The sequence below is a fragment of the Rhizobium sp. P2_G2 genome (assembly GCF_056403555.1).
The window spans coordinates 1-55,853 of the sequence record NZ_JBFUFF010000010.1 but is presented as its reverse complement, the minus strand read 5'-3'; the positions used below and the strand labels follow the sequence as shown (position 1 = coordinate 55,853).

The following is a 55,853-nucleotide window of genomic DNA, read 5'->3' as shown; positions in this document are numbered from 1 at the left end:
ATAATTGGCCGCGTCGCCCTTGTCGACGATCAGCTTGAACTTGCTGATTGATCCTTCCCAGTTGGCGCCCGTGCTCAGCACATAGGAAATCCAGTTCTCGACCAGATGCGGCTTGTTGGCATTCATGTCGTCGTTGGATTGCCGAGCGAGCTTCGCCATTGAGTCATCGACGCAGTATTTCCGGACATATTCGTCCCAGCGCTCGCCCTTCGGCTGGTTGTCCGCATCGAGGAAGGTCGTGGCGACCGTGCCGCCGACACTCGGACGGTATTTGTGCGAGACGCGAATGTCCTTGCCGGGCAGGAAGGTGGTCTTCCACCAATAAGCGGATTGCAGCGTCCAGACCGGCACATAGTCAGTCTTTTCGTCTGAGCCGCTGCCATAGGTATAGGGGATCACCAGCCCGCGCGACAAAAGTTCCTCGATCGCCGTCTTCGGCAGACCCTTGATCGACTTGGCGGTCGCGTCGCCGAGCGGATTGAGAGGCAGCTTGTCGGACTTGAGGATATCGGTCATGTCGATATCATCGACGAAGGCCTTCTGCTGCAGGTTCGGCTTGATTGCCACGCCGTCCTGAACGACAGAAAAGCCGAGGAAATTGTCGCTCGCCGTATTGCCGGCGTCGACCATGCTGTCCGGGCTGCCGGTGATACCGGGCATCGGGAAGGCGACATAGGTCTCGACCGGTACCTTGGCGGTGTTGCGGAAGACATAGTCGACACGCACCTCCTTTGGCGAAATGAACAGCGTCTCCTGCTGCATCTCGATATCGCCGCTACGGGTAAAGACCAGACCGCCGGTCTTGAGCTCGGCGGTCGTGTCATTGGCGAAGGCCGGAGCGGCGCTGATGCCGAGCGCCACTGCAAACAAGGAAATTCTGATCATGCCTGCCTCCCGAAGCAGCGCTCACTCATAGTTCGATGGGGTCAGTAGCAGGATATCGAGATCCTTGTCGGGCGTGAAGTCCGTCGCATGAACTTCGAACGTCGTCGGACTGGTCTTTTTCACATCGATGCCGCAGAAGCTGACAAAATTCTTCGGATCGCCCTTGTCGACGATCAGCGTGAACTGGCCGATCGGGCCGGACCAGTTGGCGCCGGTGGTCAGCACGTAGGAAATCCAGTGTTCGACGAGATAGGGCTGCTGGTCCTGCATCGCCTTCTGGGATTTTTGCGCGATCCTGTTGAAGGGGTCGTCGACGCAGTATTTCTTCACATATTCGTCGTACCGCTCGCCCTGCGGCTGGTTGTTCTCATCAAGATAGGTGATCGCCACGGTGCCGCCGACACTCGGCTTATATTTGTGCGAGACATGTACGTCCTTGCCGGGGGGAAAGGTCGTCTTCCAGAAATAGCTGGATTTCAGCGTCCACATCGGCACCCAGTCCGTCTGCTGGTCCGTGCCGTCGCCTGAAGTCTGAGCATAGACCAGGCCGCGCACCACGAGGTCATTCAGCGCCGCCTTTGGCAGCGCCTTGAGCGCAGAGGCCGTCTTGTCGCTCAGCGGATTGAGCGGCACATGCTGCTCCAGCAGCACGTCGGTAACGTCGATATTTCGCCAGAAGGCACGCTGCTGCAGGCTGGGCGTGATCGCAGCGCCGTCCTGGACCACGGAAAAGCCGAGGAAATTGTCGCTCGACGTGTCGCCGGCATCCATCATCGGATCGAGGCTGCCCTCGATGTCGGGCATCGGAAAGGCGACGTAAGTGTCGACAGGCTTGTCGGACGTGTTGCGGTAGACGTAGTCGACAGTCACCTGTTTCGGAGAAATGTAAAGCTTCTCCTCCTGCATGGTAATGTCGTCGCTATGGGTGAATTCCAGCCCGCCGGTCTTGAGTTCGGCGGTGGTGTCGTTCGCGAAAGCCTTTGCCGCGCCGAGGCTTGCGATCAGCGCGAGGGTCAGGGCCGTGCGGTTCATATCGTCCTCCTGCTTGTCTTGCCGCCGGCCGACGCATGTCTCACGAAAGTGTGCGGCGGTTTCGCGAAAAAGACATGCGCAAACAAATAGCTAAACCATGTCGCGTGAATTCTTGTTCACGCGACATGGTTTAGGGACGGTTCATGACAGGGTCAACTCAATGTCTTCATGAAAGACAATAGCCCCGAAAATGGTCGGGGCTATTTAGGAACGGGGGAGACCGATCGGTCTCAGAATTCTTCCCAGCTATCCGACGCGGCAGCGCCGCCGCCCGACGCGACCTTCTTCGGCGCGGGTGCCGGCGCATGCCTGACGGCGGCGGCCGGACGTGCCGGCTCCGCCATGGCCCTGGCGGCCTGCCGCAGTGCCGCGACCGGCGCGGCAGCGGCATGGCGGAGCTTGAACTGGGCGATCAGGTCGCGAAGCTTTGCGGCTTCCTGGGCAAGCGTCGCCGAAGCGGCGGTCGATTCTTCGACCATGGCGGCGTTTTGCTGCGTCGTCTGGTCCATGGAATTGACGGCCGTGTTGACTTCCGCCAGCCCGGTCGACTGCTCCTTGGCCGATGTCGCGATCGCCTGCATATGTTGGTTGATGCCGGCGATCTGCTCGCCGATCGTCTTGAGCGCAATGCCCGTCTCGCGCACCAGCTTGACGCCGCCTTCGACCTCGGTCGAGGAATTGCGGATCAGGCCCTTGATCTCCTTGGCTGCCTGTGCGGAGCGCTGCGCCAGTTCGCGCACTTCCTGGGCGACGACCGCAAAACCCTTGCCGGCCTCGCCGGCGCGCGCTGCTTCGACGCCGGCATTGAGCGCCAGGAGGTTGGTCTGGAAGGCGATCTCGTCGATCACACCGATAATGTTGGAAATCTGCTGCGAGGAATTCTCGATCCGCTGCATTGCTTCTTCGGCCTGCGAGACGACCTGAGCGGAGTGTCCGGCGCTCTGATTGGCTTCAGTCGCAGCGGTCCGCGCTTCTTCGGTGCGCTTGCTGGAATTCGTGACGTTGACGGTGATCTCATCGAGCGCCGCCGCCGTCTCTTCAAGCGCGGCGGCCTGCTGTTCGGTGCGCTTGGAGAGGTCGCCGGCGCCGGCGGAGATTTCGCGTGTGCCGCTATCGATCGCCGATATGCCCGTGGAGATCGCCAGCATGGTGTCACCCAGTTGCCGCACCGAGCTATTGAAATCATGCCGCAGCGCTTCGAAATCCGGCGCAAAGGCTTCGTCGAGCTGGAAGGCGAGATCGCCGTCGGCAAGCCGCTTCAGCCCTGCCGCAAGGCCTGACGTCGCAGCGCGAAGCCGCGCTGAAGCATCTTCTTCCGTCTGCCGGCGCGTGGTGATCTGTTGGGCCTCGGCCTGCTGGCGCAGGCCTTCCGCGTCCTGTTCCATCTGCTTCTTGGCAATGGCAGCCTGGCGGAACACCTCGACCGTCGCCGCCATGCTGCCGATCTCGTCGGCCCGTCCGATGCCGGTACAATTGATGTTGGTCTCGCCGTCGGCAAGTCGCCGCATGTCGTTGGAGAGCGCCAGCATCGGCCCGGTGACCGATTTGCGCATCAGCAGGTAGAGGCCGATCGAAAACAGCGCCGTCACGCCGAGAATGATCTTGAGCAGCAGACTGATGCTGGCCTGCATGGCAGCGCTTTGGCTGGAAACATTTTCCGAGACCTTCTGGATCTCGTCGCCGGCCTGTTCCATGACTCCTTCGAGCGTCGAGAACTGCTTCATGAAGTCCGGCAGCGATTTCAGCGCCGCCTGCGGGTCCTTGCCTGCGAGGTCGACCATCTTGCCGGCACTGTCGATATAGACGAGCAACGGCGGCTCGATGCCGGCGACCACGTCCTGCGTCGCCTTGTCGGTGGCAAGCGTCTTGTTGGCGGCGATCATGTCGCGGAACGAGGCAACATGCTCCTTGAGGTCCGCCTTGACCTGATCAGCGGAGATGCCCGCGGCCGGATTAGCGGCGAGGATGGCTGCCAGCACATCGGCCCTCAGGGCATCGTGCATCATGTCGGCCTGCATATGATTTCTGAGCACCTGCGCCGAGCGCGTGACGTCGGCGCCGTTGTCGCTGAGCGTGGACGCCGCCCACATGCCCACGCCCGTTGCACCGCCCGCCAGCGCAAAAATAGCCACACTTGCAACAATGATTTTACGCTGAATGGATGCCATGCTCGTCCCCACAATAAAGTATGTGCCACGAAATTTAGCAAGGCATGCTTAATGAACTGTCAATCATCAGTTCGGTGCCGCAATTGTCCGGGGCAGGGATGAATTACCCGGATGATTCGCGCTTTGCGGGAGATTTTCGGCCCGGATAGCGAAAGCGGGCTGACCGACGGTTGCTATCCGTCCCCCCCTGGAATGCCGGAAGAGACGGATTGCTATCCTTGGTCCAGCGGCTCCGTACCGGCCGGCTTGCCGTTGCGGTCGAGCCGGATCTTTTCGATTCGCGCCTCGGCAGCGTTGAGCAGCGCTTCGCAATGCTTCTTCAGCGCCTCGCCACGCTCGTAGATTTCGATCGACTGGTCGAGCGCCACGTCGCCGCGTTCGAGGCGGGTGACGATCTGCTCCAGTTCGGCCACGGCCTGTTCGAAAGAGAGGCTCGAAACCTCGGCCCGTTCCGGTGCACCCGTCATAGTCAACCCTTCATCAGTCGCGCGATATGCAGACCAGCCGATTCGGCCAGCCCTTCGAGATCATATCCGCCTTCCAGGACACTGACGAGGCGGTTGCCGGCATATTTGCCCGCTACCTCCATCATCTTGCCGGTGATCCAGTCGAAATCGTCGCCGACGAGATTGATCTGGGCCAGGGGATCGCGGTGATGCGCGTCGAAGCCGGCCGACAGGATGACGAGGTCGGGGCGGAAGTTTTCCAGCGCCGGCAGAACGCGGCTCATGACCGCCTCGCGGAAATTATGGCTTTCGGCATAGGGCCTGAGCGGCGCGTTGACGATATTGCCGACACCGGTTTCATCCTTGGCGCCGGTGCCGGGATAGAGCGGCATCTGATGCGTCGAGCAGTAGAGCACGCTCGGATCCTTGTAGAAGATGTCCTGCGTGCCGTTGCCGTGATGGACGTCGAAATCGATGATCGCGATCCGCTCGACCCCATGTGTCTTCTGCGCATGCCGGGCGGCGATGGCGACCGTATTGAACAGGCAGAAGCCCATCACCTTGTCATGCTCGGCATGATGGCCCGGCGGGCGGCCGGCAACGAAGCCGTTGTCCGCTTTGCTTGAAAAGACGTCGTCCACGGCCATCATCGCACCCCCGATGGCCGTTAGCGCTGCCTTCAGGCTTTCGGGGCCGGCATGGGTGTCGGCTTCGATCTGTTTGACGCCCTCTTCCGGCATGGCGCGCATCACCGCGAACAGGTGCTCCTCCGGATGGGCAAGCAGAACCGCGTCTTCGCTCGCCGTCGGTGCCTCGACACGCTCGAGCGCAGCGAAATGCGGATGTTCGAGCGCCGCGTTGAGCGCGCGCAGCCGGTCCGGCCGCTCTGGATGGCCTTCGGGAACCTGGTGCTGCAGGAAGACGGAATGTTCGTAGAGACGCGTTGTCATGACGTTCTATATCCCTTGCGCGGCAAACCCGGTGATGGACAGCAAGGCCAGCTGTCGACAATATTCGCCGGTTCGAGATCGTAGTAACCGCCAAGCCGTTAGCACTTACCGGCGGGAAACTGAACCCGAATCGGAAGCTGGTTCAACTGATTTTAAGCTTCGATGTTTCGGCTTGCGGCTTACCGGACGTGGCCAGCCGCTGCTCAGCCTGCCATGTCCTCGCCCGTCGCAGCGGTGCCGCCTCGGTAAAAATATTTCGTGACCGGAATTCGGCCGGGGATGTAAACGTCAAATATTCACGAATGTTTTCGTCGGAGGCGGTAAACCAGGGTTCTCGCAATGTTCGGATCGGCTCGCCGATCCAGTCTGGCAAGGTGCCAAGCCGGTACCTTTTCGACAGATAATCCGCCGCCGCGGCATAGAGTGCGTTCAATTTTTCGTCTTCGAGAATCACCGGCGCATCTGCAAGGCAGGCGACCATTTCAGACTGGGTTGCCCGATCGTAGAAGTGGTCCAGGAATTCGGAAAATTCCTTCACCGGATCTTCGCCGCTGGCAACCCTTTCAGAAACCTCGCGCAGGGTAAACGGGCGCATCCTCGTCCTTTCTGTCGAAACTGAACAATTGCTTCAGCAGGAAGCGCTTGTCTTCGTGCTTGGCGGACACGGGAAAATATTTTCCGAGAATGCCTATTGCCGTGTCGACATCGCGAACATCGTTGACGAACAAGAGGTTTTGTATATCGCTTTTTTCCTGGGGGCCTTTCGAAGGGTCCAAAACCCGCATGGCTTTCAGTTTGAGCGCCAGCATATATTCGGCGGTCGGGACAAACACTCTGAGGCCGGCCGTCTCGCCGCCGCGTGGAAAAGTTCCATATTCCCAGTGATCGCCTTCCTTTGTCGCCAGTCGGCTGAGATGAAAGTCGACTGCGTCATTCAGCCAATTCTCCTTTTCCACGAATCCCATATCTGCAGCGATCTGCGAGACCACGTCCTCGAACCAGGCGGGCCGTGCTTCTCCCAAGGGGGCGATGTCTACGTCGCCGGTGGCGAACCTGAAATTGCTAGCGAACATCAGCGCCGATCCGCCATAGACCATGATGTCGATCATCGTCCCGTGCTCAATCGAGGCAGTGCCGAGGCGATCGAACGCTTCAAGAAGCGCTGCCTTATCTATATCCCGCTTGCCGGTCATCCAGTTGGGTTGTCTTATCCGTGGTACAATGCCTTAACGATAGCACGCGAGGAAGCGATCACAAATGATGTCCCTTGAATTCGAGCGATGTTGCTGCATCTTCGCGTCGGGCGCATAGGTTCTGCCGGGACCGCTCTCTATCAACAGGAGCCGCACTGCTGATTTGCGCAAAATCGACTAGCATTGCCGCATGATGGATTGACAACATTTCGCAGGTGCGGGACAGATGTTCGGATTTCGTTAATGAAGGAGCACTTCGCATGGCTCAGGCCGCCCTCGCATCCCGCGCTCAAACCCTGGAAAACATTGTTGGAGGCACGCTGGCGCGCAAGGCCGTGATCACTGTGGCGGGCAGCATTTTCCTCGCGGCCCTCTCTCAGATACAAGTGCCTTTCTATCCGGTTCCGATGACGCTGCAGACGCTCGGCGTCATGCTGATCGGCCTGACCTTCGGTTTCCGCCTCGCAACTGCGACAGTCGCACTCTACCTGATTGAAGGCCTCGTTGGCCTTCCGGTTTTCGCCGGCTTCGCGTCCGGCCCGGCCGTGTTCGTCGGCGGCACCGCCGGCTACCTGTTCGGCTTTCTTATCGCTGCCGCACTGATGGGCTTCCTGGCCGACCGTGGCGTCACCAAGTCCTGGCCCGGCGCAATCGCCACCCTCATCGCCGGCGAAGTGGTGATCTTCGGCCTGGGGATCGCCTACCTCGCTCATCTCTATGGCTTCAACAAGAGCTTGGAATGGGGCCTCTATCCCTTCATCCTCGGCGATGTCGTCAAGACGGTCCTTGCCGCCCTGATCGGCAAAGGCGTCATCAAGGGTGCTTCCAACCTTGCCAGCCTCTGAGCTTCCAGACAATCTGTCGGATGCGATGCCCGTGCGTTTGCGCGGGCATCATTTTTTGTGCATCCTGACCTATCGCGGCTATGGCTACACACCGGCTTTTGTCGACAACATGACGGCGCTGGTGGATCAGATCGGGCGAGGCCGCCCGGTGATTCTCGTCGATGGACCGGACGATATCTGCGCCGGGCTGACGGAGGAGTGCCACAAAACATGCAACCACGATTGTTCCACGCCTTCCACGGTGGAGGTCGACCTGCTCGCAAGTGATGCGGTCAAGCAGTTGATCCCGCTCAGCTCCGGCGAACCCTTCGTGCTCGACCGCGAACATGTTGCGATCATGCGTCAGGAATTTGCCGGCGGCGCGATTCGGCGGGCTTGCGAAAACTGTGGGTGGAAGGATTTCTGCACGGCCATCGTCGCGGAAGGCTTTGCCGATACGAAGCTGTTTACGCCCGCGCGCTCCTGATCATTGGTTTGCGTCGTTCGCATTTTCCAGATTGGTTTGCACATAGCTGGTGCATTCCGGCGCGATCTTGTCCCACATGCTCTGATCGTCGAAGCATTTGGTGAGCGGCATCGGTCCGCATTCCTGCGCGACCTGTTCGGCGCACTCGTCCTCGTTCATGCGTGCCTGCGCAGTGCTTGAAAAGCTCCACGCCGCCAGCGCTGCCAGCGCTGTCAGCATCGCGATCCCCGTAAATTTCCTCATTGCTTCCTCTCCTTCTATAGGCGGCTGTGCGCCTCATTGAGGATCATGAGAAAAATTCGAGGGATCGCAAACGAAGATCTGAAGTGGCGGCGATGCCCCCAATAAAAGTCGGAAGCTACGGGCTCAGAGCCATTCCAGCTTGCCATCGGCATAGCGCAACAGTTTGTCCTGGGGGATATCGAGCCGGGCGGCTTCCTGCTTGTCGAGCGCGCCTGTCAGCTTGAAGATACAGCGGATGACGCCGCCGTGGCAGACTGCCACCGTCGGTCCGTCGATCTCCTTCAGCCAGGAGCCGACCCGCCAGGACAGGATTTCGTAGCTCTCGGCATTGTCGCCCGGTGGAATGAAATCCCATTTGCCGGTTTCGCGTTCCTCGACCCGGTCTGCTTCCGTCGCGGCGATCTCGGCATTGGTCCAGCCCTCCCAGTTGCCGAAGGAAATCTCCTTGAGGCGCGCGTCGATGCTGTAATCCTTGGCCTTGAGCCCGGCGGCGATCCGGACGCGCTCCATCGTCTCACGCGCTCGATCAAGCGGGCTCGAAACGAAATGATAGGGGGATAGGTCGCCGGCGACCCGCTTCAGTGCAATGCCGTTCTCGGTTGCCTGGTAACGCCCGGTCTCGTTGAGCGGTATATCCTGCTGGCCTTGCAGGCGATATTCAGCATTCCAGGCTGTCTGGCCGTGACGGATGATGTAAGTGGTCACGGCCCGACCCCGGTTGCATTCAATCCTTGATGACGGCGATATCCGGTGCGTCGACCGCCTTCATGCCGATCACATGGTAGCCGCTATCGGCGTGGTGCACTTCGCCGGTCACCGAGCGCGACAGGTCGGAGAGCATGTAGAGGCCGACGTCGCCGACTTCCTCGATCGTCACCGTGCGCCTGAGCGGCGCATTATATTCGTTCCACTTGAGGATATAGCGGAAGTCGCCGATGCCGGAGGCGGCGAGCGTCTTGATCGGGCCGGCCGAGATGGCGTTGACGCGAATGTTCTGCGGGCCGAGATCGACGGCGAGATAGCGCACCGACGCTTCAAGGGCGGCCTTGGCGACGCCCATGACATTGTAGTTCGGCATCACCTTCTCCGCGCCATAATAGGTCAGCGTCAGCATCGAGCCGCCGTCGGTCATCAGCTTTTCCGCCCGGCGCGCCACCGAGGTGAAGGAATAGACCGAGATCTGCATCGTCTTGGTGAAGTTATCGGCTGTTGTGTCGACATAGCGGCCGGTCAACTCGTCCTTGTCGGAGAAGCCGATGGCATGCACGAGGAAATCGATCTTGCCCCAACGCTCGGCAAGCTCGGCGAAAACGGCATCGATCGTCGATTCGTCGCTGACGTCGCAATGGCCAGCCAGCACGCCGCCGACTTCAGCGACCAACGGCTCGACCCGCTTCTTGAGGGCATCGCCCTGATAGGTGAAGGCGATTTCGCCGCCCTGCGCGTGAATGGCCTTGGCAATACCCCAGGCGATGGAGCGGTTGTTGGCGACGCCCATGATCAGCCCGCGCTTGCCCGCCATCAATCCGGCAGATTGAACCATGAAGCCCTCCAGAAACAGAAATTCTGGTTCGCCTATGGCACAGCCGGACCGGCTGTTCAAGCACTGGTGAAGTCACCAAATGTCAGAGGCCGCAAGATTCGGTGTATGGGTAAGCGAAAACAGCCAAGTGTGTCCGTCTTTTCAACAATTTCCGTCATCGTTCCGTCACAGATACAGGCCTTCGCGCAAGGATCGCATCAGGTCGATCACCTTCTGGTCCGGACGATCCCAGAGCAATACCTGGACCTCGGCGATCAGGTTGCCGCGCATGCCATGACCCTTCGGCAGACCCTTGCCGGCAACGGTGATCCGATAATGCGAACCCGTCCATGGCGGGATCGTCACCTTCGTCTGCCCGTCCGGCGTCTCGACCGTGGCCTCGCAGCCAAGTACGGCATTTTCGATATCGATGTCGACATGGGTGATGAGGTCGTAGCCATGCGGCCGGAACCAGTTGTGCGGCCTGATCCGGAGCGTCGCCACGAGGTCGCCACGCTTGATGTTCGGCAGGTTGTGACCGCGGCCTTCGACGCGGATCTGCGTGCCGTCTCTGGCGTCATCGGGCATTTTCAGCGTGAACGGCGCGCCATCCGGCAGCAGCACGGATTGGCCGATGCGACCGATAATATCCTCGATCGACACATGCACATCGATGCAGAGATCGGGCGCCTTTTCCGGCGGCGCCTGCCGGGTCCAGCGCCGGAACAGATAGTTGATCAGGTCGAGCGCCGAGCCATGGCGCGGAGGCTCCATGCCTGACACCGCTTCAGCAGCCTGCGAATCGTCGGGATGTTTGGGCGCCTTGCTTTCTGGCTGATGCGGTGCTTCCCTCATCTCCGGCTTGCTGGTGCCGAAAATCTTGGAGACGACTTCCTCCGGGGGAGGGACATCTTCCTTCGGGGCATTTTTCGCAGCTTGGGCAGCGGCTTGCGCTGCGGCAGCCGCGCGGGCGCGCGCCTCCGCTTGAGCGCGTGCCTCAGCCGCCGCTCTTGCTTCGGCAGCGGCGCGGGCTTCCGCGGCAGCGCGTGCTCTTTCCTCACGCTGCTCCATGAACGTCTTTTCCCCGCCGCTCGCCCGCGCGCGCGCCTCGTCGAAAAGGCGACGCTTGTTGGGGTCTTTCAGCAGGTCATAGGCACGACCCGCCTCCGTGAACCGTCGGGCGGCGTCCGGATCGTTCGGATTCTGGTCGGGATGCAGCGCCTTGGCGGTGGCGCGCCATGCCGACTTTATCTCCTGCTGGTCGGCATTCTTCTTGACGCCGAGTATGGAATAAGGGTCACGCACAACAATCTACCCCTTGCATGCTGGCCGTCATGTCCGTCATCCTTCCTTCGGACCGTCAGCCGATTTCCTTGAAACTAACCATCTGCCATTCGCTGCTGCCGACAAGGCAGGCCTTGCCGGAAAAATTCGAAATCCCGTTATAGGAATGGCGGGACGTCGTAAAATTGCGGCAGACATAGCTGCCATTGTCTTCCTGCGTGATCTGGTTGATCACGCCTGCACTGCCGGTCGATGTGTTCGCCCAGGGGATTTGCACCGGCCCGGGCTTGGACAAATCGGCCGAACTCACCGCATTGCGCACCGTCGCCTCATCCGAATCCCTGTCCGACGGGGCCTTGTAGGTCTGGTCGATCGAACTCGTCGTCAGGCTCTTGTCCGGCGAAGGACCCAGGCCCCCCACGAAACCGCTGCCCATGCAGCCGGAAACGCAAACGGGCACGATCACCACCGCTGCTAAGCGGGTGGCCGTGGTGATAAACCCCTTTTTGCTCCCACTCGGCTTTGATATGTCTGGCAACAGGTACGCCCGATCGACTTTAACACTGGCATAGGCTTTTGCGGATCATGAGCGAGAATGAGTTAAAAAGCGGTGACTTTACGGATGAAAACGAGCCATTTTCCCTGTTTGGCACATGGATGAAGGATGCAGAGGCCGCCGAGGTCAACGATCCCAACGCATTGGCGCTCGCCACCGTCGACGCCGACGGCCTGCCGAATGTCCGCATGGTCCTGCTCAAGGGCTTCGACGCCGACGGCTTCGTCTTCTATACGAACTACGAGAGCCGCAAGGGCACGGAACTTCTGGGTCAGAAAAAGGCGGCAATGGTATTCCACTGGAAATCGCTGCGCCGGCAGATTCGTATCCGCGGCGATGTCGAGCCGGTGACGGATGCGGAGGCGGACGTCTATTTCGACAGCCGCGCCCGCGGCAGCCGCATTGGCGCCTGGGCATCGAAACAGTCGCGGCCGCTCGAAGGCCGGTACGCGCTGGAGAAGGCCGTCGCCGAATATACCCTGAAATTCGGCATCGGCGCGATTCCGCGTCCGCCCCATTGGTCAGGTTTTCGCCTGAAGCCCATATCGATCGAATTCTGGCACGACCGACCATTCCGCCTGCATGACAGGGTCGAGTTCCGCCGTGCAGGCGAGGGCTGGGAAAAGATCAGAATGTATCCCTGAACGGAGGTTTGATGAGCAAGCGAACGGATTTCATCGCGGCGCTCTACCGCTGCTTTAATACCAGGGACATGGAGGCGGCCCTCGCAATGATGGCCGACGACGTCGAATGGGCAAACGGCATGGATGGCGGACATGTCCACGGCCGCGAAGGCGTCCGAGATTATTGGACGCGCCAATGGGGCATGATCGACCCGCATGTGGAACCGTTGTCGATCACTGATGAGCCGAACGGCAGTGTCGTGGAAGTGCAACTGGTGGTGTGCGATCTCGATGGCAAGGTCTTGGCGGATCAGATCGTGCATCACCGCTTCGAGATCGAGGTCGGCATGATTCGTCGCTTCGACATCGTCGGCAAGTTGTCGCTGATCATCCCATCAGCTTGAACGGCACGCCCGACGCCAATGCCCGGATATAACGAGCCTTCTGGTATTGACCGTTGAGCGAGATGCGCGGCACGGCCGTGCTATCGTCGACATGCGCCTGGCCAAGCGTGCCCGGCCGTGTGGTGACGGCAATATCGATGCCGAGCGAATGGATGATCTTGCGCTCACGTTCTGAGACGGAGCGACCGTCTCCATAGGGATAGGCAAAGCTTTTCGGCCGGCGACCGCTGATCGCTTCCACGCAAGCGATCGACCCCGCTATCTCGCGCTCGGCTTCATCTGCGGCAAGCCTCACCAAGCCACGATGGCTGATCGTGTGTGCACCAAAGGCGACCAGCGGGTTATCGGCGAGCTTTGCCAGTTCGTCGGTGCGCAGCGTCAAATCGCGGGTGAGGGCGAGCGCGTCGACGCCGGCCAGCTGCGCAACCTGATCGAGCTGGGCGACCGCCGCAGTTTCATCGGTCGAGTTGATGAAATCGGAGAGCCGTGAAAATGCTGCCGCTTTTTGCGCAGATGTCGCCGTCGCCAGCGGTTCCTTGCCGGCGCCGAAGTCGAATTCCAGCTGCTCGACCTTGTTGAGCAATACGGCCAGGGTTTCCCACCACATCGAATGTGTCGCTTCGACGAAACCCTTGGTGATGAACATAGTGAACGGCACACCGTGCCGGGTGAAGACGGGGGCGGCGAAATCGGCATTGTCGCGGCAGCCATCGTCGAGCGTGAATGCGGCCAGGCGCTCCGAGCCGCGAGCCGCGAGCCGCGTTCGGATCTCTTCGAGCGGCACGAAGCGATAGCCTTCCTGCTGCAGTGTCAGGATGGCGGTTTCGAGGAATTCGGGGGTAATGTCGAGGATGTCGTTCGGCTGGAATTCGCTTTCGGGCCGTGGCCGGACATGATGCAGTGTGAAGATCGCCCCGCGGCCGCGTGCGCTGGCCAGCATGGGCGCCAGCAACGGCGTCGCCTCGAGGCCGGTGGTGATCACGGCCCGCTTGATCAACGGCGTGGCAATCGTCTTCAACTGAGCGAGCATGGGCGGCCACCGGCGAAAAGGATGTTTCGCGTGAGCCTAGCAGCCGCCTGTTAATCGGAACTGAATCGTACCTATTGAATGATCTGTAAGTCGTTGATCATGCGCTTGCCATCCGTGTCGGTATAGAACACCACGACCTTCACGCCCGCTTTCAGCCCATCGAAATCGAAAGCGTCGGATGCCTGATATTGCTTGCCGTCGCTGAGCGTCACAGTCTGATGATGTTCGTCGACATGTTCCACCGTGCCTTCGGTATCGGCACTTTGGGCAAAGCTCGCCATGGGGATGAGGAAACCAAGCAGGGCAATGAGAACTGCGAATAAAATATGCACGTCTGTCTCTCCCTTGCCCCGCAAATCACTGATATCGGGATTTACCCCTTTGAATGTGTCAAAATTTTTCCCGGAATGGGGTTTTTGCCGGCCGTAAATCTTAATGTCCGGAAATTCGTGCCGTTCGTTGTTTGCGCAACCAGCGTCCATACGGATGGGCGTCTGGCGCAGCGCCGATGAATTTCGCACGAAAGCGCTTCAATTTTCGCATTCGAGGTTCTATGAGTGCCGCCGGATATCCGTTTCGAGTGGTGCGAGCCACCCACCGTCAGGCAGAGTTTCATGTCGCATAACACGTTCGGTCATCTTTTTCGCGTCACGACCTGGGGAGAAAGCCACGGCCCGGCGCTCGGCTGTGTCGTCGACGGCTGCCCACCCGGCATCCGCTTCACGCTCGCCGAAATCCAGCACTGGATGGACAAGCGCAAGCCGGGCCAGTCGAGCTTCGTCACCCAGCGCCGCGAAGACGACATCGTCAAGGTCTTGTCGGGCGTCATGGCCGATGCCGATGGCGAGACATTGATTACCACCGGCACGCCGGTATCGATGCTGATCGAGAACACCGATCAGCGCTCGAAGGACTACGGCGAGATCGCCCGTCAGTACCGGCCCGGTCACGCGGACTACACCTATGATGTCAAATACGGCATCCGCGATTATCGCGGTGGTGGTCGCTCCTCGGCGCGCGAAACCGCGGCGCGGGTGGCGGCCGGCAGCCTGGCGCGCAAGGTCGTGCCGAACCTCGTGGTGCGCGGTGCGCTGGTGCAGATCGGCACGCACAAGATCAACCGCGCCAATTGGGACTGGTCAGAGGTCGACAACAATCCGTTCTTTGCTCCGGACAAGGAGATCGTCCCGGTCTGGGAGGACTATCTCTCCGGGATCCGTAAGGCCGGTTCCTCGGTTGGTGCGGTGATCGAAGTCGTCGCCGAGAATGTCCCGGCCGGCATCGGCGCGCCGATCTATGGCAAGCTCGACCAGGATATCGCTTCTCTCCTGATGTCCATCAATGCCGTCAAGGGCGTCGAGATCGGCAATGGCTTCGCCGCCGCCGAGATCACCGGCGAAGAGAATGCCGACGAGATGCGCATGGGCAATGACGGCAAGCCGCTCTTTCTGTCCAACAATGCCGGTGGCATTTTGGGCGGCATTTCCACCGGCCAGCCGGTGATCGCCCGCTTCGCCGTCAAGCCGACCTCGTCGATCCTGACCGAGCGCCAGTCGATCGACGCCGACGGCAAAAATGTCGAAATCCGCACCAAGGGCCGGCACGATCCCTGCGTCGGAATCCGTGCCGTTCCTGTCGGCGAGGCGATGGTGGCATGTGCTATTGCCGATCACTATCTGAGGGATCGGGGCCAGACCGGCCGGCTGACGAAGGGGCAATAAGTTTCATGGCCTATGACCAGAAGCGCGTCGTCGACGCGATCCGTGCGTTTGAAAACGGCGAAATCGTCGTGGTCACCGACGACGACGACCGCGAGAACGAAGGCGACCTGATTGTCGCCGCGGTCCATTGCACGCCGGAAAAGATGGCCTTCATCGTTCGCCACACGTCCGGCATCGTCTGCACCCCGATGCCGAAGGAAGAGGCGCGGCGTCTCAATCTCAACGCCATGGTGGCCGAAAACGACTCGGCCCACACAACGGCTTTCACCGTCTCGGTGGACTTCAAACATGGCACGACGACGGGCATTTCCGCCGACGATCGGACGCTCACTGTCCGCAATCTCGCCAACCCGAATGCCGGCGCCTTCGATTTTGTCCGGCCGGGCCATATCTTCCCCTTGGTGGCGCGCGAGGGCGGCGTGTTGATGCGCTCTGGCCATACCGAAGCGGCCGTCGACCTCTGCAAACTCGCGAGCCTGCCGCCGATCGGTGTGATTTCCGAACTCGTCAACGACGACGGAACGGTCATGCGCGGCCCGCAGGTCGCGGCCTTCGCCAAGGAGAACGGCCTCAAGGAAGTCTCCGTCGCCGACCTCATCGCCTACCGCCAGCGTAAGGAAACACTGATCGACCGTGTCGCCAGCTTTGATGTCCAGACCGAATATGGTCCGGCCAAGGCGCATACCTATTCGCTGCCTTGGGACCCGATGCAGCATCTGGCGGTGGTCTTCGGGGATATTCGCGATGGCGAGGACGTCCTGGTCCGTCTCCATATGGAAAATGTCGCGGGCGATGTGTTCGCCAAGGACCGGCCGGTCGAGCGCTTCATGAAGCGCATCGGCGAGGAGCGCCGCGGCGTGATCATCTACCTGCGCGAAGGCTCCGTCGGCGTCGGCGCCACCGATCACAATCGCAAGCTCGGCCATGGCCGCGAGGGTATCGAAGAACACGCCCAGGCCAGGCAGCGCGAGAGCGAGTGGCTGGAAATCGGCCTCGGCGCCCAGATCCTCAAAGATCTCGGCATCGCCTCGATCCGCATCCTGTCGTCGCGCGAGCGTCACTATGTCGGCCTTGAAGGCTTTGGTATCAAGATCGAGAAGACGGAACTGCTCTGATGCTTGTCCTGCATGTCGGGCCGCACAAGACCGCCACGACCTGGCTGCAATATAATTTTCATCACAATATCAAGGCGCTCGAACAGGCCGGCTGGTACTATCCCCAGACCGGCGTGCGCGTGCGTGTCGCCCATCACGATCTCTCTGATAATCCCGACGAGGTGCTCGACGAGAAAAGTGCCAAATTCCGCGAGTTGAAGCAGATCGCCGCCAAGGCGAAAGAGAAGGATCTCAACATTCTTCTCTCTTCGGAAGGTTTCCGCCATTGGGAGCCGAAACACCTGAAGAGGCTGCAGGAGATCGTGGCGCCGCAAAAGCTGCATATCGTCTATTGCGCTCGCGATCCCATTTCGATGCTCTATTCCTTCTGGGTGCAGCAGGTTCGTACCGGCACGCGGGCGTCCTTCCCGGATTTCAGCCAGAAGCATATCGAGCGCGCCAGCAGTTCGAGCATCCTCAACCCCATGAGTGAGATCAAGGTGTTGCGCGATCTTGAGGACGCCGAGCTGTCGATCCTGCTCTATGATGAAATCCGCCGCCAGGAGCGGGATATTTTCGACGTTTTCGTCAGCGACATCCTCAGGATCGGACCGCTGCCGCATTCCGACGATGCCCGCGGCAATGACCGGCAACCGATCGAGATGACCGAGTTCATGCGGCTGGTCCTGCTGCGCGCCGGCAAATGGAGCGAGGGCGCCGATGTTGCGATCGGCCGCGTCTTCCACTACATGCTGCCGCGCTCCACGGAGGAAAAGATCGTCGCGGCCGTTGGTGCGGTGGAAGGCGCCCGCCGTATGCTGGTCATCGAGCGCGATCTGCCGATCCTCGACAAGGTCGAATATCGGCTGCTCACCAATTATCGCGATGTGCTGGTGCCCCAGCCCGCGGGTGAAAAGCTCTTCCTCGAAGGCTCGGAAGAATGCGTCTACTATGACGGGGCCGTGCTCGAAGCGGATCCGGCTGTCGCCAGGCTGCTGGACCAGGTCTCCAACAAGTTCCGCGCCGGCGGCCTGCATCTCTGGGTGATGAACTGGTCGCGATTCTGGCTGTCGCTCTATCGCCGCATCATGAAGGTCTTGCGGCGCTGATCGCGCTCGGCTTAGCTGCGTCTGAGACTAGCGAGTCGGAGCATGACGGTTCCGGCCATGTCGAGGGGAGACGGGCATGTGGGATTTCTCTGTCGGCAGGACAGTCGGGCTGATGCTCCAGACCTTGCCGTTCATCATCATGCGCATGATCGTCTATTTCGGCATTACCATTGCCTATCTGGTGGCGACAAGTGCAGGCGCGCTGGTCGGCTATGGCGTCGGTCACGTCAGTGACGATCCTGCCGCCTTCAGCCTCTGGGGCGGTGTCATCGGTTTCGGCGTGGTCTCGGTCGCCGTCTACTGGGTGCGCGAATATATTCTCTACATCCTCAAGGCCGGGCACATCGCCGTCATGGTCGAGCTGATGCAGGGCAGGGCGCTGCCGGAGGGCAAGAGCCAGATCGACTATGCCAAGGGTGTCGTCACTGCCCGCTTCGGCGAGGCCAACGTGCTCTTCGCGCTCGACCAATTGGTCAAGGGCTGCATCGCCGCCATCACCGGTCTGATCGGTGGCATCGCCGCTTTCCTGCCGCTGCCGGGATTGAACGGGCTGGTCGCCTTCATCAACACGGTGATCCGCCTGTCGCTCACCTATGTCGATGAGATCATCCTCGGCTACAATATCAAGCTCAACAGCCGCAATCCCTGGGAGACGTCGCGCCAGGGCCTGGTGCTTTACGCCCAGAACGGCAAGACCATGGTCAAGAACGCCATCTGGCTAAGTGTCATGCTCTGGGTCGTCGCGATCGTCATCTTCATCGTCATGCTGGCGCCGATGGCAGGCCTGTTCTTTCTGCTGCCGGGCGACATCGCCGGCTGGTCCTTCGTTGCGGCGATCGTCTTCGCCTGGGCCTTCAAGGCGRCATTTCTCGAACCTTTCGCCATTGCCGCACTGATGGATGTCTATTTCCGCGTCATTGAAGGCCAGACACCGAATGTCGAATGGGACCGCAGGCTCGCGGAGGCCTCGGCCAAGTTCCGCGAGTTGAAGGAGAAGGCGCTGGGCGGGGCGATGGCGTAGCGAAGCTCTGGGAGCTTGCGCTGCTTCAGTCGCGTGCGTCACCGTGCGGCAGGCGCCGCAAAAGCGCGTCGACGATATGGTCGGTCAGCTTGCCATAATCGCCATCGTAGTGATGAGCGCCGGGAAGTTTCAGAAGCTCCGCCTTCGTGCCCGCAAGCGCCGGGCAGCCGGTGTCTTCCTCGTCGGCGCCGTAGACGCACTGGATCAGGCTGGTGTCGATCTTTTTCGCGTCGACTGAAGGGTCGCCGGCCGTACCTGCGCCCTTGGCGCCGGTCCAACCGAGCACCGAGACCTCGTAGTCGGCTTCGTGTGAAAGCCCCATCAGCGAAATCAGCTTGATTCGCGCCTTTGTGCGTGGCTGCAGCGCGAGATAGGTCGATGGGATAATATCGGCGCCGAAGGAATAGCCCATCAGCGCGACATAGCGCGTGCCGAAGCGGCGCGAATAGGCGTCGACCAACTGGTCGACCAAAGCCGCCGTTTCCCCCGCCGAGCGTTCGGACCAGAAATAGCGCAGTGAATCCACGCCGACGGAAGGGATGCCCTTGGCCTGCAGATAGGACGCCACTTGGCTGTCGATGTCGCGCCAGCCGCCGTCGCCCGAAATGATCACGGCCATGACGTCGCTTTTGGGCGGCGTGTCGGTGACGTCGATCGGCAACTCGTCTTCGCTCGTCTGCGTTTCGTTGATCAGTTGGGCGAGTTCGCCCTGCAAGTAGGCCTGGGGCGTAGCGGCCGCAGTGCCGGTTTCGATCTCCGGATTGAGCGTTTTCCATGCCGAAAGGTCCGGCGGAGAGGCCATCAGCTTGTCATCCGCTAGGACCACGCGCACGCGCTCGGTCAGATGCTTTGCCGGATCGAAACCGTATTGCTTTGCGGCTGCCAGGGGCGGTTGCGCCTGCGCCCGGCAGGTCGGCTTCGAGAGTGTGAAAGTGGGATCCGGATTGACGGCGATCGTCTGGCTGATCGTGGCATCAGCAGTCTGTGCCGCGAGATAGAGCGCCATGGAGGCGCCGGCGCCGGTGCCGACGATGATCGGCGCCTGGTAGCCGGTGCTGCCCGCCTGTTTCTGCTTGAGCCGGCTCAGCCGCTCGATCGCCGACATCGGATAGAGGCATGGCCGCGCCTCCGCTTCGACCGCCTTGACATAGAGCGACAGGTCGATGCCGATGACCAGCGCACCTTTGCCCGAAAGGTCTGCGGCAAGCGTCGCATTGTCTTTCGACCAGCCGCTTTTGTCGGAGATCATCACGATCGTCGCCGTGGGCTTGCCCTGCGGCATCGAGATGATCGGCGAGGGTACCGACGATAGCGGCTGTGGCGCTTGAACCGCACCATTGGCCGCCATCGCACCGAAGCCAAGCCCGAGGGCCGCTCCGAGAAGGCCCAGCCGTCTCATCGGGTGAAAATGCCTTTGACACCGCCGGCGATCAGGACCGCCGTTGCCGCTGCCGTCATGTAGGGATTGGCTTTGCGTGGCACGGCGAGAAAACGCGGGCGCCATTCCGGGTCGAATTTCTGCTTGAATGTTCTCAGGCCGGCAAAGTTGTAGAAGCGGTTGCCGCGCTCGTACATCGCATTGCCAAGCTTATCCCAGAGCGGCGCGCCTGGGCCTTTCAACAGGCCGGAAAGCGGCGCCATGCCGAGATTGAGACTATGATAGCCCTTGGCCTTCAGCGTTTCGATCAACTTGACCATCAGAAGGTCCATCGAGCCGCGATGGGCGCCGGGCACRAAACGCATCAAGTCGACGAAGGCATGCCGCCCGTCGCCCGAACAGAGCACATTGGCAAAGGCTATGATCCGGCCTTCCTGCCGGATGACGACGGAGGGATGAGCCAGCACATAGCTGGGCGAGAACCAGCCCAACGAAAACTGCTTTTCGCGCGCATTGCCTTCGCTGAGCCAGGCGTTCGACACGTCGGCAAGCTCGTGGAGAATCTTGGTTATATCCTGCCGCTCCACCCAGTCGAATTCGAGCCCGTCACGAACGGCGCGATTGATCGCGCGTCGAAGGTTGGCCCATTCGCCGCCATTCATGGAAAAGCGTTCGACATTGACCTCGGCCAGCTCACCGAGCTTGTAGCCGGCAAAGCCGCGCTGGCCCGCAAGCAGCATGAAGCGCTGCGATGCCTGATAGAACACCGGAACTGCGCCCTTGGACGTGGCAAGCCGCACGAACTTGTCGAGCATTTCAGGCCATGTATCCTGCGGTCCGACTGGATCGAACAGTGCAACGAGACGGCGTCCCTGCTGCGCATACATGATGAAGGCCGTGCCGGCATCATTGAAGACGAGTTCCTTGTCGCCCAGGCCAACGAGATGTGCCTCAGCGACACTGCTTGTGGCAACGATGCTCGCAGCGAGAGCGCCGCTATCCGGATGGACGAAGCCGAAGCCACCCACCCTGACATGCTCAGGCTGCAGGGCCGGCCCGCCGAGCAAGGCCACACCCTGACTACTTCCCGTCACGCGCCAGGAAAACAGCTGCGTGCTGGCTCGCCAGATCGGCAGAAAAACTTGATTGCGGCGCTGATTTTCCTCGCCGGTCGTGTCCGTTTTTTCGATGTGTATCCCGCCAACATCTCTGTTGGTCTTTCGGATGGTCCGCATCTTCAACATATAACGCCCTTATGCCTAGCCAAACATTTCGTGCTCAGCTGAAGCTCGCCGGTGCAAAGCGAGATTCATCCCAAACTCCAACGATGTCCCCGTGCGCACGGGGCCTTGCAATTGCGGCAAGAAGGTGGCGAAAACGCCTTGTTACGAATAATTAACAATCACGGAATTTTGTTAAACTATATTATAAAACAATGGCTTGTGAAAATTTACTGTTATGGCGACATTTGAACGCACCCCCCTGATTAGGGGACGGCTGGGCCGGTGGCACCGACACAATTCTTCTTGTAATTTTCCTACATTGCGCCTCGGCCTGTTGAGGCAGATGATCTGTCCGTGCATGAGCGCAAAAGACGAGACCGAGCATAAAAATCTCCCAGCGAAACCGAAGGAAATTCCGATGTTGTCCGATCTGTCGCAGCGGTTTGAGGCCGCATCCGCCAACTATGCCGCTGAGAACGGCATCGTCCGGGATGATGACTGGTTCCTGCTCAAACTCGTCGAGGAACTCGGTGAACTGACGCAGGCCGCAAACCGCCTGAGCGGCCGCGGCCGGAAGAAAGGTTTGAGTGATCAGGAACTGCGCACCGCATTTGCGGACGAGACGGCTGACTTGCTAGGCCATGTCCTGCTGCTGGCTCATCGGCATGGCGTCGATCTGCACGCCGCAATCGCCCGCAAATGGCGGTTTACGCCAGGCGCCTGAACAGACGTCAGGCCTTGGTCCCACCCACCGTCACGTCGTTCATCAGCAGATGCGGCTGGCCGACGCCGACCGGTACCCATTGGCCGCCCTTGCCGCAATTGCCGATGCCGGTGTCGAGCTTGGAATCGTTGCCGATCATGGCAATGCGCTTCATCGCGTCGGGACCATTGCCGATCAGCATGGCGCCCTTGACCGGCGCGGTGATCTTGCCGTTCTCGATCATATAGGCCTCGGTGCAGCCGAACACGAATTTGCCTGACGTGATGTCCACCTGCCCGCCACCGAAGGACACGGCATACAGGCCGCGCTTGACCGAGGCAATGATTTCGTCCGGCGTCTTGTCGCCCGACAGCATATAGGTGTTGGTCATGCGCGGCATCGGCGCATGCGCATAGGATTCGCGCCGGCCGTTGCCGGTGGGCGCCATGCCCATCAGTCGCGCGTTCTGCCGGTCCTGCATATAGCCGACCAGCCGGCCGTCGTCGATCAGCACGTTATAGGCCGCCGCAGTGCCTTCGTCGTCGATATTGATTGAGCCGCGTGCGCCATCGATCGTGCCGTCGTCGACCACGGTAACGCCCTTGGCCGCCACCATCTCGCCCATCAGGCCGGCAAAGGCCGAGGTCTTCTTGCGGTTGAAGTCGCCTTCCAGGCCATGCCCGACGGCCTCGTGCAGCATCACGCCCGGCCAGCCGGAGCCGAGCACGACATCCATCGAGCCGGCCGGCGCGTCGTCGGCGCTCAAATTGACGAGTGCCTGGCGCAGCGCCTCGTCGGCGCCATACTGCCAGCTATCGGTACTCAGGAATTCGCCGAACGGCCGGCGGCCACCAAAACCATAGGAGCCGCTTTCCTGCTTCGAGCCTTCACCGGTGACGACGGAAATGTTGAGCCGCGTCATCGGCCTTATGTCTTTCATCCGCGTGCCGTCGGCCCGGACGATCTCGACGATCTTCCAGGACGCGTTGATCGAGGCCGTCACCTGCCGCACCTTCTCGTCCCTGGCGCGCAGATAGGCGTCGATCTCGGTCAGCAGCGCGACTTTTTCCTCGAAGGAGGGCGCGCCGATCGGATTTTCGGTGCCGTAGCGACGGGAATTGGTGCGCTGCGGGCTTTCCGCATATTGTCCGGAATGGCCACGCGTGACAGCGGTCACGGCATCGGCGGCCCGCTTCAGCGCGCCTTCGGACAATTCGCCGGAATGCGCGTAGCCGACAGCCTCACCCGCCACCGCGCGCAGGCCAAAACCCTGGTCGGTGTTGAAGCTGCCACCTTTCAGGCGACCGTTGTCGAAGGTGAGCGATTCCATCTCGCCATATTCGACATAGAGCTCGCCATCGTCGGCATCGCTGAGCGTGTCGGCGACGAAGGATTGCAGCTTGCCTTCGGAAAGGTCGAAATTGGCGAGGAGATCGGATGTCATGGCAAATGCCTTTATGGCGTGAACAGGCGTCTAAAATAGGGTCCTGTCGAAACAGGATCAAGCGGTTCCCATTCCGTTACAGGGATTTCAGCCCGTCGGAAATTCCCTTGAGGTCCACCGGAATGCCCATGCCGTCTTCCTCTGCCGAAAGGAAAACGGTGAACACCGCCTGCTTGCCGGATTTCAGCTTGTCGACCACCTGGTCGCTCAGCACGGCATCGGAAAAGCAGCCGAGCGATGAGCAGAGGACGAAATAGGACCGCCCGAGATCGACGCCGTCGACATAGAGGCCGACGCCGGCCGGCAGATAGACATGTGCCTCGAGTGGCAGGGCTGTCCTGAGGACCGTGACCGACTTCTTGCTCGCCGGATCGACATAGCGCAGAAGAGCCACCGACAGCACCACTTCCGGCCGCTCTTCCGAGGCGACACGCTGGATCAGCAGGCAGGCCGTCTTGTCCTGTTGGTTGCACACTGTCGACCATGCGCCGGTGGTGGATTTGAGCGAGCCGAATAACCGTCCGTCGGCGTCGCGGAAGGGGGCGGGCTTTTCTTCCTTGACGGTTGTTTTTTCCGTCTGGTCGGGCGTAGCATTGTCCTGGGCGGGAGCCGCGGTCGTGGTACTGTTGGCGGCAAACGCGCTACTCAGCGACAAAAGAGACGAGGGCGCGATCGCCAGCAGCATGGCCGCGGAGAGGGCGATCGCGGCTGACCGGAACGGAAAGGCCGCTGCAAAAATGCCAGGTTTCGTCGACGTGCGGTTCATCTCTCTCCTGAAAATCATGGCAGCGCGTCATAGCCCTGGGCGAACCCCTTGAGGTCCACCGGAATGCCGATGCGCTCGTCCTTCGCCGCCGTCTTCGGCTGGTCGCGGATCCAGAATACCGCCGTCGAGCCGGCGCGCAAGATCTTGAGCAGGTCGTCGGTCAGCGCCACTTCCGCATAGCAGCCTTCGGAGAAGCAGCGGATGAATTGCGTCTTGTTGAGATCCTTGCCGTCGACGATCAGCCCCAGGCCGCCATCGGTGGGTTGGAACGGATCGAGCAGTACGCCGAGCGGCGCCAGGACTCTCAGGATGCGCGCCTTGCGGTCGGCGGTCTTGAGCACGACCACGGACAGCCCGACATCCGGGCGATCTTCGGCGATGACGTTCTGCATCAGCGCGCATTGCGTCTCCGCTGCACCCGTAGGCCGGTTGCAGACGATCGACCAGGCGCCATACTGCTTCGGTGCGGTGTTCGTCGCGGCGGCGCGCGCCGATCCCGCCAGAGAGGCCGCGAATGCAATTGCGAGAACCGCAAGCCGCAGGAAAAGGCGGACGTTCATAAAAACCTCGAATCAAGGCGCCGTTCGTTCGTCAGGCTCTCTAAGCAGACTTTCGTTGGCAAGCCAACGATTCATCCGCTTGGAGCCCCTCGTCTTGTCTCAGGTTCTTGTCGGAAAACCGCGAGGCACTTTTCCGGAACCTGCTTAGAACGAAACGCCGCCAGCGTAAATCGTGGCGAAACCAGCTTCGCCGAGACCGTCTAGCTACATAGCCGCGACTTGGGCAAAAGCACGGCAAGCTGTTGTCCGATTTGAGAAATCGCTTTGCATTTGAAAAACCTGGAATTTTTGTCACTGGGTCTTGATCTTGTGCAAAAATGCCGCATTAAACGGGGGCTGCTGCTGTTGCGGCAGGCCTGAAACTATGGTTTTAAGGTGCCGTAGAGGGATTCTGTATGGTCGGGTTGATCCTGGTCAAAGAAGTGGGGAGATTTATTCGTGAAGAACAAAGTTCTAGCGGCGCTGGCAGCCTTCACGGGCCTCGTGTCTGCGTCGGCGGCCTATGCCGACAAGCCGGTGCCATGGCAGCTGGACCTGCAGCAGGCGGCCACGCCTGTGATGGAAGAGGTTCGCTGGTTCAATCACTATACGCTGTGGTTCGTCGTTCCGATCACGCTCTTCGTCCTCGCGCTGCTGATTATCGTCATGATCCGCTTCCGCGCCAGCGCCAACCCGGTGCCGTCCAAGACCAGCCATAACACGCTGATCGAAATCCTCTGGACGGTCGGTCCGGTCGTCATCCTGCTGGCCTTCGCCATTCCCTCCTTCCAACTGCTCACCATGGAACTGACCCAGCCGGAAAAGCCGGACCTGACGATCAAGGTCACCTCCACGCAGTGGAAGTGGACCTATGAATATCCGGCAGCCAAGGGCCTTTCCTTCGATTCCAACATCCTGCAGGATTCCGACCGCGCGGCAGCCGGCAAGACGGACCTTGAAAAATATCCCCGCCTGCTCGCCGTCGACAACGAACTCATCGTGCCGCTCAACAAGACCGTACGCGTCATCGTCACTTCCGAGCCGAGCGACGTCATCCATTCCTTCGCCATGCAGTCCTTCGGCATCAAGGTCGACGCCGTTCCGGGCCGCATGAACGAGACCTGGTTCCGGGCCGAGAAGGAAGGCCTCTATTACGGCCAGTGTTCGGAATTGTGCGGCAAGGATCACGCGTTCATGCCGATCGCCATCCGTGTCGTGCCGGAAGCCAAGTATAATGCCTGGCTTGCCGCTGCTGCGACCGATCTGCCGTCCGCCTACAAGGCGCTCATGGCCGCCGTCGATGGTCCGAAGAAGACCGTCGACGTTGCCGCGAAGTAAGTTTTTCGAGGAAGTGACCGCCATGGCCGACCATTCCGTACACGACACCCATTCCGCTCATGATCATCATGACGCGCACGCTGCGCATGATGATCACGGTCACAGCCACAAGCCGGGCTTCGCAGCCCGCTGGCTGTTCTCGACCAACCACAAGGACATTGGCACGCTCTACCTGATCTTTGCGATCTTCGCGGGCTGTGTCGGCTTCCTGCTCTCCGTACTGATGCGCATGGAACTGCAGGAGCCTGGCATCCAGATCTTCCACGGTCTGGCGCAGATGGTTTATGGCGTCGACGCCAACGCAGCCGTCGATGCCGGCAAGCAGATGTTCAACGTCTTCGTCACTGCGCATGCGCTGATCATGATCTTCTTCATGGTCATGCCGGCGATGATCGGCGGCTTCGCCAACTGGATGGTGCCGATCATGATCGGTGCGCCGGACATGGCCTTCCCGCGCATGAACAACATCTCCTTCTGGCTGATCCCTCCGGCCTTCCTTCTCCTGCTTCTGTCGATGTTCACCGATGGCACGTCGGGCTTCCACGGCGTCGGCGGTGGCTGGACGCTCTATCCGCCGCTCTCGACCACAGGCTCTTCCGGCCCGGCTGTCGACCTGGCGATCTTCTCGCTGCATATCGCCGGTGCCTCGTCGATCCTCGGTGCGATCAACTTCATCACCACGATCCTCAACATGCGCGCCCCCGGCATGACCATCCACAAGATGCCGCTGTTCGCCTGGTCCGTGCTGATCACCGCCTTCCTGCTGCTGCTGTCGCTGCCGGTGCTCGCCGGCGCCATCACCATGCTGCTGACGGACCGCAATTTCGGCACCACCTTCTTCTCTCCTGAAGGCGGCGGCGACCCGATCCTGTTCCAGCACCTGTTCTGGTTCTTCGGTCATCCGGAAGTCTACATCCTGATCCTGCCGGGCTTCGGCATCATCAGCCACATCGTCTCGACCTTCTCGAAGAAGCCGGTCTTCGGCTATCTCGGCATGGCCTATGCCATGACCGCGATCGGCGGCGTCGGCTTCATCGTCTGGGCTCACCATATGTATACGGTGGGTATGTCGCTTGAGGCGCAACGCTACTTCGTCTTCGCCACCATGGTCATCGCGGTGCCAACCGGCGTGAAAATCTTCTCCTGGATCGCCACGATGTGGGGCGGCTCGATCGAGTTCAAGACGCCCATGCTCTGGGCGATCGGCTTCATCTTCCTGTTCACCGTTGGTGGTGTCACGGGTGTGCAGCTCGCCAATGCCGGCCTCGACCGTGTGGTCCACGACACCTACTTCGTCGTCGCGCACTTCCACTACGTGCTGTCGCTCGGCGCCGTGTTCGCCATCTTCGCCGCCTGGTATTACTGGTTCCCGAAGATGACCGGCTACATGTACAACGAGACGTTCGGCAAGCTGCACTTCTGGGTCACCTTCATCGGCGTGAACCTGGTGTTCTTCCCGCAGCACTTCCTCGGTCTCGCCGGCATGCCGCGCCGCTACATCGACTATCCGGATGCGTATGCTGGCTGGAACTTTGTTTCCTCCATGGGCTCCTATATCTCGGCTGTTGGCTTGGTCATCTTCTTCGCCGGCATCTGGGAGGCCTTCTCCAAGAAGCGTGTCGCTGGCGACAATCCCTGGGGTGTTGGCGCCGACACGCTGGAATGGCAGCTCTCTTCGCCGCCGCCCTACCACCAGTGGGAACAGCTGCCGCGCATCAAGTAAGCGCAGGAAATCTAGAGAACCGCCGGTGGCGGTTCCCTCACTGATATGACTATCTGTAGAGACTGAAATGGCACTATTGGAAAGCGAAAACACTGTGACCGGTGCGGAACCGCTGAGGATATCAGAGGCGACGTTCCAGGACTATTTCGCGCTTCTCAAGCCGCGGGTGATGTCGCTTGTCATCTTCACGGCGGTGGCCGGCATGATCGTGGCGCCTGGCCACATCCACCCGGTCATCGGCGTCATCGCCATCCTCTGCATCGCCGTTGGTGCGGGCGCGTCGGGCGCGCTCAATATGTGGTATGACGCCGATATCGATGCCGTGATGAGCCGCACCGCCAAGCGCCCGATCCCCGCGGGCCGCATTGAGCCGCGCGAGGCGCTGGCCTTCGGCATCACGCTGTCAGGCTTTTCCGTCGCGGTGCTCGGCCTTGCCGTCAATACGTTCGCAGCCGGGCTGCTGGCCTTCACCATCTTCTTCTATGCGGTCATCTACACGATGTGGCTGAAGCGCTGGACGCCGCAGAATATCGTCATCGGCGGCGCCGCGGGCGCCTTCCCGCCGATGATCGGCTGGGCAGCCGTCACCGGTGGCGTGTCGATTGAAAGCATTTCGCTGTTCCTCATCATCTTCCTCTGGACTCCGGCACATTTCTGGGCGCTCGCACTGTTCAAGATGCGCGACTATGACGCCGTCGGCGTGCCGATGCTGCCGAATGTGGCGGGTGAGAAGGTCACCAAGGACCAGATTCTCGTCTATGCCGTGCTGACCGCTGTCGCCGGCGTTGCTCCGGCCATTCTCGGCTTCGCCTCGCCGGTCTATGGCACCGTGTCCGGCCTGCTCGGCGTCGGCTTTGTCTGGTATTCGGTCCTCTGTCGGCGGATGCCGGATGGCGATCCGGCAATGAAACCGGCCAAGAAGCTGTTCGCTTATTCGATCGTCTACCTGTTTGCGATCTTTCTCTGCCTGATGCTGGATCACTTCGGCGCTGGCCTCTATCACGCCGTTGGCGGAAGGATCTGACCATGGAAAAGGTCGAAACGATCGAACTCACCGAACGCCAGAAGCGCTCGCGCCGCAACCGTAATGTCGCGCTCGGCGTCGTGCTCGGTGCGCTGGTCATCATATTCTACGCGATCACGATCATCCGCATGGTGCCGGGAGGCCATCAGTGATGAGCGAACTGGCGTCCGTTAACGAGCCAGGCCCGAAGAAGCCGCAGCGCAACAATCTGGCGGTGCTGGTGTCGTGCCTGGTCTTCGTCGGCGTCATGGTCGGCGCCGCCTACGCCGCGGTACCATTCTACGATCTTTTCTGCCGTGTCACCGGGTTCAACGGCACGGTGAGACGGGTCGAACAGGCCTCCGACCGTATCCTGAATGACCGGATTCGCGTCGAGTTCGACACCAATGTCGCCTCCGACCTGAACTGGGACTTCAAGCCGCTGCAGGACTATGTCGACCCGCGCCTCGGCGAGACGGTCGAGGTGAAGTTCCGCCTGACCAATCATTCGACGCGGGAAAAGACCGCGCGGTCCGTGTTCAATGTCACGCCGATGACGGCCGGGCCCTATCTCAACAAGCTCGAATGCTTCTGTTTCACCGATATCACCCTGAAGCCGGGTGAGACGCGCGACATGCCGGTGGTCTTCTTCGTCGATCCGGACATGAAGACGGCGCCGGAAACACTGGGGATGAAAGTTTTGACACTGTCGTATACACTCTACGGCAAGGAGACACAGAAGCCGGTCGCGGATGCGAACGAGGCTTCGAACGCAAAGAAATTGTAGTCTGGCTGCGGCCGATGCGCCGCGGGCAAGGGGAATGGAGAGCCGGGGACAAAATGGCAGACGCACACCAGAAACAACACGACTACCACATCATCGATCCAAGCCCGTGGCCGATCATTGCGTCGATCGGCGCGTTCATCTTGATGTTCGGCGCCGTTTGCTTCATGCGCTGGCTGCACAATAGCGAGTTCCATATGTTTGGCGGCAATCTCGCCAATCCCTGGCTGTTCTTCATCGGCCTGATCGTCATACTCTACTCGATGTACTCCTGGTGGGGCGACACGATCAAGGAAGGCCAGGAAGGCCATCACACTCGCGTCGTGTCGCTGCATCTGCGCTACGGAATGATGATGTTCATCGCTTCCGAAGTGATGTTCTTCGTCGCCTGGTTCTGGGCCTTCTTCGATGCCAGCCTTTATTCCGGCGAGACGATCCAGGCCGCACGCGTCGCCTTCACCGGTGGCCAATGGCCGCCGAAGGGCCTCGAAGTGCTCGATCCCTGGCATCTGCCGATCTATAACACTGTTATCCTGCTGCTCTCGGGCACGACGGTGACCTGGGCGCACCATGCGCTGCTGCACAACGACCGCAGGGGCCTGATCCAGGGCCTGGTGCTGACCGTGCTGCTCGGCATGCTGTTCACCTCGGTCCAGGCCTACGAATATGCGCATGCGCCGTTCTCCTTCTCGGAGTCGATCTATGGCGCGACCTTCTTCATGGCGACCGGCTTCCACGGCTTCCATGTCATCATCGGCACGATCTTCCTGCTCGTTTGCCTGATCCGTGCATCCCTGGGCCAGTTCACGCCGACGGCGCATTTCGGTTTCGAGGCTGCTGCCTGGTACTGGCACTTCGTCGACGTCGTCTGGCTGTTCCTATTTTTCGCCGTCTATGTCTGGGGCGGCTGGGGCGCGCCGCTGGCGGCCGGTTGATCGGAACAAGCAATTTGCTCTACACTTGGCGCCCGGGAAACCGGGCGCCTTTCATTTGTGCATCAGGAAGATCGATATGGACATACGCGACGAGGACAGTGCCAAGGGCGGACGCTACGTCACTGGGGAACCGGGCCAGGAGGCAATGATGACGTTCTCCCGCGCCTCGCCGCGGCTGATCATCATCGACCATACCGAAGTGCCGGACATCTATCGCGGCCAGGGCGTCGGTCGCGAACTCGCGCTGCATGCGGTCGAAGCCGCCCGAGCCGGTGGCTGGAAGGTCATCCCGCTCTGCCCGTTCTTCAAGGCGCAGGTGGAACGGCATCCGGAATGGCAGGATATCATCGCACATTGAGTATGCCACGATTTCGGCCATAACTGCTTTCAAGCTTTTCTCACGCCGAGCGCGGGGGAGATAGCATGCAGTGGCCTGAATGTTCCGGTGGCAGATTGCTGATGCTCGTTTGTCTCTCGGTTCTGCTTCTGGCGCTCTCTGCGACCCGCATTCCAGTCGACCTCTTCAAAGCCGATCGTGTGGTGGTCGAAAAATTTGCGCGACGACTGGTGCTGTTGCGCGAAGGGCATGTCATGGCCGTCTACCGTGTGTCGCTGGGAGGCAATGCCTCGGGGCAGAAACGCCGTGAAGGTGACCAGAAGACGCCGGAGGGTGTTTATCGACTCGATTGGCGCAACGGCAAAAGTATGGCTTTCAAGTCGATCCATATCTCCTATCCGGACGCCGACCAGGTCACCTTGGCGGAACAGCAGGGATATGATCCGGGCGGCATGATCATGATCCACGGCCAGCCGAACTATCTCGGCTGGGCAGGTCCGTTCATGCAGCTTTTTGATTGGACGGATGGCTGTGTAGCGGTTACCAACGTCGAGATGCAGGAAATATGGGACATGGTTCCCAACAACACGCCGATAGAAATCAGACCGTGACCGAAGACAAAGCCTTATATGCGCCCATTGATCCCATCAAAGCCGGCCTGACCTGTTCCTGCCCGCGCTGCGGCCAGGGCAGGCTGTTCGATGGCCTCATCAAGCTCAGGCCAGCCTGCACGGCCTGCAAGCTCGATTATTCCTTTGCCGATTCCGGCGATGGGCCGGCAGTGTTCGTCATCATGATCATCGGTTTCATCGTCGTCGGTCTCGCCCTTTGGGTTGAGGTGACCTACAGTCCGCCGCTCTGGCTGCATTTGATCATCTGGATTCCGCTGGCCATCGTGCTCAGCCTCTGGCTGCTTCGGGTGATGAAAGCCGTGCTGATCGCGCTGCAATACCGCAACAATGCGCGCCAGGGCGAGATTGATCGTGGCTGAGGGTGCCGTCAAGCCGTCGCTCCGGATCGGCACATTCATTGCGCTCGGCGTGGCTTTTCTTATCCTCATCTCGCTCGGCACCTGGCAGGTCGAGCGGTTGCAGTGGAAGGAAGGCCTGATTGCCGAGATCGATGCGCGTCGCACCGCTGCACCAATCGCGGCCGATCAGGCGCTTGCGGACATCGCCAAGGGTGTCGACATTGACTATCGCGCGATTGCACTCACCGGCCGCTTCGACCATGCCAAGGAACGTTATTTCCTCGCCACGAGCGACGGCGCGCCGGGCTTCTACGTCTATACGCCGCTGACGCTCGCCGATGGCCGCATTGTCTTCATCAACCGCGGCTTCGTGCCAGACGAGTTGAAGGATCAGGCAAAACGCAAGGCGGGCGAGATCGAAGGCGACGTCACGGTGAATGGGCTTGCGCGTGTCAAGCTGACGGTCAAGCCGTCCTTCATGGTGCCGGACAACGAGCCTGCCAAGAACCTGTTCTTCTGGAAGGACATGGCCGCGATGGCCGCAAGCGCCGGTCTTGACGGCACCAAGGTACTGCCCTTCTTCGTCGACGCTGGCTCAGCGCCGAATCCCGGCGGCCTTCCGCTCGGTGGCGTCACTCAGATCGACCTGCCCAACAATCATCTCAGTTATGCCGTCACGTGGTATGGGCTTGCGGCGGCGCTTGTGGTGATCTCGGCGCTGGCCATGCGCCGCAAGGCGCGCTAGATCAGAATGAAAGAGTGAGCGGAAGGCAGGTCATGGACATTCTCTCAGATTTGCTTGTGGCGGCGGTCGCGCTGCTGCACCTCTATTTTCTCTATCTCGAAATGTTCCTGTGGACGAGGCCAACAGGCCTGAAAATCTTTCGCAATACGCCGGAACGTGCCGAAATAACCAAGGTCCTGGCAGCCAACCAGGGCCTTTACAACGGCTTTCTCGCTGCTGGCCTCTTCTGGTCGCTCATGGAACCAAGCCGTATTTTCGAATTCTATATCAAGATGTTCTTTCTCGCTTGCGTTGTGATCGCCGCATTGTTCGGCGCCGCGACCGTGTCGCGGCGCATCCTCTATGTCCAGGGCTTGCCGGCACTTGTTGCGCTGGTTATTACCGTCGGCTTCGACAATCCCTATTTTGATATGACGGACTGCTGCGGCAAGCCGCAGACCGCTCAATCCACGATGAAACAGCTCAGATGATCGAAACGAACAATCCGCTCACCATCCGCCTTTGCGCTCCGCGCGGCTTTTGCGCAGGCGTCGACCGCGCCATCCAGATCGTCGTGCTGGCGCTGAAAGCCTATGGCGCGCCCGTCTATGTCCGCCACGAGATCGTCCACAATCGCTATGTCGTCGAAGGTTTGGAGGCCAAGGGTGCGATCTTCGTCGAGGAACTCGGTGAGATTCCTGAAGCCCATCGCGCTCAACCGGTGGTCTTCTCGGCGCATGGCGTACCGAAATCCGTGCCTGCCGACGCCAGGGCACGCAATCTCTTCTATCTCGATGCGACATGTCCGCTCGTGTCGAAGGTGCACAAGCAGGCGCTACGTCACCAGCGTCTTGGCCGACACGTGATCCTGATCGGCCATGCCGGCCATCCGGAAGTGATTGGCACAATGGGCCAGCTTCCGGATGGCGCTGTGTCGCTGCTCGAAACCGTCGAAGATGCCGAGCGCTACCAGCCGGCAGACCCCGAAAAGCTCGGCTTCGTCACCCAGACGACACTCTCGGTCGATGACACCGAAGGCGTGATCGCCAAGCTCAAGGAGCGTTTCCCGGCCTTGCAGGAGCCGGCTGCCGATTCGATCTGCTATGCCACCACCAACCGCCAGGAGGCGGTCAAACTCGCCGCACCCGGCTGCGACCTCTTCCTGATCGTCGGCGCCCCGAATTCCTCCAACTCCAAGCGACTGGTGGAGGTGGCGCTGAAGTCCGGCGCTAAACATGCGGCGCTCGTCCAGCGCGCGTCCGAGATCGATTGGGACGCCTACGGCACGCTCGCTACGGTGGGGCTGTCGGCCGGCGCATCCGCGCCCGAAGTGATAGTCAACGAAATCATCGACGCCTTCCGCGCCCGTTACGACACCACGGTCGAGCTGGCGGAAATGGCCGAGGAGAACGAGCATTTCCTCGTCAACCGCGAACTGCGCAACATCGAGCTGACCCATGCGGACATGGCGTGGGTTAATGGCTGACGATCACGGACACCACCTCCTTGGAAATCCTGGGTAAAATAATTGGTGTCATTTTTTTCGTCGTGGTGGTCGCTTGGTTCATTATATTGGTGCGATCGTTCTTTATCGCGTGGATTTCTCTGGCTCGGATAATTTCGAGCGTAAATAAACAGACACGGCAGCTTTCTACCGACGAACCGCTGAAGGGCGCCCAGAGGCTATCAAGGTCCTATGAGGTTCGCGGTAAGGCATGGCTTGATCCGAGGCTTGCTGAACAGAAAAAGCGACTGGCCATCCACGCCTCGATCTACGCTGCTTCATTCCTCGTTGGCGTCGCATTTATGGCTTTAACGAAGAAAGTTCACGGGGTAGATCAGACCGACCATCCCGCATGCAATGTTGAGCTCAACGTCTCAAGAACTGGAACAGGAACGAGAACTTGGCCGTCTACACCGATATCACCGAGGACGAACTCGCAAAATTCCTGTCCGACTACGAAGCAGGCGCGCTGATGTCCTACAAGGGCATCGCTGAGGGTGTCGAAAATTCCAACTTCCTTCTGCATACCAGCACGGCTCCCTATATCCTGACGCTTTATGAGAAGCGTGTCGATCCGGCCGACCTGCCGTTTTTCCTCGGCCTGATGCAGCATCTTGCCGATCGCGGCTTGTCCTGCCCTCTGCCGGTGGCGCGCCGTGACGGAAAATTGCTCGGAGCGCTCGCTGGCCGGCCGGCGGCCTTGATCTCCTTCCTTGAAGGCATGTGGCTGAGAAAGCCTGAGGCGCGGCATTGCCGCGAAGTTGGTGCGGCTCTTGCCCAGATGCATCTGGCGGGGGAGGGGTTTACGATCCCACGGCCAAATGCGCTCGGCGTTTCCGGCTGGCGGCCGCTCTGGGAGAAATCCGAGCCGCGCGCTGATGAGATCGAACCCGGATTGATTTCCGAAATCCGCACTGAACTCGCCTTCCTCGAAAACCATTGGCCTTCCGGTCTGCCTGCCGGCGTGATCCATGCCGACCTGTTCCCGGACAATGTCTTCTTCCTGGATGATCATCTATCAGGGCTCATCGACTTCTATTTTGCCTGCAACGACTTCTTCGCCTATGACCTGTCGGTCTGCCTCAACGCCTGGTGCTTCGAGAAGGACTGGTCCTACAACATAACCAAGGGCATGGCGCTGATCGAAGGCTACCAGTCGGCCCGCCGGCTCTCCGAAGCCGAGATCGCGGCACTGCCGCTGCTTTGCCGTGGCTCGGCGCTGYGCTTCTTCCTCACTCGCCTCTACGACTGGATCATGACGCCGGCCGGCGCACTGGTGACCAAGAAAGACCCTATGGAATATATGCGCAAGCTGCGCTTTCACCAGCATGTGAAAAACGCCGCCGAATACGGCCTTGTTCTGCCGGTGACCGCATGAAGCATGTCGATGTGTTCACCGACGGCGCTTGTTCCGGCAATCCTGGCCCGGGCGGCTGGGGCGCCATCCTGCGCTACGGCGATGTCGAGAAGGAATTGTTCGGTGGCGAGGCCGAGACTACCAACAACCGCATGGAACTGATGGCCGCCATTTCGGCGCTCCAGGCGCTGAAAGTGCCCTGCGAGATCGACCTCTATACTGACAGCGCCTATGTCAAGGACGGCATCACAAAATGGATTTTTGGCTGGAAAAAGAACGGTTGGAAGACCGCTGACAAGAAGCCGGTGAAGAATGTCGAACTCTGGCAGGCATTGGAAGAGGCACAGCACAAGCACAAGGTGACGCTGCACTGGGTCAAGGGCCATGCTGGGCACCCGGAGAATGAACGTGCCGATGAACTGGCCCGCAAGGGGATGGAGCCGTTCAAGAGGCGTTAGCGGCTTTCGATTTGCCGATCAGGATATCTGTGGGAATGCCAAGCTTCTCATGCACGGCACGGATCATCTCCAGCGACAGCGGCGGCCGCCCACTCAAGAGGTCGGAAATCCGCGATTTGGGAAACCCGATCAATTCCGCAAGCCCGGCCTGGTTGAGATCCATCTGATCCATGCGGAAGCGGATGGCTTCCAATACCGTCGGCTGCCCCAAAGGAAACATGGTTTCTTCGTAGCGCGCGACGCGAATAGCCAGTGTCTCCAGCATGGCAAGATCGGCATCGTCGGGTGTTTGAAGCGCCATGATACGGCCGATCACGTCGATCGCCTGTTCGTGCTCTTTCGGCGTGTCGATGGCTGTCGTCCTATCCATCCAACGCTCTCCGCTATGTTCGACCGGCAGTCTGCCCTTGTTGCAATACTCGCTTTCTCGATGTCACGCCACAGCCTTGTCTTCGGCATCCCCTTCGTCACTCAGGTCCGCGACTGCGGCACGCAACCGCCCGATATTGGCGTCTTCCAGGTCCGGAAAGATTGTCGCAAGCGGTGCCGGCCGGCCGAGATAATAACCCTGGGCGGAGTCGCAGCCTTCGGCGCGCAGGATCGCCAGCTGGTCGCGGGTTTCGATGCCTTCCGCCAGAACCGGGATGGCCAGGCTCTTGCCGAGCGCCAGCACGGCGCGGATGATCGAGCGCGCCTGCTCGCTGGTCTCCAGCTCCTCCATGAAGGTGCGGTCGAGCTTGATCTTGTCGAAGGGGAAGGCGCGCAACGTGTCGAGTGAAGAATAGCCGGTGCCGAAATCGTCGAGTGCAATCGTGACGCCAAGCTTGCGGATCTCCTGCAACTGCATCAACGTGCGTTCCTTGTCGTGGATGATCGCTGATTCCGTCAGTTCCAGCTCCAGCTTCACCGCTTTCATACCGGTCTCGGCAAGAATGTCGGCGACGAGCCCAGGCAGGTTGGGATGCAGGAACTGGATCGGCGACAGGTTGACGGCGACGCGCAGGTCGAGCGCCGCAAATTCGGTGCAGGCGGTGCGTAGCACCCATTCGCCGAGTTGCAGGATGAGGCCGCTTTCCTCGGCCAGCGGAATGAATTCAGACGGCGGGATATAGCCGCGTTGCGGATGCTGCCAGCGCAACAGCGCTTCATATCCGGTGATCTGCTTTTCCGACACCGAGGTCTGTACCTGGTAGAAGACTTCGAGCTGATCGTGTTCGAGCGCGTGGCGAAGTTCGGCGGCGAGCTCGCGCCTCGTGCGGACGGCTTCGTCCATCACATTGTCGAAGAAGCAGATCTTGTCGGCGATCTCGGTTTTGGCACGATAGAGCGCTAGGTCGGTATTGTTGACCAGCGTCGTGTCATTGGCGTCATCGGGATAGATGCAGATGCCAATACTGGCGCCGACCATGAGCTCGCAGTCGTCGATGGTGAAGGGTTGCAGCAGCTGGGCGCGCAGTTTCATCAGCGTCTTGCGCAATGTGTTGCGGTCGCCGACCGGCATGATGATCGAAAATTCGTCGCCGCCGATACGGGCGATGAACAGGCTGCCGTCGTTGAAGTCGCGCATGCGTTGCGCCAGGATTTTCAGCGTCTCGTCGCCAGCGGAATGGCCGCGCAAATCATTGATTTCCTTGAAGCGGTCGAGATCGATTGCGGCAAGCGCAAATCTCTGTCCACCATTGGCGGCGAGCTTGATGCGGGCGTCGAGATGCTCGTTATAGGAGGCGCGGTTGGCGAGCCCGGTCAGCGGGTCGCTCATTGCCATGTGCTTGAGCTGGCTCAGCGAATGCGCCCGGGTCTGGCCATCGATGAGATAGCTCGCCAGCACGGCGCCGACAATCATCAGGCTGACCAGCGCGACGGAAAGCGCCATAGCCTGCATTGCTGCCGGATTGGTATAGTCCTTGTAGATCACCAGCGGCGTCAGCCGGAAGGCTGTCATGCCGGTGAAATGCAGGCTGACGATCGCAAGCGTCAGCAGGCCGACGGCGGCCAAATTGCTGTCGAGTTTATGGTCGCGGCGGCTCGCCACATGCACCGCACATGCGGTGATGACCGCGGCAAGCACAATGGAAGCGACCAGATATCGAATGTCCCATTCGACCACGCCTTCTGCCACATAGGCCATCATGCCGGTATAGTGCATGGTGGCGACCGAAAAGCCGACCATCGCGCCACCCGCGGCAGGCGCCCAACGGGTATGGATCATGCCGGCCACCATCAGACCTGCAAACGAGCCGATCAGGGCAACCATGAGCGAGATGATCGTCAGAACGGGGTCGAACGAGACCGGCGTGCCTGGCTCATAGGCGATGATGGCGATGAAATGCGTTGCCCAGATCGAGGCACCCGCCGCTGTCGCCGCCAGGAACTGCCATCCGATGGCCTCCGCACCGCTCGTGCCGCTGCCGCGTCGATGTAGCCTGACAACAGCCCAGCAGCCGGCCACACAGACCACGGCGGCTACGAGCACGAGCCAGATATTGTGCTGCTCGACGATGCAATTTATAACAGAAATCATGAGGAAATACGACCGTATGGAATGCCTGACAGGCCTCAATGTCGGGATTTATTATTGAAATATAATTAAGCAGCAGCGTAGGCATCTTGTATGATTAATGAATAATCTTTGATGTTTGCCAGACACTTATCTCGAGCCGTGAAGGATTCAGCCGGTCATTGGAATGACTGCAACTTACGCACGATTTCCTTGCCGGCGACGATAGCGCCTTCGATATAGCCAGGAAAAGACAAGGCCAATTCCGATGCGGCGAATTGCAGGTTTGGCAGTCCTTCCCGCAGGACATCTTCAGCATCGGCCGAATGCAGGTCGACGATCACGTCGCTATAGGCGCCGCCGGTCCAGGCATCATCCACCCAATCGCGCAATTCGATCTCGCTGGGTCTGCTCGCTTCCTCACCCAACGCCACCGTCAATTGATCGATAAGAAAGGCGCGCAATGCGGCTTCGCCCTCTTCATGCCATCGGCTAGCCGCGGGGCCGCCGATGAAAACCACGATCGCACCTTTCCCATCGCCGCGTGAGACATCGCAGGCAAAGAAGCCTCTCGGCTCGCGCCACATGATCGAGCCGCTCTGGCCACGTTTCCGCCAGAACGGCCGTGGGTAACGGATGAGAATCTTGACGACGGCGCCGCTGCCCCAGCCTTTGAGTGCGCCTGCCAGACGAGCGGAGAGGGCGGGTTCGAAAACGATCCGCCGCGCCATCACCGGCGGCACGGCGATGATGGCGCATGCAGCCTCGAAACAGCGATCGCCGCAAAAGATTTCGACGCCATCGCCGTGATGGCGGATGCGCGTCACCGGCGAACCCAGGAGAAGCCGGTCGCTCAGCGTCGCTGCAAGGTCCTCGGCCAGCGCATGCATGGTTTCGGCGAGGAAGAATTCCAGTTCGAAAATTTCGTTGGTGATGCGCCGGTCGCTCGATGCAAGATAGAGAAAGGAGATTTCCGAAGCCGAGCGGCACCACAACCCGTCCACCAGCCTGAGGAAGCCGTTTCTGACGTCGTCGTCGACATCCTGGCGCGCAACCCATTCCGCCACCGTCATTGTTTGGACGGCGGGGTCGGCGAGATCCCAGGCCCGCATCCGCTCGCGTAGCGCATCGACCCCTGCGAGCGCCGCATAACCTCTTTCCAGCGACATCGGCGGCTGGAAGACGATGTCGCCGTCGAAGTGGGGTCTGACGAAGGTCTTGCCATGCGCCTTGGCGAGCGCCGTCACCTCAGGCATATCCTCGCACAGAAACTGCCCGCCGGTGTCGATACGCGTTCCATCGGCCAGTATCCGGGATTCGACACGGCCGCCGACGCGGTCGCGTGCCTCGATCAGCAGCACATCACGGCCGGCCTGGCAAAGTGCCGTCGCTGCCGACAGCCCGGTAAAGCCGCCGCCGATAACGATCACATCGTGCCGCGCCATGATGAAGTCTCCGCAAGTGACAGAAATGATTGCGGCATGTTTTCACATATTGAATGGATGTTCAATCAGCGAAATGGCGGCGGCACCCGAACCGGAGCGAGGACCGCCTGGAAGGGAAGCTGACTTCAGATCTGGCCCAGCAGCGTTGCCGCGCCGGAAATCTCCGCTTCGCCCGTCTTCTCCTCGACATTGAGCTGCACCACTGTGCCGTCCTTGATCAGCATCGAGTAGCGCTTCGAGCGCAGGCCAAGCCCACCGCCGGAAAGGTCCACTTCAAGTCCGAGCGCCTTGGTGAACACGGCATTGCCGTCGGCAAGGAAGCGGATCTTGCCTTCGCCGCCGGAGGCCTTGGCCCAGGCATTCATCACGTGATGGTCGTTGACGGAAACGACGGCGATCTCGTCGGCGCCCTTGGCGAAGAAGGCATCGCGGTTTTCGAGGAAACCGGGGAGGTGATTGAGCGAGCAGGTGGGCGTGAAGGCACCCGGCACGCCGAACAGTACGACAGTCTTGCCGGCGAGCAGACTGGCGATGCCGATATCCTTGACACCATCGGCAGTCTTTTCCTTGAGCGTGACGGCAGGGACTTTGTCTCCGATTGCAATGGTCACCGGATTCTCTCCTCGGTTCGGTTGGTGGATGGCTTGGCTTGGTGGTGGGTTATTTCAGGGCGAGCGTGGCTTCCATCGCCCGCCCCGCAGATTTGACGAGCAATGTCACGGTCGCACCGGCGAGTTCCTTCGGCAGCCGGTTGACCGGATAGCGCACCGTGGCCTTGCCGGCATCGACGATGACAGTGGGCCTGCCCAACAGCAGCCCTTCGGAGGGCGCTATGGCGACATCCGGCATCTCCTTGCCGGGAATGGTCAGGGTCGCTTCGAACGAGGCGCCGCCTGCCGTGAGCCCGGACTTGATGATCTCGAAATCGGCGGATGGCAGTTCGGGTAGCGCCGCCTTGGCCATCTGAATGTTCATGAATTCGTCAGCTTGAGGCCGGCTGGAATCGGTAAGCGACAGATCGAAATGCGACTGAAACGGCAGGCAGATATTGCTGCATAGACCGACCAACACATCCGCGGAGAGTTTTGACGGTTCGGCGGGCTTGGGCTTTTCGAGTTCGAGCACGATGCCAACAGGCGCATGATAGCCGATGAAGCGGCCAGCCTCGTCCATGCCGATCTCCGGCGTCGGATAATCGACCTTTACCAGTTTGAGGTTCTCCGCGCCGGAGAGATCGATCTGCGGCGGCACACCGGCATCGCCGGGATTGCGCCAATAGGTTTTCCAGCCGGGCGCCGGCTGGATTTCGAGCAGCGCGGTCAGTCTTCCGTTGCCGTCATCGCTGAGCGCCGAAAGCCGCATGCGTCCGCCTTCCGATGTCGCCCAATCGCTGATGGCGGCAAGCGCGGTGGAGGCTGTCAGCAGGGCGACAAGCGCAACCCCATGTGCCGCAATGCTTTTCATGCGCATCCTCGATCCATGCATTTCAAGGTCTGTCTTTTACGTCTCCGTGTTTACGAAAAAAAGGCCCCAAATGCATCTTCGTCCTTTTCATTTCACCGTGAATTGATAGGCTGTCCGCATGGTTGATATCAAGACGCTGAAGAACAAAGGCGAGCGTGGTTTTCTTGACGGTCAGTTCCTGATCGCCATGCCGGGGATTGGCGACAGCAATTTTTCCAAAGCCGTGGTCTATATCTGCGCCCATTCGAGCGAAGGCGCCATGGGCTTCATCATCAACCAGCCGCAGCAGCTCTCCTTCGTCGACATCCTGCTGCACCTCAAGGTGATTGCCGATGAGGATGCGATCCTGCTGCCGGATTCGACCCGCGATATCCCGATCCAAAAGGGCGGCCCGGTGGAAACCGGCCGCGGCTTCGTGCTGCACAGCGATGATTACCTGACGCAGTCCTCGATCCCGGTAAGCGACGAAATCTGCCTGACCGCGACAGTGGACATCATTCGCGCCATGTCCCGCGGCAAGGGACCGAGCAAGGCGACGCTGATGCTCGGCTATGCGGGCTGGGGCGCCGGCCAGCTCGAGGCCGAGATCGGCAACAATGGCTGGCTCTCCTGCCCCGCCGACGAGGACCTGATCTTCGAACGCAGTCTCGAAGGCAAATACAATCGCGCGCTGGCGCTGATGGGCATCCAGCCCGCCATGCTGTCCATGGAAGCCGGGCACGGCTAAGAAGAGGAGAGAGCCTCCTCCGCTCTACATCTCACTTGGTATTGTACGGCCCTTCGTCGATCCCGGCAAACATGCGCGTCAAGCCACCCGGGTCGACTTCCTTGAGTGAGACGTTTTCCTTGGTGAACACGAACTGCATCGTGCTCTGGCCCGGGGGCAGTTGCACGGGGAATTGCGTGAGCTCGGAAAAGACGGTGTTTTCGCCATCCGTGGCGGCGACGCGAATCGGCAGCGTGAAGGCCGAGCCCGGCTTGCCAGCGGGGCCGATGACGAGGCGGCCATGCACGACGACGGTTGCCGTCAGCCCATTTGCGGTCTGGAAGCACTGGCGTGTCGTCTGGTCGAGCGTCGCCTGCATGACCAGCGAATTGGGATCGTTGGCCTGTGGCGGAGGCGCAGGTTCGTCTTTCTTCTTCTTGATGCGCTTCTTCGGCTGGTTGGCATATTGGGCGTAGACCGCGGTGCCCTCGCGCAGATAGACGAACGGGCACTGGCCCTGCACCACGACCGGCGTTTTGGAATCGGTCGGCGCCGGCGCCTCGTCCTTCTTCTTGCTGAAACTGAATGTTTCGGTTGTTGAGCAACTTGCTGCGAGCGCGACGGCCGTCAGCGAAGAAAGCATCCTGAGGTATTTGCCGGACACTGGCGCCCCCCTGTTGAATTCACGAAATCGACGGATTGTCGCCGCTTTTTATCTTGTGCAATCAGACCTTTTCATGGCCTGCAGGTTTGGTCTATATCAGCGGCAAAATAAAAAATCGATTGGCCACAACAAAGATTCAGCCATTTTCGGGGCCATCGCGGGCGCAAAGGGAACAGTCGACCCGTGGCCTTGCTGATAGCTTCCGCGGCGGCTGATACAACGGACGGACGAGGTGGATAGGTGCGGTATGTTTCGACCAGGGGCCAGGCCCCGGTGCTCGGATTCTCGGATGCCCTGCTGACGGGGCTGGCACGCGACGGCGGGCTCTATATACCTGAAGAATGGCCGCATTTCTCCAAAAAGGAAATTCGCGATTGGCGCGGCAAGACCTATCAGGAGATCGCCGAAGCCGTGCTGACGCCGTTCGTCGGCGGCGAGATCGAGGCTGCCGATCTCAGGAAGATGATCGACGAGGCCTATGCCACCTTTCGCCATCCGGCCGTCACGCCGCTGGTGCAGACCGGCCCGAATTCCTTCATCCTCGAACTCTTCCATGGCACGACCCTGGCCTTCAAGGACGTCGCGATGCAGTTGCTCGCCCGCCTGATGGACTGGGCGCTCACCAAGCGTGACCAGCGCGCCACCATTGTCGGCGCGACCTCGGGCGACACAGGCGGTGCGGCGATCGACGCTTTTGGTGGCCGCGAGCGCACCGATATCTTCATCCTCTTCCCGGAAGGCAAGGTCTCGCCGGTGCAGCAGCGGCAGATGACCACGACGAAGCACGCCAATGTGCATGCCATCGCGGTCAAGGGCACGTTCGACGACTGCCAGAACCTCGTCAAAGAGATGTTCAACGACACGCCGTTCCGCGACCGCATGCAGCTTGCCGGCGTCAATTCGATCAACTGGGCGCGGATCATGGCCCAGATCGTCTACTATTTCACCTCGGCGATTTCACTCGGCGGCCCGGACCGCAGGATTTCGTACACGGTACCAACAGGCAATTTCGGCGATATCTTTGCCGGCTATGCCGCCAAGCGCATGGGCCTGCCGATCGGCAAGCTKGTCATCGCCACCAATGAGAACGACATTCTCGATCGCACGCTGGAAAGCGGCCGCTACGAGATGAAGGGAGTCAAGGCGACGACCTCGCCGTCGATGGACATCCAGATCTCTTCCAATTTCGAGCGCCTGCTGTTCGAGGCTTTTGACCGCGACCCAGCCAAGGTGCGGGCGGCAATGGATGGGCTCAAGCAGTCGGGCTCGTTCACCATAGAAGAGACGGCGCTCGAGGCCATCCGCAAGGATTTCAAGGCGGTGAGTGTAGTTGAAGCGAAGGTGAACCGCACCATCCGCAAGGTCAATGAAGAGATCGGCTACGTGCTCGATCCACATTCGGCGATCGGCTATTCTGCCGCCAAGAAGACCGAGAAAATCAACTCCCCTATGGTGACGCTGGCCACGGCGCACCCGGCAAAATTTCCCTTGGCTGTAGAAAAAGCTTGCGGTATTAGTCCCGCACTGCCATCGTGGCTCGATGACCTCATGATTAGGGAGGAGCGCTTCGACGTGCTCAATGCGGACATAAAGACGGTGGAAAATTTCATCGCCGAGCATGCCCGGATCGGGAACTGACCGGCGCCGTAATTGCTCATGAATGTAAAGTCCACTACGCTTCCTTCAGGCCTGACCGTCGTCACTGAAGAGATGCGTAATCTCGATAGCGTCGCTCTCGGCGTTTGGGTGAAATCCGGGGCGCGCAACGAGGCTGCGGACGAGCACGGCCTGGCCCACCTCCTCGAACACATGGCCTTCAAGGGCACGACACGCCGTAGCGCGCGTCAGATCGCCGAGGAGATCGAGAATGTCGGCGGCGAAGTCAACGCTGCCACGTCCACTGAATCCACCTCCTATTATGCCCGCGTGCTGAGCGACGATGTGCCGCTCGCCGTCGACATCCTCGCCGATATTCTGACCAATTCGGTCTTCGACGAGGAGGAACTCGAGCGCGAGAAGAATGTCATCCTGCAGGAGATCGGCGCCGCCAACGACACGCCGGATGACATCGTCTTCGATAAATTCTCCGAAACCGCCTTCCGCGGCCAGACCATCGGTCGTCCGATCCTCGGCACGCCCGGCTCCGTGATGGCTTTCAAGTCGGATGAGATTCGCCGCTATCTAGGGCGCAATTATGTCGCCGACCGCATGTTCGTCGTCGCCGCTGGCGCCGTCCGCCATGAACACATGGTGGCGGAAGTCGAAAAGCGCTTCGAAAACCTGCCGACCAAGCCGACCGCGCCCTTCATCATCGAGCCGGCACGCTATCTCGGCGGCGAAGTTCGCGAGGATCGCGACCTGATGGATGCGCAGGTGCTGCTCGGCTTCGAGGGCAAGGCCTATCATCAGCGCGACTTCTACTGTTCGCAAATCCTCGCCAATATCCTCGGCGGCGGCATGTCGTCTCGCCTGTTCCAGGAAGTGCGCGAAATCCGCGGCCTCTGTTATTCGGTCTACGCCTTTCATTGGGGTTTCTCCGATACCGGCATTTTTGGCATCCACGCGGCAACCGGCAGCGAGAATCTGCCGGAACTCACGCCGGTCCTCGTCGAGGAGCTCCGCAAATCGGCCGAGAACATCAGGCAGGAAGAGATCGACCGCGCTCGTGCCCAGATCCGTGCTCAACTGCTTATGGGCCAGGAAAGCCCGGCCGCCCGCGCTGGCCAGATTGCCCGACAGATGATGCTCTATGGCCGACCGATCCCGAACTACGAACTGATGCAGCGACTTGCCGACATTACGCCTGATCGCCTGACCGACCTCGCCGGTCGTCTGTTCTTCAACACCACGCCAACGCTTTCGGCCATCGGGCCAGTCGCACACCTGACGTCCTATAGCGACCTTACCCATGTGCTCGGCGGTGCATCGGCGCACAAGACTGCTGCGGAATAGGCCTGCGGTAGGTCAGGGATGGCGCGATCGGTGTTCGGCTTCCTGTCCAGGCAAACAGCGTCGGAGGAGATTGCAGGCCCGGAACACTATTTCCGGCTGCCGCGTAATTCCGACTACAAGGCTTGGTATACGCTGCGCAGCGAGAGCCGTTCCTTTCTCGAACGCTGGGAGCCTGCCTGGGAATCGGACGCCTTGACGGAGGCGGCGTTCCGCAATCGCGTCATCCGCTCCAATCAGGAATTCGCCTCCGGCATTGCGCTGCCGCTCCTGCTTTTCTCACGCCGCACCGATGACCTGCTCGGTGGCCTGACCATTGGCCATATTCGCCGCGGCGCCTCGCAATCCTGCATGATCGGCTATTGGATGGGCGAGCGGCATGCCGGGCGGGGGCACATGAGCGCCGCCGTTAACGTCACTGTCCAGCACATCTTCCAACGACTGAACTTGCACAGGATCGAGGCTGCCTGTATTCCGGAAAACGAACGCTCTATCCGCTTGCTTGAAAAAGCCGGATTCCAGCGCGAAGGATACATGCAGGACTATCTGAAAATAAGAGGCGAATGGCGCGATCATCTTCTCTATGCGCTGATCGCCAATAAGAACACCAGGTACGGGGCCGGAATAGTTTGACCATAACTGCAAAAAAGCCGAGCGCCCCCGGCACGGGCGGGTGCCTTGCTGCACTGTTGTTTCTGGTCGTTCTGATTCTGCCTTTTTCCGCCTTCGCTTTGGAACCGGTGAAGATTTCACGTGAAGACAAGGCACTCGACCTGACGAGCGTGGCCGAAATCTACGCCAATCAGGGCGAGGCACTGCAGGTATCGACGGCGGCCGGCACCGACGGCATCGTCCGCCGCATCGAAGTGCGCGCCACGTCCAAGCATCACAATGGCGACTGGGCGGTGTTCGCGCTTGCCAATGTCTCCGATGAGCAGCTCGAGCGGCTGATCGTTGCGCCGCATTACCGCCTGGTCAATTCCAAGATTTTCTGGCCGGACCTCGGTTCCGACCGCATCCTGGCGATCACCCCGAGTGAAGGCTTTGCGCTCGACCGGGTGCAGAACAATGATGCCGATGTCTTCTCGATCACGCTCAATCCCGGCTCGGTGATCACGTTCGTCGCCGAGATCACCTCGCCGAAGCTGCCGCAGCTCTATCTCTGGGAACCCGAGGCCTACAAGGATACGGTCAACGCGTTTACGCTCTATCGCGGCATCGTGCTCGGCATTGCCGGCCTGCTCGCGGTGTTCCTGACCAATCTCTTCGTCATCAAGGGTACGTCGATGCTGCCGGCGACGGCGGCACTTGCCTGGGCGGTGCTCGCCTATGTCTGCGTCGATTTCGGCTTCCTCGAACAGCTCTTCGGCGACCGCACGCTCGATGAGCGCATATGGCGCGCCGGCGCCGAAGTTGCGGTCGCCTCGGGGCTGGTGATCTTCCTCTTCACCTATCTCAATCTGAGCCGCTGGCACGCCAATCTCGCCTATGCCACGCTGGCCTGGGTGCTCGGCCTTGGCACGCTGTTCGGCGTGGCGATCTATGATCCGTCGATTGCCTCCGGCATTGCCCGGCTCTCCTTCGCGCTGACGGCGGTGGTCGGCAGCGTGCTGATCATCTTCTTGGGCTTCCATCGCTATGATCGCGCCATCCTGCTGATCCCGTCCTGGCTGGTGGTGCTCGCCTGGCTGTTCGGCGGTTGGCTGACGATAACCGGCGAACTCGACAACGACATCGTCCAACCGGCGCTGGCCTTCGGCCTCGTGCTGATCGTGCTGCTCATCGGCTTCACCGTCATGCAGCATGCCTTTGCCGGCGGCGCTTATCAGCAAGGCCTGTTCTCCGATCTCGAACGTCAGTCGCTGGCGCTGACCGGTTCCGGCGAGACGATCTGGGACTGGGATGTGTCGCGCGATCGCGTCACCACTATTCCCGACATCGCCGTCAAGCTCGGTGCACTGCCGGGATCGCTGCACGGACCAGCGCGCAACTGGTTGCCGCGGCTGCATCCCGACGACCGCGACCGCTTCCGCGCCACGCTCGACATCCTGCTGGCGCAAAAGCGCGGCCGGCTCTGCCATGATTTTCGCGTCCGCGCCGAGGACGGTCAATATCATTGGCTGTCGATCCGCGCTCGGCCGGTCCTGTCAGGCAATGGCGAGATTTCCCGCTGTGTCGGCATTGTCGAAGACGTGACGGAACAGAAGAACATTGTCGAACGGCTGCTCAACGACGCGCTCAACGACAATCTGACTGGTCTGCCAAACCGCCAGCTCTTCCTCGATCGCCTGCAGTCGCTACTGGCGCTGGCGTCGCGGGAAGCCGAAATGCGGCCCACCGTACTCAGCATCGACATCGACCGCTACAAGCAGGTCAATGACGCGCTCGGTATCRCCGCCGGCGACAATATCCTGATCGCGCTCACCCGCCGCCTGCGCCGCTTGTTGCAGCCCCAGGATACGCTCGGCCGGCTCGCGGGTGATGAGTTCGGCATCATTCTGGTCTCCGAAAGCGATCCCGCCCGGATCGCCGATTTTGCCGAGGCCGTGGCCAAGGCCATTTCCGTGCCGATCAACTTTGCCAATGAGGAGATCATCCTCACAGCCTCGATCGGCGTCGTCTCCTGGACGGATCCGGCAACCACCGCCGAAGGTCTGCTCAACGACGCGGAACTTGCCATGTACCGTGCCAAGAAGAGCGGCGGCGATCGCGTCGAACCGTTCCAGCCCGCCTTCCGCATGGCCGTATCCGACCGGCTGCAGCTCGAAAGCGATCTGCGTCGTGCCATCGAGCGCAAGGAACTGTCGATGGTCTACCAGCCGATCGTGCGGCTGGACGATGCCGAGATTGCCGGCTTCGAGGCGCTGATGCGCTGGGATCACCCCAGGCGCGGCAGCGTGCCGCCGTCTGAATTCATTCCGCTGGCCGAAAGCGCCAATTTCATCAGTGAGCTCGGTATCTTCGCCTTCGAGCGTGCCACGGCCGACCTGTCTTCATGGCTGGGTCAGACGGGCGAGGTGCCATTCTTCGTCTCGGTCAACCTGTCGAGCGCGCAACTGATCAATTCGAGCCTGACTGACGACATTCGCCGGGCGCTCGACCGCTCCGCCTGCGACCCGGATCGCTTCAAGCTCGAACTCACCGAGAGCCTGGTGATGGAAAATCCGGAACAGTCGCGGCTGGTGCTGGAAAAGCTGCGCGAGATCGGCATCGGCCTGGCGCTCGACGATTTCGGCTCCGGCTTCTCCTCGCTCGGCTATATCACGCGTTTTCCGTTCGATACGCTGAAGATCGACCGCACGCTGGTTCGTGACCAGAGCGAAAAGCGCGACGTGCTGCTGAAGGCCATCGTCTCCATGGCCAATGAACTCGGCATGACCCTGGTCGCCGAGGGCATCGAGAGCGAAGAGGACGCAATCAAGCTCGGCGAGATGGGCTGCCAATATGGTCAGAGCTATTATTTCGGACCGCCGATCGGCGCCGATTCCGTTCTGCGATTGCTGAAAGAACGTTTCCCGCTGACGAAGCGGGCCTGAAGCGTAAACCTCAGGCGAGCTCGCGCCAATTCTTCAAAGCCTCGACCATCTGCGGCAGTTCCACCATGCGCGAGATCACCGTTTCGGCGCCGGCATCGGTCAGGCGGTCGGCATGTGTCGGGTAGGTGTGCGAACCACCGGTGAAGCCGATCACCCGCATGCCGGCGGCGCGCGCCGCATGAACGCCATGGGTGGAATCCTCGATCACCAGGCAGCGCGACGGGTCCGCACCGAACTGCTTGGCCCCATGCAGATAGATATCCGGCTTCGGCTTGGCGCGATCCGGGCCCAGGTCCTTGGCGGAATAGATATGCGGCGCGAAATAGGGTTTGAGCCCGACCTTGCTCAGCATCATATCGAGGCGCGGGCTCGACGAATTCGAGCAGATGCAGCGCTGCTCGGTGATCTTGGAGAGCGCGAACTTGACGCCGTCGATCATCTTGACACGTTGGGCGAGAGCAGTATCGAGCAGCTTTTCCGACTTGTCGATCAGCGAGGCCGACAGCGGAATGTCGGCTTCCTTCTCGATCGTCAGCAGGATGTTCTTCCAGTCCATGCCGGCGAAACGCACGCACATGTCCTCGGCGGTGATGTCGAAACCGGCGTCCCGCAGCAGCTTCGATTCCACCTGCGCGGCGATGATTTCGGAATCGACGAGCACGCCGTCGCAGTCAAACAGAATAAGATCGAAGCCAGACATTTGGAAAATCTCGCGAGGAAGGGGGAAATCTATTGCCCGGCTCAGTACACGATTGGCGTCGGTGAAACAATGCCGGTTGCTGCATGGCTAATATTCGCTGCGATTGACGCGAATAAGGCGGCGAATGCCTCTATTGCACCCGCAACAGGTTTCGGAGGATCAGACCATTCGGTCCGAAATCCGCTTTTCCCAGCCCGCATATGATGCCGCGGCGAAACCGTAAGAGGCGCGGTACCTGCGCTTTGACCTGCTGTGTAAAAATCCGCATGTCGCGTGATCCGGGTGCAACGCGCATTCCCTGCCGGCGTGCGATCTGCTCGAAGACAACGCGATTGACATGGAGGTTCGGGCAAAGCCGCGTGGTGGAAACGGCCTCGACAAGCCGCTGTGTGATCGGAATAGGACGCGTGGCCGCGTCCGCGGAATCGGCAAAGACAACACCGTAGATGAGGACCGCGATCGAAGCGCAGTGCAGGCCGACAGTCGGAAACGCCATGGATGCTCCTGTAATGGACCCGTCAACCTAATGTGAAACAAGACCATTCCATGACGCATCGACAGATAGCGATCAGACCTCGAGCATGATCCTGTCGATAGGATCGCTTGATTCCACGAGCCGATGGGCCGCATGGGTGGTGTCGTGACCTTGAGCCGCTCGAACCATGCGCCCGGCCTTTATCGCATATTGCCGGTATGGCCCTGCGAATACCGGCCCGGCTGCGGCCAGACCGTCAGTCCGTGCGGCTCGACGCCCACCGGTATCTTCACCACCGAGCCAGTGGTCGTATCGAAGCAATAGACTTCGCTGTCGAAACGGCCTGAAAGCCACAATTGCTTGCCATCGGCGCTGACATTGCCCATATCCGGGCTGCCGCCGCCCGGTATCGGCCATTGAGCGATCACCGAGCGCGTCGCAAAGTCGATGACGGTAACGCTGCCCGGGCCGTTCGGATGTCCACTCTCCATCTTTCGCGACCCGCGGTTCGAAACGTAAAGCTTGGTTCCATCGCGGCTGACCACGAAGCCATGCGCGCCGATGCCGGTGGGGATGAAGCCGATCTCGGTAAAGCTGGCGCCGTCGATGAGGAAAACGCCGTCATTCATCATGTCGGCGACGTAGAACACCTTGCCGTCGGGGGAAAGTCGGACATCCTGCGGCATGCCCATCTTCGACAGCATGAGATTGCCGAGGACCTTGCCATTGACGAGATCGATCTTCACAAGCCCACCTTTGCCGTATTCGCAGGTGAAGATCGCATAGGAATTATCCGCGGCAAAATCTGCGTGGTTGATGCCGTGGCAGGTCGGCGTCTTGATCACCGATTTCAGCTTCATGGTCTGCGGATCCCGTAGATCGAGCTGTTTCAGGGCCTCGTCGACGATGATCGCCGAACTGCCGTCCGGCATGAAATACATGTTATAGGGATCCGCCACCTTGATGGCTTTTCCGGGCTTGCCGGTCAGCGGATCGATCGGCGTCACGCTGCCCCTGTTGGTGCGGCTGGCATTGTTGGCCACCCACAGCGTCTTCATATCCCAGGAGGGGACGACGTGCTGTGGTTTCAGGCCGACCCTGAAACGATCGACTTCCTTCATCGTCGCCGGGTCGATGACGGAGACGCTGTTGGACGAACGGTTCGGCACGTAGACGCGTGCCAATGCGCCAGTCACCGCCGGATTGAGATGGCCCGCCGTCGTATGGCTGTAAATATTGACCGCGACAGCTGGATCGACCTTAACCGGAGCCGCCTTGTCCACAACCACCTTGTCGGCAGCCGGCAATGTCTCGGTTTTTGTCTCTTTCGACGCCGCTGCGCAGTCTTTCATGCAGGGCATGTCACCGGCCGACGCCGCGCCGGCGAACAACATCAGGAGGAAGGCCCCGGGCACGCAGGACACGACAAAGCGTTCAAATATCGAGGTCATTTCGCTACCTGGTGTGCAACGAAGCTGCGGATCGCTTCCGTTGTGCCATTGATGATGAGATCTATGCCGAGTTGCCCGAACGCGGCAGAGGCGTGCGCCGGATTGCCACCGTAAACACCGTCACTTGCCCCCAGCTTGCTGGAAAGCTTGTCCATCCGGACCTTCGACGGGTCGACCGCAAGCATCAGCGACGTGTCGGCGAGGGCGGCGTGCGTGCCGAGCTCCGACTTCTTCGCCCCGGCTTCCAACAGCTTGTCGACATAAGGGCCTTGGGTGATCTTATAGTAGACGAGCGCCGCGAACACGCGGGCCGAACCCTTCCATTTGGCATTGAGCCTATCGGCGACAGCCTTTTCGCTCGTCTGATAGCCACCATGATCGCCGATCAGCACAATCGTCGTAAAGCCGGCATGTCTGAAGCTCGCCGCGGCCGATTCGAGAAGTTGCTCGAAGGTCGCGGTTTTGACGGTGATCGTGCCGGGAAACTTCATGTGTCCGGTAGGCGGGTCGATATCGCCCTCCGGTACATAGGAAACCACGGGTGCGACCAGTGCATTGCCCAGTTTCTCGGCAATCTTCTCGGCGAGAAATCTTGCCCGCACATCATGCTTGCCGAGCGCCATCTGGGGGCCGCTCTGCTCGACGCCGCCGATCGGAATGATGATCGTCGTCATTCCGGCCTTGATCTTGTCGCGAAGCTCGGTCCAGGTCTGATCTTCGAGAAAGACGGACGCGTTGGCTGTCGCAGCACTCGACAGAAGAACACAGAGAGTGAGAAGCGTTGCAAAGGCGAGCCGGAGGTCGGAAACGTATCGGGAAATCATCTGGCACCGTTCAAGGAAATCGCGCCACAAGTAACGTGAACTGGTGTCATTTCCATAAATCCAAGGACAGCAATAGAAACCGCGTCATAATGTCTCGTTCGGTGCGGCTACGGTTTCAATCAACCTTCAGCACGATCTTGCCGATATGATCGCTCGATTCCATCAGTCGATGAGCCTCGACGACAGCGCCGAAATCGAAAACCTTGTTGACGATAGGCGCCACCGTGCCGGCTTCGATCAGCGGCCAGACTTTTTCGCGTAGCTCGTTGGCAATTTCACTCTTCTCCGCCGCCGTCCGCGGCCGCATGGTCGATCCCATGACCTTGAGACGCTTGACCATGATCGGCGTCAGATTGGCCTTCTCGACCACGGCGCCCCCCAGGAAGGCGATGATCGATAGACGTCCGTCGCGGTTCAGGCAGCCGAGGTTGCGGTCGAAATAGGCGGCGCCGATCATGTCGAGGACCACATCGACACCGCTTCCTGGCGCTTCGGCCTTGACCACGGCGGCAAAGTCTTCGCTTTTGTAGCTGATTGCCCGCGTGGCGCCCAATTTGCGGCAGGCCTCCGCCTTCTCCTCGTTGCCGACCGTCGTGAACACCTCGGCGCCGATTGCCTTGGCGAGCTGGATCGCCGTCGTGCCGATGCCGCTCGATCCGCCATGGATGAGCACGGTCTCACCGGCCTTGAGCCCGGCCATCATGAAAAGGTTGGCCCAGACCGTGAAGAAGGTTTCCGGCAGTGYCGCCGCCCGGAGTGCATCATAGCCTTTCGGCCAGGGGAGTGCCTGTGCCGCCGGCACCGCCGCATATTCGGCATAGCCGCCTCCATTGGCGAGCGCGCAGACCTTGTCGCCAATGGCAAAGCCCTTCGCCTGGCTATCGACCGCCACAACTTCGCCGGCCACTTCGAGACCGAGGATCGGGCTCGCACCCGGCGGTGGCGGGTAGCTGCCCTGGCGCTGCGCAATGTCGGGCCGGTTGACGCCGGCCGCCTCGACGCGGATCAGGATGTCGCCCGGCTTCGGCACCGGCAGCGGTCCCTGCGCGACCACCATGGCGTCGGGGGCTCCGGGTGTCGGAAGGTCGATGAAACGCATCTGTTCGGGCAGGGTCATGCGGGCTCCTCTTCTTGGCGAAGCGGTTTACCCCCAAAAGCCGCGGCTGCAAAGGCGCCGCGTCACGCGGCTCTCAATGCTGCGAAATAGCGTTCTCGTCCAGCCGCGCATAGCTCAGTCCGGTGACGCTCTTCTTGGCTTCGGCCTTGATGCCGGCAATCGCGGCGCTGATCTTGTTGAGGTCCTCGATCATCAGGCCTTCGGGCACTTCAAGCACGCCAACCGAGCAGCGCATGATCGCGATCTGTCGCTCTTTGCCATCACGATCATGGCCGATCATATAGCCGCGCTGCCGGTCTTCGCTGGAATAGAGGCTCTGCACTTCGGTGCGAAAATCACCCATCAGGCTTTCGAGCGTCACCGCCATATGCTGATGATCGCAACCCTGCAGGCCGATGAAGAAATCGTCGCCGCCCACATGGCCGATAAAATCCTTGCCGCTGAAAACGTGCTTGCGCATCAGGCCGGCAAACAGTGTGATCGCCCTGTCGCCGACATGGAAGCCGTAAACATCGTTGAACGGCTTGAAGTTGTCGAAGTCGCAATAGCAGAGGAAACGAATGCGGTCGGCATCTTTCGTTGCTTTCCTGAGATGGTCGAGGATAGCGACATTGCCCGGCAGGCCGGTCAGAGGGTTCTGGTCGAGCGCCGTCTTCAACTGCTTGTCGTTGAGGATCTTGATCAGCGACGCCGCCGACATGGTGCCGGAATAGCGCATATTCTCGGTGAGAACGATGCATTGGCAGCCTTCCATATTGGCAAAGGCGGCAATCAGGTCGTCGGTGTCGGATTCGAGGCTGACGATTGGTGTCGGTTTGACGAAATAGGAAACGGAGCGCTGGTAATTGGGGTTCTTCAACAGGTCGCGGCCGAAGGGGTGATAGATATATTCCTTGAGCTGGCTCTCCTGGATGACGCCGCGCGGTTCGCGATTGGCATTCAGCACCGGAAAATAACTGGCATCGGGATTCTGGCGGAACATCTCGAAGACCCGCTCCATCGGATCGTTTTCGAACACAACCGGCGGGATTTCGATCTGACGCCGGATCAGGAGTTCGTCGACCGATGGGCCGGCCCGGCGATTTTTGGCGGGATCGACAAGATGCGGGAAGGATGACATCTGCTCGCTGACATTGACGGCGGGCCGGGCGATATACCAGCCTTGAACCATGTCGACACCGTAGTGGCGGCAGGCGAGAAATTCGGTTTCGGTTTCCACACCCTCGGCAATGACGCGAATGCCGAGCGCGTGCGCGGTGCCGACGATGTTGCGCACCAGATGCTGCTTCTTCGGCGTGCGGTCGATGGCGACGACAAAATGCCGGTCGATCTTCAGATAGTCGATCGGATAGTCGCAAAGCAGCTTGAATTCGCCGCGGCCGACGCCGAAATCGTCGATGGCGATTTTGAAACCGCAGCGGCGCATCTTGGCCATCAGCGCGCCGAATTCAGGAATTGCGGTGTTGTCGAACCGCTCGGACAGCTCGAAGCAGATCGACGACGGCGGGATGGAATGCATCCTGAGATGCCGGATCAGCACATCGAGAAGGATCTCGCCTTCCACGATCAGCCGCGCGTCGAGATTGAGGAACAATGTCGCCGAGCGCACATTCGGCAGCGAGGCGAATTTCGACAGCGCCCGGCCCGCCATCATCTGATCCAGCACCGCAAGCTGGCCATTTTCCGCCATCTGGTCGATCAATTCGAGCGGCGAGTTGAAACCCATCTGCTCCTGGCCGCGCATCAGCGATTCATAGCCGAACACGGCGCCTGTATTGACTTCGACCACCGGCTGTAACGCCGGATCGAGGACGAGCTTTGCCAGCGTGAGAAGCTTTTCGCCCACATAGCGCAGAGGAAACACATGCTGTTCGGAGACCGAGGCGGCACGTTTCAAAACTCCATACTGAAAAGGTCTTTGGCCCGAAACATCACTGAAATTCTTCAACAAACGGTTTGCCGGATGTGATAGTTCAGTGACAGGGGTGTATGCTGAAAATCGCTGCAACCGCGTGGCGGATGGGCATTCCGGCGTCGCAAACAGGATCGAAAATCACTCTCTCGACAAGGCAGTTCGGCGTTCAATACTGTCTAAAGAGAGGAACAGTTGAACGCATTCGAGAAACCGGAACGCGCCCGCATGTCAGCCCCGAAGCCCAATATTCTCATCATCATGGTCGACCAGCTCAACGGCACGTTCTTCCCCGATGGGCCGGCCGATTTTCTGCACGCGCCGCACCTCAAGGC

58 protein-coding genes and 1 pseudogene (1 of these 59 running past the window's edge) are annotated in these 55,853 nt (G+C 60.3%); 28 read left to right on the top strand and 31 right to left on the bottom strand.

Annotated elements, in window-relative coordinates:
* The 7 genes from AC1D06_RS10795 to AC1D06_RS10765 all read right to left on the bottom strand — a co-directional run.
* Positions 1-885, bottom strand: partial view of a DUF4424 domain-containing protein gene (locus AC1D06_RS10795; RefSeq protein WP_477986230.1) — the 5' portion only. 123 nt of this gene lie to the left of the window's left edge; the window shows 885 of its 1,008 coding nt (coding positions 1-885); the start codon lies at positions 883-885; its stop codon lies off the left edge, out of view.
* Positions 886-906: 21 nt separating this feature from the next.
* Positions 907-1,917 carry a DUF4424 domain-containing protein gene (locus AC1D06_RS10790; RefSeq protein ID WP_477986229.1) on the bottom strand — a complete coding sequence of 337 codons (1,011 nt, stop codon included), beginning with the start codon at positions 1,915-1,917 and terminating at the stop codon, positions 907-909.
* A gap of 230 nt (positions 1,918-2,147) precedes the next feature.
* Positions 2,148-4,085: a methyl-accepting chemotaxis protein gene (locus AC1D06_RS10785; protein WP_477986228.1), complete on the bottom strand. Its 1,938-nt coding sequence runs from the start codon at positions 4,083-4,085 to the stop codon at positions 2,148-2,150.
* A gap of 212 nt (positions 4,086-4,297) precedes the next feature.
* Positions 4,298-4,552 carry an exodeoxyribonuclease VII small subunit gene (locus AC1D06_RS10780; protein ID WP_477880197.1) on the bottom strand — a complete coding sequence of 85 codons (255 nt, stop codon included), beginning with the start codon at positions 4,550-4,552 and terminating at the stop codon, positions 4,298-4,300.
* A 2-nt stretch (positions 4,553-4,554) separates the two neighbouring features.
* On the bottom strand, positions 4,555-5,481 hold the full coding sequence (locus tag AC1D06_RS10775) for a histone deacetylase family protein (protein ID WP_477986227.1): 927 nt from the start codon (positions 5,479-5,481) through the stop codon (positions 4,555-4,557).
* 142 nt (positions 5,482-5,623) lie between these two features.
* Complete coding sequence (locus tag AC1D06_RS10770) at positions 5,624-6,076, bottom strand: hypothetical protein (protein WP_477986226.1); 453 nt, start codon at positions 6,074-6,076, stop codon at positions 5,624-5,626.
* Positions 6,045-6,674 (bottom strand): hypothetical protein, encoded by a 630-nt coding sequence (locus AC1D06_RS10765; protein WP_477986224.1) that lies wholly within the window; start codon positions 6,672-6,674, stop codon positions 6,045-6,047. Before AC1D06_RS10765 ends, AC1D06_RS10770 begins: the two co-directional genes overlap by 32 nt.
* Before the next feature lie 260 nt (positions 6,675-6,934).
* On the opposite strand from AC1D06_RS10765, the gene AC1D06_RS10760 reads away from it, so the two are divergent.
* Together AC1D06_RS10760 and AC1D06_RS10755 are read left to right on the top strand one after the other, a co-directional pair.
* Positions 6,935-7,519, top strand: coding sequence for a biotin transporter BioY (locus AC1D06_RS10760; RefSeq protein ID WP_477986222.1), 585 nt, complete (start codon positions 6,935-6,937; stop codon positions 7,517-7,519).
* Between the two features lie 25 nt (positions 7,520-7,544).
* On the top strand, positions 7,545-7,985 hold the full coding sequence (locus tag AC1D06_RS10755; RefSeq protein ID WP_477986221.1) for a DUF1284 domain-containing protein: 441 nt from the start codon (positions 7,545-7,547) through the stop codon (positions 7,983-7,985).
* On the opposite strand, the gene AC1D06_RS10750 is transcribed toward AC1D06_RS10755, so the two are convergent.
* From AC1D06_RS10750 to AC1D06_RS10730, 5 genes are all read right to left on the bottom strand, one after another.
* Positions 7,986-8,228 (bottom strand): hypothetical protein, encoded by a 243-nt coding sequence (locus AC1D06_RS10750; protein WP_477986220.1) that lies wholly within the window; start codon positions 8,226-8,228, stop codon positions 7,986-7,988.
* Positions 8,229-8,351: 123 nt separating this feature from the next.
* Positions 8,352-8,933, bottom strand: a complete 582-nt coding sequence (locus tag AC1D06_RS10745) for a histidine phosphatase family protein (protein WP_477986218.1) — start codon at positions 8,931-8,933, stop codon at positions 8,352-8,354.
* A 19-nt stretch (positions 8,934-8,952) separates the two neighbouring features.
* Positions 8,953-9,771 carry an enoyl-ACP reductase FabI gene (fabI, locus tag AC1D06_RS10740; protein WP_477880182.1) on the bottom strand — a complete coding sequence of 273 codons (819 nt, stop codon included), beginning with the start codon at positions 9,769-9,771 and terminating at the stop codon, positions 8,953-8,955.
* Between the two features lie 165 nt (positions 9,772-9,936).
* Positions 9,937-11,055 carry a DnaJ C-terminal domain-containing protein gene (locus AC1D06_RS10735; protein WP_477986217.1) on the bottom strand — a complete coding sequence of 373 codons (1,119 nt, stop codon included), beginning with the start codon at positions 11,053-11,055 and terminating at the stop codon, positions 9,937-9,939.
* 55 nt (positions 11,056-11,110) lie between these two features.
* Complete coding sequence (locus AC1D06_RS10730; RefSeq protein WP_477880178.1) at positions 11,111-11,572, bottom strand: RT0821/Lpp0805 family surface protein; 462 nt, start codon at positions 11,570-11,572, stop codon at positions 11,111-11,113.
* A gap of 47 nt (positions 11,573-11,619) precedes the next feature.
* On the opposite strand from AC1D06_RS10730, the gene pdxH reads away from it, so the two are divergent.
* Positions 11,620-12,234, top strand: coding sequence for a pyridoxamine 5'-phosphate oxidase (gene pdxH / locus AC1D06_RS10725; protein ID WP_477986216.1), 615 nt, complete (start codon positions 11,620-11,622; stop codon positions 12,232-12,234).
* 11 nt (positions 12,235-12,245) lie between these two features.
* On the top strand, positions 12,246-12,617 hold the full coding sequence (locus tag AC1D06_RS10720; RefSeq protein WP_477986215.1) for a nuclear transport factor 2 family protein: 372 nt from the start codon (positions 12,246-12,248) through the stop codon (positions 12,615-12,617).
* Here AC1D06_RS10720 and AC1D06_RS10715 read toward each other — a convergent pair.
* A complete protein-coding gene (locus AC1D06_RS10715; RefSeq protein WP_477986213.1) occupies positions 12,601-13,647 on the bottom strand; it encodes a polysaccharide deacetylase family protein in 1,047 nt (348 codons plus the stop codon). The two genes, AC1D06_RS10720 and AC1D06_RS10715, sit on opposite strands and share 17 nt — an antisense overlap.
* Positions 13,648-13,718: 71 nt before the next feature.
* Positions 13,719-13,979 carry a DUF1344 domain-containing protein gene (locus tag AC1D06_RS10710; protein ID WP_477880171.1) on the bottom strand — a complete coding sequence of 87 codons (261 nt, stop codon included), beginning with the start codon at positions 13,977-13,979 and terminating at the stop codon, positions 13,719-13,721.
* Positions 13,980-14,261: 282 nt separating this feature from the next.
* On the opposite strand from AC1D06_RS10710, the gene aroC reads away from it, so the two are divergent.
* The 4 genes from aroC to AC1D06_RS10690 all read left to right on the top strand — a co-directional run bounded on the left by aroC (position 14,262) and on the right by AC1D06_RS10690 (position 18,592).
* On the top strand, positions 14,262-15,368 hold the full coding sequence (aroC, locus tag AC1D06_RS10705) for a chorismate synthase (protein WP_477986211.1): 1,107 nt from the start codon (positions 14,262-14,264) through the stop codon (positions 15,366-15,368).
* Positions 15,369-15,373: 5 nt separating this feature from the next.
* Positions 15,374-16,483, top strand: a complete 1,110-nt coding sequence (gene ribB, locus AC1D06_RS10700) for a 3,4-dihydroxy-2-butanone-4-phosphate synthase (protein ID WP_477986209.1) — start codon at positions 15,374-15,376, stop codon at positions 16,481-16,483.
* Entirely contained in the window at positions 16,483-17,571 is a 1,089-nt protein-coding gene (locus AC1D06_RS10695) for a sulfotransferase domain-containing protein (RefSeq protein ID WP_477986208.1), read from the top strand. The genes ribB and AC1D06_RS10695 overlap by 1 nt, the downstream gene beginning before the upstream one ends.
* Before the next feature lie 76 nt (positions 17,572-17,647).
* Positions 17,648-18,592, top strand: a complete 945-nt coding sequence (locus AC1D06_RS10690; protein ID WP_477986207.1) for a hypothetical protein — start codon at positions 17,648-17,650, stop codon at positions 18,590-18,592.
* A gap of 25 nt (positions 18,593-18,617) precedes the next feature.
* Here the strand turns inward: AC1D06_RS10690 and AC1D06_RS10685 are convergent, their stop codons facing one another.
* A complete protein-coding gene (locus AC1D06_RS10685; RefSeq protein ID WP_477986206.1) occupies positions 18,618-19,991 on the bottom strand; it encodes an AcvB/VirJ family lysyl-phosphatidylglycerol hydrolase in 1,374 nt (457 codons plus the stop codon).
* A complete protein-coding gene (locus AC1D06_RS10680; RefSeq protein ID WP_477986205.1) occupies positions 19,988-21,214 on the bottom strand; it encodes a phosphatidylglycerol lysyltransferase domain-containing protein in 1,227 nt (408 codons plus the stop codon). Before AC1D06_RS10680 ends, AC1D06_RS10685 begins: the two co-directional genes overlap by 4 nt.
* 397 nt (positions 21,215-21,611) lie before the next feature.
* On the opposite strand from AC1D06_RS10680, the gene AC1D06_RS10675 reads away from it, so the two are divergent.
* Positions 21,612-21,917, top strand: coding sequence for a pyrophosphohydrolase domain-containing protein (locus AC1D06_RS10675; RefSeq protein WP_477986203.1), 306 nt, complete (start codon positions 21,612-21,614; stop codon positions 21,915-21,917).
* A 7-nt stretch (positions 21,918-21,924) separates the two neighbouring features.
* Here AC1D06_RS10675 and tldD read toward each other — a convergent pair whose 3' ends face one another.
* From tldD to AC1D06_RS10660, 3 genes are all read right to left on the bottom strand, one after another.
* Positions 21,925-23,340 carry a metalloprotease TldD gene (gene tldD, locus AC1D06_RS10670; RefSeq protein ID WP_477986202.1) on the bottom strand — a complete coding sequence of 472 codons (1,416 nt, stop codon included), beginning with the start codon at positions 23,338-23,340 and terminating at the stop codon, positions 21,925-21,927.
* Between the two features lie 76 nt (positions 23,341-23,416).
* Complete coding sequence (locus AC1D06_RS10665) at positions 23,417-24,106, bottom strand: invasion associated locus B family protein (RefSeq protein ID WP_477986201.1); 690 nt, start codon at positions 24,104-24,106, stop codon at positions 23,417-23,419.
* 14 nt (positions 24,107-24,120) lie between these two features.
* Positions 24,121-24,666 carry an invasion associated locus B family protein gene (locus AC1D06_RS10660; protein ID WP_477880157.1) on the bottom strand — a complete coding sequence of 182 codons (546 nt, stop codon included), beginning with the start codon at positions 24,664-24,666 and terminating at the stop codon, positions 24,121-24,123.
* Positions 24,667-25,104: 438 nt separating this feature from the next.
* Between AC1D06_RS10660 and coxB the strand changes: the two genes are divergently transcribed.
* The 14 genes and pseudogenes from coxB (at position 25,105) to rnhA (ending at position 35,778) form a co-directional block, all read left to right on the top strand.
* A complete protein-coding gene (gene coxB / locus AC1D06_RS10655) occupies positions 25,105-25,983 on the top strand; it encodes a cytochrome c oxidase subunit II (protein ID WP_477880156.1) in 879 nt (292 codons plus the stop codon).
* Positions 25,984-26,005: 22 nt separating this feature from the next.
* Positions 26,006-27,706 carry a cytochrome c oxidase subunit I gene (ctaD, locus tag AC1D06_RS10650; protein ID WP_477986200.1) on the top strand — a complete coding sequence of 567 codons (1,701 nt, stop codon included), beginning with the start codon at positions 26,006-26,008 and terminating at the stop codon, positions 27,704-27,706.
* 67 nt (positions 27,707-27,773) lie between these two features.
* Positions 27,774-28,730 (top strand): heme o synthase, encoded by a 957-nt coding sequence (locus tag AC1D06_RS10645; RefSeq protein ID WP_477880153.1) that lies wholly within the window; start codon positions 27,774-27,776, stop codon positions 28,728-28,730.
* 2 nt (positions 28,731-28,732) lie between these two features.
* Positions 28,733-28,882: a hypothetical protein gene (locus AC1D06_RS10640; RefSeq protein ID WP_477679694.1), complete on the top strand. Its 150-nt coding sequence runs from the start codon at positions 28,733-28,735 to the stop codon at positions 28,880-28,882.
* Positions 28,882-29,496 (top strand): cytochrome c oxidase assembly protein, encoded by a 615-nt coding sequence (locus AC1D06_RS10635; RefSeq protein WP_477880152.1) that lies wholly within the window; start codon positions 28,882-28,884, stop codon positions 29,494-29,496. Before AC1D06_RS10640 ends, AC1D06_RS10635 begins: the two co-directional genes overlap by 1 nt.
* Before the next feature lie 53 nt (positions 29,497-29,549).
* Entirely contained in the window at positions 29,550-30,428 is an 879-nt protein-coding gene (locus tag AC1D06_RS10630) for a cytochrome c oxidase subunit 3 (RefSeq protein WP_477880150.1), read from the top strand.
* Positions 30,429-30,504: 76 nt separating this feature from the next.
* Positions 30,505-30,786 (top strand): GNAT family N-acetyltransferase, encoded by a 282-nt coding sequence (locus AC1D06_RS10625; protein ID WP_477880149.1) that lies wholly within the window; start codon positions 30,505-30,507, stop codon positions 30,784-30,786.
* A 65-nt stretch (positions 30,787-30,851) separates the two neighbouring features.
* Entirely contained in the window at positions 30,852-31,376 is a 525-nt protein-coding gene (locus AC1D06_RS10620; RefSeq protein WP_477880147.1) for a L,D-transpeptidase family protein, read from the top strand.
* On the top strand, positions 31,373-31,756 hold the full coding sequence (locus tag AC1D06_RS10615) for a DUF983 domain-containing protein (protein ID WP_477880145.1): 384 nt from the start codon (positions 31,373-31,375) through the stop codon (positions 31,754-31,756). The genes AC1D06_RS10620 and AC1D06_RS10615 overlap by 4 nt, the downstream gene beginning before the upstream one ends.
* The gene (locus AC1D06_RS10610; RefSeq protein WP_477986198.1) at positions 31,725-32,480 is read left to right on the top strand and encodes an SURF1 family protein; all 756 of its coding nucleotides are present in this window, start codon (positions 31,725-31,727) and stop codon (positions 32,478-32,480) included. The genes AC1D06_RS10615 and AC1D06_RS10610 overlap by 32 nt, the downstream gene beginning before the upstream one ends.
* 32 nt (positions 32,481-32,512) lie before the next feature.
* Positions 32,513-32,860, top strand: a pseudogene (locus AC1D06_RS10605) (DUF1304 domain-containing protein); the annotation flags it as partial.
* Between the two features lie 86 nt (positions 32,861-32,946).
* A complete protein-coding gene (gene ispH / locus AC1D06_RS10600) occupies positions 32,947-33,945 on the top strand; it encodes a 4-hydroxy-3-methylbut-2-enyl diphosphate reductase (RefSeq protein WP_477880141.1) in 999 nt (332 codons plus the stop codon).
* Positions 33,946-34,363: 418 nt separating this feature from the next.
* Positions 34,364-35,341: a homoserine kinase gene (locus tag AC1D06_RS10595; RefSeq protein WP_477986197.1), complete on the top strand. Its 978-nt coding sequence runs from the start codon at positions 34,364-34,366 to the stop codon at positions 35,339-35,341.
* Positions 35,338-35,778, top strand: a complete 441-nt coding sequence (gene rnhA / locus AC1D06_RS10590; protein ID WP_477880137.1) for a ribonuclease HI — start codon at positions 35,338-35,340, stop codon at positions 35,776-35,778. The genes AC1D06_RS10595 and rnhA overlap by 4 nt, the downstream gene beginning before the upstream one ends.
* Here rnhA and AC1D06_RS10585 read toward each other — a convergent pair.
* The 5 genes from AC1D06_RS10585 to AC1D06_RS10565 all read right to left on the bottom strand — a co-directional run bounded on the left by AC1D06_RS10585 (position 35,765) and on the right by AC1D06_RS10565 (position 41,184).
* Positions 35,765-36,148, bottom strand: a complete 384-nt coding sequence (locus AC1D06_RS10585; protein ID WP_477880135.1) for a helix-turn-helix domain-containing protein — start codon at positions 36,146-36,148, stop codon at positions 35,765-35,767. The two genes, rnhA and AC1D06_RS10585, sit on opposite strands and share 14 nt — an antisense overlap.
* Positions 36,149-36,211: 63 nt before the next feature.
* On the bottom strand, positions 36,212-38,299 hold the full coding sequence (locus AC1D06_RS10580; protein ID WP_477880133.1) for a putative bifunctional diguanylate cyclase/phosphodiesterase: 2,088 nt from the start codon (positions 38,297-38,299) through the stop codon (positions 36,212-36,214).
* A gap of 155 nt (positions 38,300-38,454) precedes the next feature.
* Positions 38,455-39,720 carry a flavin monoamine oxidase family protein gene (locus AC1D06_RS10575; RefSeq protein WP_477986195.1) on the bottom strand — a complete coding sequence of 422 codons (1,266 nt, stop codon included), beginning with the start codon at positions 39,718-39,720 and terminating at the stop codon, positions 38,455-38,457.
* Between the two features lie 125 nt (positions 39,721-39,845).
* The gene (locus AC1D06_RS10570; protein WP_477986194.1) at positions 39,846-40,331 is read right to left on the bottom strand and encodes a redoxin family protein; all 486 of its coding nucleotides are present in this window, start codon (positions 40,329-40,331) and stop codon (positions 39,846-39,848) included.
* A 49-nt stretch (positions 40,332-40,380) separates the two neighbouring features.
* Positions 40,381-41,184, bottom strand: coding sequence for a protein-disulfide reductase DsbD domain-containing protein (locus AC1D06_RS10565; protein ID WP_477986193.1), 804 nt, complete (start codon positions 41,182-41,184; stop codon positions 40,381-40,383).
* 118 nt (positions 41,185-41,302) lie between these two features.
* Between AC1D06_RS10565 and AC1D06_RS10560 the strand changes: the two genes are divergently transcribed.
* Positions 41,303-41,911, top strand: coding sequence for a YqgE/AlgH family protein (locus tag AC1D06_RS10560; protein ID WP_477880126.1), 609 nt, complete (start codon positions 41,303-41,305; stop codon positions 41,909-41,911).
* A 31-nt stretch (positions 41,912-41,942) separates the two neighbouring features.
* Here AC1D06_RS10560 and AC1D06_RS10555 read toward each other — a convergent pair whose 3' ends face one another.
* Positions 41,943-42,554, bottom strand: coding sequence for a hypothetical protein (locus tag AC1D06_RS10555; RefSeq protein ID WP_477880124.1), 612 nt, complete (start codon positions 42,552-42,554; stop codon positions 41,943-41,945).
* A gap of 240 nt (positions 42,555-42,794) precedes the next feature.
* Here AC1D06_RS10555 and thrC point away from each other — a divergent pair, with 240 nt between their 5' ends.
* Genes thrC through AC1D06_RS10535 form a run of 4 tightly spaced genes read left to right on the top strand, consistent with a single transcriptional unit; the run spans position 42,795 to position 49,039 of the window.
* A complete protein-coding gene (thrC, locus tag AC1D06_RS10550) occupies positions 42,795-44,192 on the top strand; it encodes a threonine synthase (RefSeq protein ID WP_477880122.1) in 1,398 nt (465 codons plus the stop codon).
* A gap of 18 nt (positions 44,193-44,210) precedes the next feature.
* Positions 44,211-45,506, top strand: a complete 1,296-nt coding sequence (locus AC1D06_RS10545; protein ID WP_477986284.1) for a M16 family metallopeptidase — start codon at positions 44,211-44,213, stop codon at positions 45,504-45,506.
* Positions 45,507-45,524: 18 nt separating this feature from the next.
* Positions 45,525-46,136 carry a GNAT family N-acetyltransferase gene (locus AC1D06_RS10540; RefSeq protein ID WP_477986191.1) on the top strand — a complete coding sequence of 204 codons (612 nt, stop codon included), beginning with the start codon at positions 45,525-45,527 and terminating at the stop codon, positions 46,134-46,136.
* A 53-nt stretch (positions 46,137-46,189) separates the two neighbouring features.
* Complete coding sequence (locus AC1D06_RS10535) at positions 46,190-49,039, top strand: EAL domain-containing protein (protein WP_477986283.1); 2,850 nt, start codon at positions 46,190-46,192, stop codon at positions 49,037-49,039.
* Positions 49,040-49,049: 10 nt separating this feature from the next.
* Here the strand turns inward: AC1D06_RS10535 and AC1D06_RS10530 are convergent, their stop codons facing one another.
* The 6 genes from AC1D06_RS10530 to AC1D06_RS10505 form a co-directional block, all read right to left on the bottom strand.
* Positions 49,050-49,739 carry an HAD family hydrolase gene (locus AC1D06_RS10530; RefSeq protein ID WP_477986189.1) on the bottom strand — a complete coding sequence of 230 codons (690 nt, stop codon included), beginning with the start codon at positions 49,737-49,739 and terminating at the stop codon, positions 49,050-49,052.
* A 130-nt stretch (positions 49,740-49,869) separates the two neighbouring features.
* Entirely contained in the window at positions 49,870-50,235 is a 366-nt protein-coding gene (locus AC1D06_RS10525) for a hypothetical protein (RefSeq protein ID WP_477986188.1), read from the bottom strand.
* Positions 50,236-50,414: 179 nt separating this feature from the next.
* Complete coding sequence (locus AC1D06_RS10520) at positions 50,415-51,665, bottom strand: YncE family protein (RefSeq protein ID WP_477986187.1); 1,251 nt, start codon at positions 51,663-51,665, stop codon at positions 50,415-50,417.
* Positions 51,662-52,489 (bottom strand): creatininase family protein, encoded by an 828-nt coding sequence (locus tag AC1D06_RS10515; RefSeq protein WP_477986186.1) that lies wholly within the window; start codon positions 52,487-52,489, stop codon positions 51,662-51,664. The genes AC1D06_RS10520 and AC1D06_RS10515 overlap by 4 nt, the downstream gene beginning before the upstream one ends.
* Before the next feature lie 115 nt (positions 52,490-52,604).
* Complete coding sequence (locus AC1D06_RS10510; RefSeq protein ID WP_477986185.1) at positions 52,605-53,606, bottom strand: NAD(P)H-quinone oxidoreductase; 1,002 nt, start codon at positions 53,604-53,606, stop codon at positions 52,605-52,607.
* Between the two features lie 73 nt (positions 53,607-53,679).
* The gene (locus AC1D06_RS10505; protein WP_477986183.1) at positions 53,680-55,503 is read right to left on the bottom strand and encodes an EAL domain-containing protein; all 1,824 of its coding nucleotides are present in this window, start codon (positions 55,501-55,503) and stop codon (positions 53,680-53,682) included.
* Positions 55,504-55,853: the final 350 nt, after the last annotated feature.

What these genes read in the sequence shown, in the direction of transcription:
- AC1D06_RS10580 (WP_477880133.1), bottom strand. Translation starts at nt 38,299, where the DNA reads ATGATTTCTGTTATAAATTGCATCGTCGAGCAGCACAATATCTGGCTC.
- AC1D06_RS10640 (WP_477679694.1), top strand. Translation starts at nt 28,733, where the DNA reads ATGGAAAAGGTCGAAACGATCGAACTCACCGAACGCCAGAAGCGCTCG.
- AC1D06_RS10755 (WP_477986221.1), top strand. Translation starts at nt 7,545, where the DNA reads ATGCCCGTGCGTTTGCGCGGGCATCATTTTTTGTGCATCCTGACCTAT.
- tldD (WP_477986202.1), bottom strand. Translation starts at nt 23,340, where the DNA reads ATGACATCCGATCTCCTCGCCAATTTCGACCTTTCCGAAGGCAAGCTG.
- AC1D06_RS10775 (WP_477986227.1), bottom strand. Translation starts at nt 5,481, where the DNA reads ATGACAACGCGTCTCTACGAACATTCCGTCTTCCTGCAGCACCAGGTT.
- AC1D06_RS10665 (WP_477986201.1), bottom strand. Translation starts at nt 24,106, where the DNA reads ATGAACCGCACGTCGACGAAACCTGGCATTTTTGCAGCGGCCTTTCCG.
- AC1D06_RS10635 (WP_477880152.1), top strand. Translation starts at nt 28,882, where the DNA reads ATGAGCGAACTGGCGTCCGTTAACGAGCCAGGCCCGAAGAAGCCGCAG.
- AC1D06_RS10675 (WP_477986203.1), top strand. Translation starts at nt 21,612, where the DNA reads ATGTTGTCCGATCTGTCGCAGCGGTTTGAGGCCGCATCCGCCAACTAT.
- ribB (WP_477986209.1), top strand. Translation starts at nt 15,374, where the DNA reads ATGGCCTATGACCAGAAGCGCGTCGTCGACGCGATCCGTGCGTTTGAA.
- AC1D06_RS10770 (WP_477986226.1), bottom strand. Translation starts at nt 6,076, where the DNA reads ATGCGCCCGTTTACCCTGCGCGAGGTTTCTGAAAGGGTTGCCAGCGGC.
- aroC (WP_477986211.1), top strand. Translation starts at nt 14,262, where the DNA reads ATGTCGCATAACACGTTCGGTCATCTTTTTCGCGTCACGACCTGGGGA.
- AC1D06_RS10530 (WP_477986189.1), bottom strand. Translation starts at nt 49,739, where the DNA reads ATGTCTGGCTTCGATCTTATTCTGTTTGACTGCGACGGCGTGCTCGTC.
- AC1D06_RS10525 (WP_477986188.1), bottom strand. Translation starts at nt 50,235, where the DNA reads ATGGCGTTTCCGACTGTCGGCCTGCACTGCGCTTCGATCGCGGTCCTC.
- rnhA (WP_477880137.1), top strand. Translation starts at nt 35,338, where the DNA reads ATGAAGCATGTCGATGTGTTCACCGACGGCGCTTGTTCCGGCAATCCT.
- AC1D06_RS10620 (WP_477880147.1), top strand. Translation starts at nt 30,852, where the DNA reads ATGCAGTGGCCTGAATGTTCCGGTGGCAGATTGCTGATGCTCGTTTGT.
- AC1D06_RS10750 (WP_477986220.1), bottom strand. Translation starts at nt 8,228, where the DNA reads ATGAGGAAATTTACGGGGATCGCGATGCTGACAGCGCTGGCAGCGCTG.
- AC1D06_RS10790 (WP_477986229.1), bottom strand. Translation starts at nt 1,917, where the DNA reads ATGAACCGCACGGCCCTGACCCTCGCGCTGATCGCAAGCCTCGGCGCG.
- AC1D06_RS10625 (WP_477880149.1), top strand. Translation starts at nt 30,505, where the DNA reads ATGGACATACGCGACGAGGACAGTGCCAAGGGCGGACGCTACGTCACT.
- AC1D06_RS10575 (WP_477986195.1), bottom strand. Translation starts at nt 39,720, where the DNA reads ATGGCGCGGCACGATGTGATCGTTATCGGCGGCGGCTTTACCGGGCTG.
- ispH (WP_477880141.1), top strand. Translation starts at nt 32,947, where the DNA reads ATGATCGAAACGAACAATCCGCTCACCATCCGCCTTTGCGCTCCGCGC.
- AC1D06_RS10645 (WP_477880153.1), top strand. Translation starts at nt 27,774, where the DNA reads ATGGCACTATTGGAAAGCGAAAACACTGTGACCGGTGCGGAACCGCTG.
- ctaD (WP_477986200.1), top strand. Translation starts at nt 26,006, where the DNA reads ATGGCCGACCATTCCGTACACGACACCCATTCCGCTCATGATCATCAT.
- fabI (WP_477880182.1), bottom strand. Translation starts at nt 9,771, where the DNA reads ATGGTTCAATCTGCCGGATTGATGGCGGGCAAGCGCGGGCTGATCATG.
- AC1D06_RS10515 (WP_477986186.1), bottom strand. Translation starts at nt 52,489, where the DNA reads ATGATTTCCCGATACGTTTCCGACCTCCGGCTCGCCTTTGCAACGCTT.
- AC1D06_RS10565 (WP_477986193.1), bottom strand. Translation starts at nt 41,184, where the DNA reads ATGAAAAGCATTGCGGCACATGGGGTTGCGCTTGTCGCCCTGCTGACA.
- AC1D06_RS10720 (WP_477986215.1), top strand. Translation starts at nt 12,246, where the DNA reads ATGAGCAAGCGAACGGATTTCATCGCGGCGCTCTACCGCTGCTTTAAT.
- AC1D06_RS10610 (WP_477986198.1), top strand. Translation starts at nt 31,725, where the DNA reads ATGCGCGCCAGGGCGAGATTGATCGTGGCTGAGGGTGCCGTCAAGCCG.
- AC1D06_RS10760 (WP_477986222.1), top strand. Translation starts at nt 6,935, where the DNA reads ATGGCTCAGGCCGCCCTCGCATCCCGCGCTCAAACCCTGGAAAACATT.
- AC1D06_RS10520 (WP_477986187.1), bottom strand. Translation starts at nt 51,665, where the DNA reads ATGACCTCGATATTTGAACGCTTTGTCGTGTCCTGCGTGCCCGGGGCC.
- AC1D06_RS10560 (WP_477880126.1), top strand. Translation starts at nt 41,303, where the DNA reads ATGGTTGATATCAAGACGCTGAAGAACAAAGGCGAGCGTGGTTTTCTT.
- AC1D06_RS10765 (WP_477986224.1), bottom strand. Translation starts at nt 6,674, where the DNA reads ATGACCGGCAAGCGGGATATAGATAAGGCAGCGCTTCTTGAAGCGTTC.
- AC1D06_RS10540 (WP_477986191.1), top strand. Translation starts at nt 45,525, where the DNA reads ATGGCGCGATCGGTGTTCGGCTTCCTGTCCAGGCAAACAGCGTCGGAG.
- AC1D06_RS10780 (WP_477880197.1), bottom strand. Translation starts at nt 4,552, where the DNA reads ATGACGGGTGCACCGGAACGGGCCGAGGTTTCGAGCCTCTCTTTCGAA.
- AC1D06_RS10695 (WP_477986208.1), top strand. Translation starts at nt 16,483, where the DNA reads ATGCTTGTCCTGCATGTCGGGCCGCACAAGACCGCCACGACCTGGCTG.
- AC1D06_RS10585 (WP_477880135.1), bottom strand. Translation starts at nt 36,148, where the DNA reads ATGGATAGGACGACAGCCATCGACACGCCGAAAGAGCACGAACAGGCG.
- AC1D06_RS10685 (WP_477986206.1), bottom strand. Translation starts at nt 19,991, where the DNA reads ATGAGACGGCTGGGCCTTCTCGGAGCGGCCCTCGGGCTTGGCTTCGGT.
- AC1D06_RS10785 (WP_477986228.1), bottom strand. Translation starts at nt 4,085, where the DNA reads ATGGCATCCATTCAGCGTAAAATCATTGTTGCAAGTGTGGCTATTTTT.
- AC1D06_RS10715 (WP_477986213.1), bottom strand. Translation starts at nt 13,647, where the DNA reads ATGCTCGCTCAGTTGAAGACGATTGCCACGCCGTTGATCAAGCGGGCC.
- AC1D06_RS10545 (WP_477986284.1), top strand. Translation starts at nt 44,211, where the DNA reads ATGAATGTAAAGTCCACTACGCTTCCTTCAGGCCTGACCGTCGTCACT.
- AC1D06_RS10630 (WP_477880150.1), top strand. Translation starts at nt 29,550, where the DNA reads ATGGCAGACGCACACCAGAAACAACACGACTACCACATCATCGATCCA.
- AC1D06_RS10660 (WP_477880157.1), bottom strand. Translation starts at nt 24,666, where the DNA reads ATGAACGTCCGCCTTTTCCTGCGGCTTGCGGTTCTCGCAATTGCATTC.
- pdxH (WP_477986216.1), top strand. Translation starts at nt 11,620, where the DNA reads ATGAGCGAGAATGAGTTAAAAAGCGGTGACTTTACGGATGAAAACGAG.